We start from the raw sequence: 57,671 nt of genomic DNA, 5'->3' as shown, positions 1-57,671 counted from the left end.
AAGGGTCACTACTACTGGATTTAGGTTCTGGAGCAAGTTTCAAATTAGATGACCTGGAACTAGTGGATTTCTCTGCAATATTTGTAACACATTTACATATTGACCACATAAACGGAATCCCTGACCACTTAATATACAGAAGAATTTTCGGTCTTCCTGACGTAGAAATTAGATCTCCTCCCGGACTATACGAAATACTTAGCTCTTATCAAAAATGGAATGGTATAAACATAAAGTTGATCGAGGAAAGTAAACCTAAAGGGAAGGTAGGAGACTTAAACATATACTCTGTGGAGGCTTGCCATGCAATATACGCTGTTTCGTATGTGATAACCGATAATAAAAGGAAAATTGTGTATACCGGAGATACGTCCCAGCCGTGTGAGCCAATTATGGAGGAAATTAAGGACGCTGATTTGGTTATCCATGAGGCAAGTTGCTTAGAGGAGTGTTCTAAATATGGACATACATCAGTTAAACAATTACTATCAATGTTTTCGAGTCCAAGCAAGTTAGTTATGACACATATACCTTCACAAATAGAAGATCAAGTTAAATTAATAGCCAAGAATTATATAGTAGCATATGATGGGTTAGTATTAAATGTGTAGATTATTAGGATTTTCAGTAAAAGGTGAAGTTGACCATAAGGCTTTGAAATCCCTAATTGATGCTGCAAGAAACGATGTGTTTTCTAGATATCTCAATCACCCTCATGGTTGGGGAATTTCAGCAATTATATATAGGGATAATAAACCCAGAGTACTCCACTTCAAGTCACCAATCCCAATTTATGATGATCCCACATTTTATGATATTGCAAGCCTATTGAAAGGAGACAGAGTAATAGGCATGATTCATGTCAGGAGAGCTGGAAAGGGTTTTCTTTTAGGAGTAAGGCATAATCACCCATATCATGTGAGGACAAAGAATCTGGATATTTACTTCGCCCATAATGGATCTATAAGTAGAAAAGCATTTGAAGACCCAAACTACCCTTCAACAGATAGTTACCTTTTCCTGCAAGAGATAATAAAGAACATCGATAGAAACAACCTTGATGTGAAGAGAGCCTATGAGGAGACAATAATCAAGCTGTCTGAGTTTTCAGTCACTTTGAACTCAATTCTCTTATCATTAAGTAATGAGGATGTATCTCTCTTGGTCGGGCATTATTACAATAAGAATAAGATGAGGGATGTAGAAGATTACTACAAGATGTATAGATATGAAAACTATGTTTTCTCTTCCACTGTTATGTATTACTATGGAGTTAAAGGTGAGGAATTAAGACAGGGTAGTGTAATCGAAATTTAAATGTATGACTAGTTATAATTAATCTTATGGAAGAGCTGATAGAAGCTAAAATTTTGAATTACGGAAAATTAAAAGAGATCCATAAACAGATTTTGTTTATCAGGGAGTACTCGAAGATAGTGAAGGGGGGTCCTCCCCCCTCAAATATACCCCGTGAATTGTATTATCAAGCCACCTCCTCAAGTAACAAAATAAGATACGGTCCATTGAGAATAATAGGAAATACAAGTCCCTATAGAATACCTGAAGTCGATGCTCTAGTGAGTTCGACAAGAAGATCACCTCCTCTCTATGCTATAGCTGAATTTTCAGATGACGTGAGAGTTTTTCTAGCTTATGAAAAGCCTAAATCAATAGTTGGTATTGACATCGGGGTGAGGCACTTAATCACAGTGGTGTCGATTAGAGAAGATAGCCTCTGGAAAGTAAGATATTGGGGAAACGATGTAATAACTGAAGAGATGATAAAGGTAATCGGTGATCCGCAGGGAGTTTCAGAAATAAGGACGATAAAGGGTAAGATTGGTAATATCATAAGAGATGTTGTGTCATTTATCCAAGACCTTAACCCTAAAGTAGTCGCAATAGAGGATTTAGAATATTTTGAGAGTAAAATAGGCAGTGCATTGAGAACTGTGGAGAAAGAACTAGAGAGTCACCTATATAGGAAGGGAGTTAAGTTCAGAAAACTTCCCCCATATTACACGAGCAAAATTTGCTCTAACTGTGGATTCAGGAGAGGTGAAGTGATGGGACCGTTATTTGTCTGTCCATCATGTGGTTACAAGGCTGACAGAGACTTTAACGCCGCGTATAACCTGGCACTACAATGTAAATATACTTGTTAGTAGTATCTATAACCTTATTAAGACAATCTTATGATTAGCAGGTAACGCAACGTTATAAACTCTCACTCCTCTAACCAAGCCTTGAGTGACTTTAGAGTGATGCGCATGACCATGTATAGCCAAATGGGGTAAACAGCTGGTTTCCTCAAGTATCCTATAACCCAAGTGGGGAAATATGCTCTTTTTCTCTCCCTGGACAGTCATAAATGTACATGCGTAATGTGTCAAAAGTAACTTCACGTCTCCTCTAGCCTTACACAGTAAATCCTCTATTTTTCTAGCCTTCTCCCTATAATAGTTCTCATCAATACCGTTAAGTTTTTGCCACTTTGTAGGTTCTTCTAAAACGCCGTCACTACCGATTATACTGACTAAGATATCTCCCAACTCGAACTCCACGATATCCTCTTCCAACCATTTTATATCAGGATAAGTTTCCTTATACGAATCCCTGTTCTCCCTAAAGTCCTCATTTCCAAATACTGCTATTGTCCTAAACCTCTTTAGAACATCGTATACCGGTTTAAAGTGTATGTACTCTCCTTCATTGGCTAAATCACCTGCTAAAAGGAATATATCAATGGAGAGATTCCTTATTAAATTAAATGAAGCAAAGAACTGCGTTAGATATCTAGGTGAATGGATATCTGATGTTGCTGCTATTAGCATCAAAATATAAATCGTATTACTACTAGAAAAGCTATTTGTGGGTCTCGAAGGAATAGCAGATTTACCGCTTCACACAGGTAAAGTTCCCTACTGGTTAGCAAGTATTATGAGGAGGTTATCAAAGGCTATTATAGACGTGATGATAATTGAGTGGGGTCCAGATAAAGTAGTTGAGAGGCTATCAAACCCTCTGTGGTTTCAAGGGTTTAACAATATCATAGGCATGGATTGGGACTCCTCTGGTTCAACCACAGTTACGTTAGGAATACTCAAAGAAGTTATAAAACCAGAGGAAGAAGGAATAGCAGTATTAGGCGGTAAAGGTAAAAATGCCTTAAAAGTCCCTGATGAATTAAACAGCCTTAGAGGAAAATTTTCTGTAAACCTTGAAAAGATTGAAAGAGCCAGTAGATTAGTGGCTAAAGTTGATAGTACACTAATTCAGGATGGACATACGCTATATCACCACTCAGTTTTAGTTAGTGAAAGCGGAAAATGGGGTATTATACAACAGGGGATGAATCTGGAGACCAGATTTGCCAGGAGGTACCATTGGCTTTCTACTGAAAACTTCCTAGTTGAACCGCATAAAGGCATAATGGGTGTAAAACAGGAAATTGCCATAAATGCCGTAGATAAGAATGTGGAGAATACAAGAAAGTTGATGGTTGACCTCCTTAAAGAGCCTCCTGAGAAATTAATTAATGACGTAGTAAAGGCTGAAAATATGATAAAAGGACAGACCACACTAGATAATCCCTCCGCGTTCAAGGTTGATATAAAGAAGAGGAGAATTTACATGAAGCCGATAGAGATATCCAAAATTAGGCAAATACTACATAAGGTATATGAAGTAAACCCATCTAATTTAGAGGAGGCACTCTTACATGGTTTAGGTCCATCTAGTACTAGGGCGCTATATCTTGTGGCAGATTTAATATATAATGAACCGCCCTCCTATAATGACCCTGTTAACATGCCTTACGATCCCTTTAAATATGCTTATGCAATTGGAGGAAAGGACGGTATTCCATTTCCAGTTAACAGGAAGGTTGCATATGAGGTAATCTACACCTTAGAGGATATACTGCAAAGGATCAAGACCGAAGAGAAAGACAGGGAATTTGCACTTAGGAAATTGAGAAGTTTAGCTGAAGGGTTAAAGGAATAGTCTTAAGAGGAAAATCCTTTTAAGTTCAGAAGAGAAGAGATTCTATCTTGATATTATGGTACTAAAAATTAGAATCAACAGAGAGCAAGAGGTATTTGACAAGCTAATCAAAATAGGAGAAGATTTGAAAACTACAGCTGAAGCTTTGAGACAGTTAATAAACGCCCTATTGGTCAAGGACGACGACATGAAAAACAGTAGTCTAATTAAAATCAAATCTTTGAACGAAAAGATAAGCATGACCAGGGAGGAATTACTCTCAGTAATATACAGTGAAGCGTTTCTGCCTGACTTTAAGGAGGCTATAGTTATGCTTACACAAGATCTATACAGGGCAAGTGCTTCAGCGAAGGATGCAGGTAGGGCGTTGACAGCCAGGAGAGTTGATGAAAAGTGTTTGACAACTCTGAAGGAAAGTCTTCTCTCATATATTTCTATAATTCTTGAGGCGTCTGATAAAGTAGTTTTAATGTTGTCCCTATTACCAAAGGACATAGCCTCAGCACTTAAAGTTGGAAAAGAGGTGCAGATGTTGGAGAGGAGTGGAGATGAAATCAAAGACATGATCATAACGAGGCTATACGATATGGAGGACTCACTCCATCTAATAACTCTGTTACAGACAAGAGATGCCATATTTTTCCTTGACGACATATTGGACAGCATGGAGAGTGCAGTACTGAGCATAAAAATATTATACGCTACATTAAAATCCTAAAATACTTCTTATTATACCATACAGGGCTAAAGATACTATAATGGAAAACGTTGGAGATAGTAACCAACCACGACCTATTTGTTTTAACTGCTTCTCTATATCAGAAGTAAGACTCCTAAAACTTAAACCTATTATTCCTCCCATAACTGTTTGCGTAATAGATATGGGCACACTAAATACCGTAAAAACTTCAGATACTAATGCGCTTCCTATAAGTGCTGAGGACGCACTTGCATAACCCAGCTTGGTCACCCTAAAACCTACTGTGATCACTGCCCTCCATGAACTCAGGTAAATCCCTATGGCAGCTGCTAGCGCATAACACGGTACTATTATATATTCTGGTAATGCAAATAGCCCAGTTGAGATTATGATACCTACAGCATTAGCCCCTGTTACAAACGATGTCAATGCAGAGGCTATCAATATGATTACCCTGTAATACTTCACCTGTTCAATTATCCCTTTAGTATTCTTCAAGAAGACATGAACTAATCTGTATAATAAAAGAGCTGAAATTATTGCTACTAATGGTGAAACCATCCAGGACACTAGAGTCACTAGGAAAGCACTCCAAAGGAAAGCTATCCTAGTGACTAGCGAGATGACTGCTAAAGAAGGATATATCATTTGGCTTAGAGCAGTAGGAACCCCCATTCTATTTAGATAGAAGAAGGACAGTATCGATGAGAAGAGTATGCATACTATGATGACTTTTGCTATTAGCTCATCTGACGTGTTAACTATGCCATGTACGCTCTTAAACATAGTTAGACTCCCAACTGATGCCCCTAAAAATATTGAGATTGCACTAACAAGGTAGGAATATTTTCGCTTCATTACATTTGTTGAAACTAAAATCCCTAAAGATATTGCCGAGTTATTCCCACCTACTATAAAAGACAGTGTAATACCAAAAACAAATATAAGTATAGATAGTATAAGGCTTATATCTATCATGTTTTATCTTCTAGCTCACTGATGTACTCAAGTATTGCATCTCTTATGAGATCACTTCTATTTGTATAACCAAGAAGTCTTACCATTTTATCGACTTCCTGCAAAAAATCATCATCAAGTTTAAAGGAAATTGTTTTAACACCGCTCATTTCAAGTTCAAAGGTATTATCGTCAAGTTTCTTGACGCCATTCATAAGTGATCATAATATCATACTTCATTATAGGAGATAAATATAACTAATGGAGAAGCAAAGGAAAAGCTTATTAATGGTAATATTCAGAAAACGCAAGTAAAAACTTCATATAAGGGGGAAAATGCTTATAAATCCTACAAAATAATGGGTAACGTTTAGGATATGGAAGAAATTACCGTAGAAGATTTACCTGTCGATAGTAAGGTCAAGGACATAATAAAGAGCAGGGGTATAAAGAAGCTTAACCCTCCCCAGACCGAAGCTGTGAAAAAAGGTTTGATTGAGGACAAGAGGCTTCTCATAACTACTCCTACTGCCTCAGGTAAGACTCTTATGGCAGAATTAGGTATGATATCCCATTTACTGAATAAGGGCGGTAAAGCAATCTATGTAACCCCTCTGAGAGCTCTGACCAGCGAGAAGTATTCCACATTTAAGGATTGGGAAAAACTTGGCTTTAAGGTAGGTGTAACCAGTGGGGACTATGATACTGATGATCCTTGGTTACGCAACTTTGACATAATTGTTACGACATACGAGAAGCTAGATTCATTGTGGAGGCACAGCGCTGAGTGGTTGAAGGACATTGATTACTTCGTGTTGGACGAATTCCATTATATGAATGATGGAGATCGTGGTCCTGTAGTTGAAGGTGTAGCCGTGAGGGCTAAGAGACAGGGAACTATCCTAGCCTTGAGTGCTACCATTGGAAATGCTAAGGATGTGGCAAAATGGTTAAACGCTGATATAGTTGCAACCAACTGGAGACCTGTACCATTAAAGGAAGGGGTTATGTATTCAGAGGGGAAAAAAGGGCACATAATTCTTTACTCTGATGGGACGACGAACAAGTTAAAGGGAGATGACCCTATAATAGCCTACACGTTAGACATACTGTCCAAAGGAGGTCAGGTAATAGTTTTTAGGTCGTCGAGAAAATACGCCGAGACCACAGCTATGAAGATCTCACAGTATATGAATTTTGTTAAATTAGATGATAAAAAACTGTTAGAGACAGCAGAAAGAATAAAGGAAGTAGAAGACGCTGGTAGTAACGAGAAAGAAGTACTATATAATTTGATTGTAAGAGGAGTAGCTTTTCATCACGCTGGTCTGTCAAAGGGCTTAAGGGATATAATAGAAGCCTCGTTTAGGGAAAGAATCATTAAAGTTATAACAGCCACTCCCACACTAGCTGCTGGAGTAAATCTCCCTGCAAGAGCAGTAGTAATAGGTGATATTTACAGATTCAACAGGAAGATAGTTGGTTTTACGGAAATGATATCGACAATGGAGTACAGGCAAATGAGTGGAAGAGCGGGCAGACCTGGTTATGATAACCACGGGGAGGCTATTATACTGGTGAGGTCTAAAGTAGAGGTTGATAAGGTAATAGACAAGTACCTCCATTCAGACATAGAGCCCATAGAGTCAAAACTGGGTGCTGAGGGACCGTTCTTCTCTTTCGTGTTAAGTTTAATAGCATCAGAAGGTGAAATTACTGAAGACAGACTCAAGGATTATGTGGAAGATACAATGTTGTCTAAGCAACTTGTTAGGAAATACTACAACAACGCCATTGACTGGTTAAGTAAAAACGAGTTCATAAAGAGTAATGACGATAGACTCCAGTTAACAAAGTTCGGCAGGAGGGTGTCAGATCTTTACTTAAATCCCTTTACTGCAGTTACAATTAAGAATTACCTGGAGAGAGCCGAGAGCCCATGTGATATAGCTTATTTTCACTTGATAGCTTACACACCCGACGGACCTTTAGTAAGTGTAGGTAGAAATGAAGAAGACGCCCTACTTGACAATTTAGACTGTGAGCTAATAATAGATGAACCTGATGATGAACTTGAGTTTTCGAATTACATTTCAGCACTCAAAGTGGCATTTATTCTTAAGGACTGGATTGAGGAGGTAGATGAAGATACAATACTTAGTAAATATGGCATAGGATCAGGAGATTTAAGGGCAATAATTGACACAATGGAATGGTTGACATATGGTGCTTTTCACGTATCTTCAATCCTTGATTTGAATCAACATACCTCAGTTCTAGAGAAGTTACATAAGAGGATAGCCGACGGAGTTAAGGAGGAGTTGTTAGAGTTGGTCAGAGTTCCAGGCATAGGTAGAGCTAGGGCTCGGTTATTATTTAACCAGGGGATAAAGAGACCTGAGGACATAGTAATGAAACCTGAGAGGGTAAAGAGTTTACTAGGACAAAATCTAGGTGAGAAGATTGTCAAAGAGGCTGCAAGAATTATTGCTTGATTACTTAAACGGTAAAGTGACATTTAAGGACGATTGCGATGTACTCCAAAAGTTCTCATTAATACTCCTAGCCTTAGGTAAGAAAAGTCGTATAGAAGTAGAAGAAGGAGAAAACACTTGCATTCTTACAGTGGAATGTTCCCATGCTTCTTAGGATACCTATACTCTCTCTTGTTCTTTAACATTTCCAAAGCAGAGTAAATTATTCTCCTTGTATCTTTAGGCTCTATAACATCATCAATTAGACCCTTTTCTGCTGCCCAATATGGGTTTGCAAATAATCTCCTGTATTCCTCTATCTTTTGTTTTATATAATCCTCAGGATTACTCATCTTCTGCAAATCTCTTTTGTACAATATTCTAACTGCCCCTTCAGGTCCTGTAACCGCTATTTCTGCATTAGGCCAAGCATAAACTAAGTCAGCGCCTAGACTCTTTATGCTCATAGCTATGTGAGCTCCGCCGTAAGATTTTCTCAGTATTACCGTAATCTTTGGTACGGTAGCTTCAGCGAAGGCATACAACATCTTAGCCCCATGTCTTATAATCCCCTTATACTCCTGCTCAGTGCCCGGAACGTAACCAGGAGTGTCAACTAGGCTTATTAAGGGTATATTGAACGCGTCACAGAACCTTATAAACCTAGCTGCTTTATCAGCTGCATCTACATCAATTGCACCACCGAACTCCTCCGGATTATTGGCTACTATACCAACAACATTACCTCCTATTCTTGCGAATCCAATGATCATATTGTTTGCCCAATACTTATGAACTTCCATGAACTCGCCGTTATCGACAGTCCTATATATTAACTCCCTCATACTATATGGCTTTACGGGGTCTGTTGGAATTATATCATTAGCTCCTGATACGTCTCTGTCTGCAGCGTCTCCTGTATCTATGTATGGTGGTTCTTCCATGTTGTTTGAGGGTAGGTATGACAGCAATTTCTTAGTTATGTTTATAGCGTCTTGTTCATTTTCAGCCATGAAGTGTATCACACCAGATTTAGTTGAATGCACTATTGCTCCTCCTAGATCTTGATAACTGACTTCTTCACCTAGAGCTACCTTAGTTATTTCTGGTCCTGTCACAAACATATAGTAAGCATCTCCTTTAATCATTATAATGAAATCTGTTAATGCTGGAGAATAAACTGCACCTCCTGCAGCAGGTCCAGCCATAATAGTTATCTGTGGTATAACACCTGATGCCATAACATTCATCTTGAACACTGCACCATAGCCTTCCAGTGCAACAGCTCCTTCCTGTATTCTAGCTCCACCTGAGTCATTTATTCCTACAACAGGTGCACCTGTCTTAAGGGCTAACTCATAAACTCTGGCAATCTTGTTAGCATGTACCTCGCCCAATGTACCTCCTAATGATATGAAGTCTTGTGCGTAGGCGAAAACAGTTCTTCCCTCTACTTTTCCCCATCCCGTGACCACACCGTCCCCATAGACCTTGTTCTTATCTAGACCGAATTCCGTAGCCTTTGTTGTTGCAAACCCCATAAATTCCTGAAATGTATTACCATCAAACAATAATGATAGTCTCTCTCTTGCAGTCAGTTTCCCCTTATCATGCTGTGCTTTAATTCTCTCTTCTCCTCCTCCCTTGTATACCAATTCCTTCTTCTTTTTCAATTCTTCCAATATTTTATCATATGTAGATGTAATTTGACCTCACCCCATAACTATTCAATTATCAAGAGAAGGTCTCCCTTCTTAACGCCCTGTCCAGGTTTTATCAAAACTTTTTTCACAACTCCTCCTTTAGGTGCTGATATTACTGTTTCACTCTTCATAGCCTCAATCGATAATAAGGGCTGACCCTTATTTACTGCATCTCCCTCCTTTACCCTTATCTGGACAATTCTACCCTGTAGAGGTGAAACGATCTCTCCCTCCTTACCCTTAAATAATTCCTCAAATGACACTTTTTCACCTAGAGATTCCTCAATAACCCTATCAACTTTGAATAACGTCTCGTTATCAATAACTAAATGACCATTAATTATGGAGACAGTATGTACTTCGCCATTGACTTTTACTAAATGTTCTCCCTCTCTCCATCCAGCTCCCAGGTATTCAACCTCAAATTCTGCTCCCTCCGCTTTCATTAAATCCTTATTATCCCTCTTCTCTGTAGCAAAAGTGTAAGAATCTCCCTGATCTGTAACTACTTTTATAATCTTCATTACCACAACACCCTATATGAAGATTGTGACATTATTCCATAAGTCTTCCATTTGTTTTTATTGTTTGAAACTGTCTCCTTTTTGCCGTTACCACTCTTTTTAACATATCCTTTACTGTACATGACTGATGCTATAACAGCTTTAGTCATCTCTTTTCTCTTCAGGTATTCTAAAAACTCCTTGCTTTTCTGACTTATGTATGCGGTAGTAAATTTGGCATTTACAAAATCTTCTTCTCTCGTTATCCATTTATATAATTCTATTGTCGTTTTTACACCACCAATTTTGAAATCGCTCAGAGCCCTTTGCCCTGACTGTAGTGCTGAGATCCTATCTTCACCGTAAACTATCAACTTAGCTATTAATGAATCGTAGAAAGGTGGAACATAACTGCCTAAGGTGATTCCACTGTCTACTCTAACTCCAGGTCCTGATGGCTCCTCGTAATAGGTAATAGTTCCTGAACTTCCCGAAAAATCACTCATTGGATCCTCTGAGTTAATTCTATATTCTATTGCGTGTCCTCTTACCCTCTTATTCAACTCCTCTTGTGTGAAGGGTAAATGTTCATCTGCAGCTAGTCTTATCTGTAATTTCACTAGATCTATTCTGAATATGGTCTCTGTTATTGGATGTTCAACTTGTAACCTCTTGTTTAACTCAAGGAAGTAAAACTCTCTGCTTACATCGGAGAACACTGTCTCGAATGTACCTAAGGTGTGATATCTTATTAGTTGCCCAAATTTCATTATAGGTTCAAACATTCTTTCTCTCTCTTCCATCTTAACTACAGGTGAGGGGGCTTCTTCAATTAGTTTTTGATTTCTCCTCTGTATCGTGCATTCTCTCTCCCATGCAACCACATAATTGCCATATTTATCTCCTATGAGTTGAAACTCTATGTGTCTAGGATTTACTGCGGCTTTCTCTATATATAAGTCAGCTTTTCCAAATGCCTGGTATGCCAATCTCTTATTTCTCTCCCAAACCTCAATAAGTTGCTCTTGAGAATCTACCTTAGTTATACCTGTGCCTCCTCCTCCATAGGCTGCTTTCACCATTATAGGGTAGCCTATCCTATCTGCTATCTTAATAGCCTCATCTAAATTCTCCACTGGTCCATCAGAACCAGGTGATATGGGAACTCCAGAAGCCTTTGCAAGTCTCTTTCCGTCAAGTTTACTTTTAATGGAGTTCATTGCATGGGGAGAAGGTCCTATGAACACCACCCCTGCCTTTTCCACTGCTTCTGCGAAATCTGCCCTTTCAGACAGGAACCCATAACCCGGATGAACTGCATCAACATGTGCTTTCTCAGCTACGCTGATAATTGACTCTATATTCAAGTAGCTTTGAATTGCCGGAGAAGGTCCTATATAGTAGGCTTCATCAGCGTACTTGACATGAAGAGAGTTCTTGTCAGCCTCTGAGTACACTGCAACTGCTTTCATTCCCATTTCCTTTACGGCTTTCATTACCCTTATTGCTATTTCTCCCCTATTTGCGACCAAGACTTTTCCGAACGGGGGCATAAAATCAACTAAGTTATATAAGCATAAACAGATATAAAAAATTTATACATCCAATTTTTCTCATTACAGATCAAATTATAATCAGCGCTCGCGCTTTTTGTCATCATTCTCAGATCCCGGATTCCACATCATTCACAATTAGGAGTACTTAGAAAGAAATAAGTTTATGCTAAATAAACTCCTTCCTCAGCAATATATTTTTTCCTAGCTAAATCCATAAGTTTTCTCGTGAATAAAATAGAGTAGACAACAACTACTATGGCAAAAATCAACGAAAACCATGATGCTAACGCAATTTCGCCTTGATTTGTAAATAAGACAATATCCTTCATTAAACCCGTCCTCACATATAGATTGTGATCTTGCGTGATATTTGGCCAATACTCTGCTATGGCTAAGCCTCCCCAAGTGCTATTTACTGTGGAAGTTATCCCTGTTATGAGATAGGGCATTGTGGAAGGTAAGATTATTTGCCTAAGCTTCTGCCAAAATGACAATTCGTAATTTTTCATTATCTCCCAAAACTGAACAGGCATACTGGTAACTCCTATGTAGTAGCTGAAAAATGAGTAATAGAAGGTAGATAAGAATCCAAGGAGTAGAACATAAAACTCGTTAGTAAACGCTCCGAACAAATGGCTTATAAAAGATATGGAAAATGCATAAAGAAACGGAAAATAGACAGGGGCTGGAATTGCAGCAACAATTTGAATTAGTGGTAGTATTACTCTCTCTATTCTCTTGTGTACAACTATAAAGTAGCCTAGGAAGATTGTGATCAGTAATGAAATTAAAGTAACTACTGCGACCCTTATGTAATCCACAGCTATTGAAAGTAAAGCAAAAGGAGTGTTAGATACTAAATATGACCAAGTAGCTAACGGTACTGATATTATGACAGAGATAGAGCCATATAAAATAAATGACAGGATTAAGACGGATATTGAGATACCTACGTATTTCCATAAATTAGCCGCTCTACTTCTTTCCTTTTCCTCCTCTACTCTCACTTGTCTAACACTTCTTCTAGCAACAGGTATGGTGAAAGCTTTTCCTAACTTGACTATTGTGGAGAGACCACTACTTATCCTGGAGGAATAGCGAATACTAAGCCTCCCTCTTTTTCTAACTTTAATCTCAGTATCTAGCCCGAATCTTGAAATGATATACTCAGCTAGCTCTCTCAATACGAGAGTAAATATTATAACCCATATGATCAAAATGACTATTCCGATAAGAGCGTCATTGTACAGCCCATTATTCACAAAGTAATTTATAAGAGAACCAATTCCGAAAACCTGATACTGTGAATTCCCTATGCTGAATACTTCACTCACAGTTATGTAAAATAGAGCGTTGACGAAACTCGGAAATAAGTTTGAGGCAATGCGTGGCATGCTGTAGGGTATGTATAGCTTTGAGAATTTGTCCATAAGTGAAAATCTATAGTTTTCAGAGACCTCTAACATATCCTGGGGAATAGTCTTATATGCTTGGTAAATACCCATCCAAATATTCCATACTACTGCGGTGAATACAAGAAACAAAACCGCTAACTGAATACCTAAATTTCCCCCAATTGTGAACACGAAGAATATAAGAACTATAGGTAAGAAACTGAATACGGGCACCGACTCAAAAATCTCAATGAGACTCACGTATATATTCTCTACCACGTGGCTCTTAATAGCCAGATAACCTAAAAACCAACCGGTGATGATGGATAGGGCAATAGTTATCCATACTCTACCTAGAGTAAATAGAGTAGCAATTACAGTTTCTAAGATTACACTCATATTAGTTCACCCTTGGAGTCACTAACTTTCTTTGCTTTGGGACTAAGGAGTTTATAAAGTACATCAACGTACTCAGTAAACTTTGTATCCTTGGGATCCCTCGGTCTTTCTAATTCGATCTTTACCTCACCTATTACTGTAGCGGGAAAACCGTTGAGTATATACACCCTGTCTGCAAGTTCGACTACCTCATTCAAATTATGTGAAACTAAAACCACGGACTTTAAAGGGACCTCCTCACTGAATAACAATTGATATATCTCTTGCCTCAGTCCTTCTGCGGTTAACTCATCTAAGTGAGAGAAGGGCTCGTCCATAAGAAGGACAAGAGGATCGGCTACTAGTGCTCTGGCAATAGCTACTCTCTGCCTCATTCCCCCGCTTAGTTGTTTAGGATAGAAGTTTTCGAACCCTGATAGACCAACTAACTCTAACATTCTTTTAGCTATCTTATTTTCCTCCTCTTTAGGTAACTTCCTATATTTTAACCCTAACTTAACATTATCGAGAGCTGTCATCCAAGGAAAAGTAACTATGGATTGATGAATCAAGGATATCTTTGGTGTTGGTTTAGTGATCTTGTTACCCTCTAACCTTACCTCTCCTTCTGTTGGGAGTGTAAATCCGCCTAATATTCTCAGAAGGGTAGATTTACCTATACCTGAAGGTCCCACAATACTGACCAGCTCATTTTCATGAGTCTCAAGATTCACATTCCTGAATACGAAGTTTGCGTCTACATAAGCGTAACCTAGATTAATGCCCTCTAGGATTCTTCCAACTTACCACCGCCCAATCCGTCTCTTAACTTGAAGTATTTAAAAGCTTTTCTTCAAAATCTAATAGTATCTAAAGAAATTCTCGTTGTATAATTTAACTTTAGGCGCAAGATAGTTTCTTACCTGCAAACTCAGTTAGCTTTTAGCTGAAGAACAACGATAAATTAATTGTGAAAAAAGTTTATAAATAGCGAAACGAGATATATAATGATAAATATGTTTGGCAACTGGGATCAATTGTTAGTTGTGCTTATTGTAGCTGCCATACTGTTCTTTGGAGCAACAAAACTTCCTGAGCTGTTCAGATCACTTGGGAAATCTGTCGGTGAATTCAAGAAAGGCAAGATGGAGGCTGAGATGGAGCTAATGCAAATGCAACAAGCTCAACAGGCTCAGCAACCCGTTGATAAAGAGGCAGAACTTCAAAAGAAGATTCAAGATTTACAGAGAGAGTTAGAGGAGTTAAAGAAACAAAAACAGCAGAGTGGACAGAGCTAACAGCAGAGCTGATAATGGTGAAAGTTATTGGTTTCTTCAATAGATGGTTTTTTGATCATAATTGTGTTAGGTATAATTCTATTAGCAGGTGACAAAAACTCTATATCCACCATTAAAAACGTGGTAAAGACATACAATGAATTAAGGAGAAAGCAGACTGAGATTGTAAATGAACTAAAACGTGAATTCAATGAAATTGCTCAAAGCAATGAGGAAATAGTTAGACCTCTTTCTGAAGTTTCGAGAACTATGTATTATGAGACAACCAATGATACACCAGTAAATTACAGTATTAAGGACTATAAGATGGATATGCTTGAGCAGAGGATCAAGGAGCTTGAGAAAGAGTTAAATGAGCTTAAGAAGAATAGAGGAGTAGACAATGAGTTATCAGAAGGCAAGGGAGGATAAAGAGCAACCATTAATAGAGCATATAAGGGAGTTATTACGCAGAACAAGGAGAGTTATAATCTCATTTCTTGTCTTCCTTACAATTTACACCACATTTGGAATTACAACTATTAAAATCGGAACTTACTCTATACCCATACTTTATCCTACATTATATGACAGCATATCAGTCCAATTCACTAGAGTGGTCTTAATGAGACCAATTCCAAAAGACTTGATCCTAATAACCTTATCTCCATTTGAAGCTTTACTGACCACAATAACTGTTTCGGTCTACTTATCAATTTTCTCTTCTTTGCCCATTTTATTGAGGGAATTTTGGGCATTCGTGTCTCCGGGGTTATATGAGCATGAAAAGAGGACTTTTAGGAAGTTAGTAACTCCAGGAATGCTATTATTTGTAGCCGGCTCAGCATTCGCCTACTTTATGCTTTTACCCTTTATGTTAATATTCATATATAGGCTTGACGTCTCACTGGGAGTTGAACCTACGCTAGGATTTAACTCATATATAAGTACTATAATACTATTAATGGCTGGTACAGGAATTGCATTTGAAATGCCTCTTATAATGTATATGCTCACCCTGGTGGGATTGATAAAGTCGTCAACATGGTTTAAAAATTGGAGGTGGGGTGTACTAATATCCTTTATTGTTGCGTATATTATATCTCCTGGCACTACAGGCGGTATAATTGAAACTATCATAGGGATTATTCTCTCCATGCTTTACTTTGGAGGAGCTTATGCATCAAAGATAGCAGAAAAGAGCAGGGAGAAGAAAAAGAATCTTTTAATGACTAAATAGTTTTAAGTTAGAACTAATCTTTAAAGTAATATTTATTTTCTACTATAGTTTCTAATAAACCTAATGCCACAAACTCTTACGGAAAAAATATTAAGTAGGGCTTCAGGTAAAAATGTCTCTCCAGGAGATGTAACAGAAATAAAAGTAGATCTGGTCGCATTTCATGATTTAACTGGATATCATGTCATAGAAGTAATGGAAGATGTGGGAACTCTCAAAGTATTTGATAGAGAGAAGTTAGTTATAGCTTTCGACCACCTAGCACCACCCCCAGATGTAAGGAGTGCAGAAATTCAAGGGCAAATTAGAAACTTCGTAAAGAAAACATCAGTGCCTAACTTCTATGATATAAACTCAGGAATATTACACCAGATAATGATCGAGAGGTATGCTAATCCTGGTCAGGTTATAGTAGCAGCAGATAGTCACACCAGCACATCAGGTGCTGTTGGGGCATTCGCGCAAGGTTTAGGAGCAAGTGACGTAGCAGCAGCAGTTATAACTGGAAAGACATGGGTAATGGTTCCACAGCCATTTAAGATAACACTGGAGGGAAAGCCAGCCAGATGGATAAATGGTAAGGATATAGCCCTTAAGATTTTAGGGGACTTTAAGGCTGATTACTTTAACGGAATGTCTCTTGAGATTTTCGTGAAAGAGCCCTCAGCCGTACCAATGGACTTCAGAGCTACAGTCTCTAATATGGGTATTGAAATGAATGCAGATGCATTGATGTTTGTTCCAGACCAGGAAACATTCAACTACATAAAGACAGCTAGAGGATATGAGCCACAGATGGTGACTCCTGATTCAGATGCAAAATATGTTGATGAATATAATATTGATCTATCTAAATTAGACCCTCTAGTTGCTGCTCCTCATAGTGTAGATAACGTAAAGAGCGTAAATGAGGTAGAAGGTACACCAGTAGATCAAGTTTTCATAGGATCTTGCACCAACGGAAGAATAAGCGATCTTGAGATGGCAGCTAAGATATTGAAAGGAAAGAAAGTTAAAACAAGAACAATTGTGATTCCAGCCTCTTATCAGCTGTTCAAGAAAGCATTAGAGCTAGGTTATGTGCAGACGTTAGCTGATGCTGGGGCTATAATAACTTATGGGACATGCGGTCCATGTTTAGGAGGACACTTTGGTATAGCGGGTCCAGGAGAGACAATAATCTCAACAAGTTCAAGAAACTTCAAAGGAAGAATGGGAAGTCCTGACGCAAAAGTCTATCTATCAGGACCCGCAGTGGCTGCGGCTACCGCATTAGAAGGTAAAATAACTGACCCGAGGAGATTATAATGATAATAGAAGCTAAAGTCCTAAAATTTGGAGACAAAATAGATACAGACATTATTATTCCCGCCAAGTACCTAAAGTATACTGATCCACAGTATTTAGCCCAGCATGCGATGGAACCATTAGATCCAGAGTTCTATAAGAAAGCCTCTTCAGGAGTGATAATTGTAGCAGGGAAGGTATTCGGAATGGGATCCTCCAGAGAACAGGCTGCAATGGCTCTTAAGGCTGCGGGAGTAAAGGCAATAATAGCAGAATCATTTGCCAGAATTTTCTTCAGAAACGCTATTAATAACGGACTACCTGTAATAACACTTCAGAACGCTACGAAAGAGATCAATCAGGGTGACCTAGTAAGAGTAAATGTTGAGACAGGGGAAATCGTAGTTAACGGAAGTAAAGTATTGAAGGGTAAGGGCATTTCAGGAATGCCATTAGAGATATTGATAACTGGTGGACTTATAACGTACCTGAAGAAAGCCTCTTAACACTTTTGGTAGAATAAGTGTAATTCATCGAAAGTTTCACTTTATACATTTTTAAAAAATAAGATCTTTCTAAAAGTAAAGCTTATCTATAAGGTTAAACCATACTAAAAGCATGAAGTTGGTTATTTTCGCTCTACTGTCCCTCCTATTTACATTTATAGATGTAAGGATTGGAATAGAAGCTATAAGAGTCATTTATGGACAGATAGTATATGAATTAGCTACTTCTATACCTTTTCTCCTATTGTATTCAGTTATAGTGTATACAGTAGAATTTTTGCTTGTCTTCTCAATTGGTCAGATGACACTGAGAATTATTAAGAGGCTTAAGAAAAGCTCAAATTAAGTCAATCTATGATTAATGTAAAACCATGACTGGTTCTTCATCTCTAACTACTTATTTCCATTACACCATAAAAATTAAAGGGTAAAATAGAAAATGAATCAGATTTTCAATCTCTTTTCGTCAAAGTTTCACGTTCTTGATTGCCAATACCATGTTATCTGATGGTCTCTTTCCGTATTCGTCTTCAAATACTAAATCCTCTAATGGTAACCTTTTGAGCCATCCCTTTTCCTCTAGTTCAGGTCTGTCCGGAAAATGAGTTACATAACCTAACGTGAGGTAAGCTACTAAGTCCACTGAATCAGGAATATTTAAAATTCTCTTTACGTCTTCTTTATGGAAGAAACTTACCCAACCTACTCCTATACCTTCTGCAGTAGATGCTAACCATAGGTTTTCGATCGCCAAAACGGTACTATATTGACATAAGTAAGGCATAGTACTTCTACCTAATACATTAGGACCAAACCTTTGTGGGTCACATGTTACTGCTATGTTAATTGGTGTATCTAGTATTGCCTCTATTTTTATCCTATCAAAAATCTCTTTTCTCTCCTCACTTAGTTGTTGTCTAAAGTTTTCCCTCTCCTTCTGGACGAGCTCTTTTATCTTCTTCCTTTTTTCTATATCTCTGATAATTATGAAGTTCCACGGCTGAGAAAAACCTACAGATGGTGCTAAGTGTGCAGCCATTAAAATTTTTGCTAAGACTTCATCAGGTATGGGATCTTTCCTATAGTAACTCCTTACGTCTCTTCTCTTCTTAATAGCCTCATATAGGTCCATATGGATAGATTATCCATCTAGTATAAAAGCTTGGGCAGACCTCACACCACTCCCCACATTGATATCTTCTCCAAGTTTTCTCAAGGTTCTTTCAACAGCTGAGATAGTGACTACAGCGTCGTTAGGAGTAACCCATCCCATATGACCTATTCTCACATATCTACCCTGTAGAGCAGGATGAACTCCTGGAGCTAGTTCCACTCCCTCATTAACTATCTCTTTTAATACCTCCTCAGCCCTTACCTTATTTAATATTACTCCAGTTACAGTGTTACTGTAGGATTCTGGTCTTTTAGCTACAAGTCGCAATCCCATACTCTCTATACCTGCCCTTATTACTTTAGCGACCTTTTCATGCCTCTTTATCCTGTTATCCAATCCCTCCTCCTGTATTAACTTGAAGGCTTGCGCCAGCATGAATATAGTGTGTACTGGTGGTGTTGCAAAGTATGATCCTTTTCCGTCTTCCATATTCCTCATAACAGGAAGCCAGTTCCTTAAATCTAAGTAATAGCCTGCTACACTATCCCCCTTAATCGACTCCATAGCCTTTTCAGAGGCAACTAAAATTCCTAAACCTGGGGGAGCACCTATTGCCTTTTGGCTAGCTGTTAAGTAAATGTCAACCCCCCAATCTTTAGCCCTTACCTCCTCTGCTCCTACACTTGAGACTCCATCAACAACTATTAAGTCCACGTAGTCTCTTATTCTCTTTACTGTCTCCTCTATAGGTTGTCTAACACCTGTACTTGTTTCGACATGGGTAAGTGTAACTAGATCATATTTTTCTTTCCTTACCTTTTCTTCTATCTTATCTACTGAAACGTAATCCCCAACCTCACTACCTAGATAATCAACTTTCAGAGGGTATCTCTTGAAAATATTTACCCATCTGTCACCAAAAACGCCGTTGGATGCAACTAAGACTTTATTGTCTTTGCCCAAAAAAGACGTTACACTCTCCATAGCAGAGGTTCCGCTGCCTGGTATAATAAATGGCTGATAACTGTTATCCACTCTGAACAATTTCCTAGTTTCCTTAAGGCAAAATTGAAATGCCTGTACAAACTCCTCTGATGAGAACCCTACATTATGTTTTAATCCTGCATATAAAACTTCGTCGTATATATCGACTGGTCCTACGTGCATTAGAAGGCGTTTTCTTTTAATCATAAAATTTAGTATTGGTGAAGGTTTATAAGTGATAGATAAAGTGAGTTTTATACTTCATTAGATTTCTTTATGCATTCCTCTATAAGTTTCGCATCACTTACAGGTACAGGTCTCCTGAGATTACCTGGAACGTTTCTGAGAAATTTTGAAAATTGAAACTTATCTTCTATGAACGAAAGTTCATAAAGTATATCTCTAACTGGACATTTGCCTGCTAATAATGGTTCGATGTTAATTCTATAGGTGTGAATAACTTTATTTTGTAACTTTTCATCAGGAAAAAGCGGTGTAGTGTCAGTATACCAATCAGATGATACCCTATATATCCCGACAAACATCCCTCCCAATCTTTTAGCGTAATACTTGTTAACATAAAATATGAGCAAGTCTCCCTTCTTAATATATCTCGTTGCCCTCTCCTTGTTGTGCCCAAATACATTCAGCGAAGACACTGCCTCCCAGAAGTCCTCTTGCACCGGTATTATCCAGTAAGTCACAATTTATTTAGGGTCATATCAGTTTAAAAATTTGCCTTAAAAAATTCTATATGTGATTATATGCTACAAATAATCCTCAATTCTAACTTTATTTTCAGCTTTTCCACTTGTAATGTAGTTGTATACATTCTTACAAGCTTCAATTATAGCATTTGTCTTTACCACATCATTTCCATAAGCTCCTCCAGTATGAGGAGTTCCGGTGAAGTTATCCAGTTCCCACAACTTACTGTTAAAGTCCTCAACCCCATTCTTCCTCCAAAATACGTCTGTACCAAACCTAACATCCTTCCTCTCCTTTAATAATCTGTAGACATCTTCCTCCACAACTGTCTCCCCCCTACCTACGTTCACAATGATTGCATTTTCCTTTACCCTAGAGAGCATATCGTAGTTGAGAATACCGTCTGTTAATTTAGTTAAAGGTAGTGTATCTACTATGATATCAGCCTTGCCTATTATGTCCTTCAGCTCAGAGATGTTATGCTTCTCGTCGAAAAGCTCAGGTCTCTTAAAGGATCTAGAAACACCTATGACATACATGTTAAAGCCCATTTTGCCTATTCTTGCTACCTCTGAGCCTATACCTCCTCCTCCTAAGACCATTAAATTTACACCAGTTAATGGATATGGTCTAAATGTTCTATCTCTCTTTCCTATACCCTTGGCTAAAGTCATTATCAAAGCAAAAGCGTGTTCAGCAACTGAAACTGAGTAAGCTCCCGCATTTGAAAAAACATCTACTCCTTTAGGTAAGAGAGAAAATGGGAAGTCATCCACACCTGCAGAAAAAGTCTGGACTGCTTTCACAGATTTAGCCTTTGGTAAAAACACCTTAGCTTGAAGGGGCCATAACATTAAAATGTCTGCTTTTGGCACATCGTCTTCATTGAATTGATCCCTTGCATTAGGCAGTAGTCTCTTACATTCATCTGGAAGTTTTTCAGTTGAGAGTATTAACATATCAAGATATTACTTGCTCTAACTCTTTTAAGTTACTCTTATAAACGTTATAAACTTCTTTTATCGCCTGTGACAGTCTAGCTTTGTCATTTTCATCTAATGCTGAGGTCAGTGCAGGACCTACAGTTCTACCTACAACAACTGGTTCACTTATGTGAATTATCTCGTCCTCATATTTGTGGGGGAATGCAACAGACATGACTTTACCCTCATTAAGTGCGACACTTCTGATCACCTCTTCAATATCAGCACCTGGACCCCATGTTGTTCCGCCTAAAACTCTTATTATCTCAGCAGCAATTTTCTTAACGTAATCTTCTACCTCAGCCTTATTTACGCCTAAACTCTCACTGAAAGGTTTGCCTTTCACTGTTACAGTACTCCATAATACCATTGCAGCCTCTCCGTGTTCACCACCAACATATCCTCCTACTTCATATGCTGGTATATTCAATTTCTTTGCAATGTAAGACCTCATTCTCATTGTCTCTACCTGGTTACCAGTGCTAATTGTATTCTCTCCAGAGTACTTCATAAATACTGACGCCATCATATCCACTGGGTTAGCTACCATGATATACATTGCACCTTTGTTTTTCTTTGGAAGTTTCTTTGCTAGATCTATCATTATCTTAGCGTTGTCGATGAACAGATCCCTTCTACTCATACCAGGTTTCCTTGGTTTTCCAGCTGTGATTACTACAATATCTGCTCCCGAAATATCATCTATATTATTGGTGCTCAACAGTTCAGTCTTAACTCTCAAGGCTGCTAATGCGTGCCTAATTTCATGCTCAAATTTCTCTGGTAACTCTGGAACTACATCGTAAAGCATTACTTCGTCTGCATACCCGTTAACTATTGTATTATAAGCTATAGTTTGACCTACTCTTCCCACTCCTATAAAGGCTACTTTTACCATAGCCTAAAATCTACGTTAGAAAGATTTAAACTTAACCAATTTAAATAAAACAATACAATACCTTACTTTGCACATTTATTAGCATAGTATTATAGAATGATCTTGTATAAACAGTGTTTGTAAAAATAAAGTACTTTAATATAAATAAGGAGAAGATTATTGACAATTATTAAATTTTTAAGTTGTACCAGTAATATGACTACATGGAACTCTCCGATACAATAGCGGAGTTCGCATCTTCCGTAACTAAAGTAAGTGATGACGTGGTAAAAGAAGTAAAGAAGCGCGTTCTAGATAGTATTGCAGTAGCTTTAGCATCTATAAACTCTCAACCTGCTAAAGTTGCCCAAGAGACAGCTAAGTACTTCCCTGGAGAAGCTCCTATGCTAAATGGAATGAAAGCAAGCCCAGATTTTGCCTCCTTCTACAACACACTGTTAATCCGTTACCTTGATTTTAACGATACTTATCTTAGCCTTGAACCACTTCACCCAAGTGATATGATAGGAGGATTACTTACATTGGCATCAATATTTGATTTGAAGGGTGAGGACTTAATCAGAGCCATTGCAGTGGGTTATGAAGTTGGAGTGAATCTTTGTGACACAACCTCATTAAGAAAGAAGGGCTTTGACCATGTAAATTTCTTAGGAATAGGTGCTGCTGCTGGAATGGCTAATCTATTGTCCTTAGATAAGGAGAAGGCTAAGAATGCAATTTCACTTACCATAGTTCCACATGTCGCACTTAGAGAGACAAGAAGTGGAAAGCTATCCATGTGGAAAGCAGGAGCCACAGCAGAGGCAGTAAGAAATGCTGTTTTTGCCACGCTTATGGCAAAGAACGGATTTACTGGACCTGAGCTACCATTCTCTGGGGTGTTCGGTTTCTCCACGATTATAGCTAAGGACATGGATTCTTCTAAGTTCAAATTAACAGAGGGTAAGGCTATACTAAGAACCATGTTGAAGAAATACCCAGTGGAATACCACGCTGAGGCACTTGTTGAGGCTGGTATGAAAATAAATTATGAGGGAGAGATAAAGAAGATAGTTGTAGAAACGTATGAGGCTGGTAAGAGTATTTTAGCAGATACTGAAGACAAATGGAAGCCTAGAAATAAGGAAACTGCAGATCACAGTATACCTTTCATAATCACCGTTACACTCCTTAAGAAGTACCTATGGTTGGATTCATACAATCTAATTGGTTATAAGGAGTTAGAAGAGCTGATGAAGAGAGTGGAGGTTGTAGAAAGAGAAGATTACACAAAGGTTTATGCTAGAGAATTACCCACAAAAGTAACGGTGATTACAAGTAAGGGAGAATATTCTGCAGAAGTTAGAGTGCCTAGAGGACATTACGCTAATCCTATGAGTGAGGATGAAGTTGTAGAAAAGGCTAAAAAGTTGGGAATGTCAGAAAAACAAATAAATTCAGTTTTACAGTTAGACACAATTAAGGTGAGAGAACTTGTCAGAGCTATTAAGGAAGGCTGACTTTTTATTAATTCCCGGGGTATTTAATCCATTTACTGCCCTTCTAGCTGAGCAAGTTGGATTTAAAGCAGTTTACCTTTCAGGCGGTGCATATACCTCTTCCCTCGGTATGCCAGATTTAGGCATAATAACACTCGATGAATTAGCCTGGATTATAAGGAGAATAAGGGAAGTCACTGACATACCAATAATTGTTGATGCAGACACTGGGTTTGGGGAAGTCTTAAATGTATATAGAGCCGTAAAAGTTTTAGAAAGTGCAGGAGCTAATGCAATTCAGATAGAGGATCAAGTTTTACCCAAAAAATGCGGTCACTTGGATGGTAAAGAAGTTGTGCACCCAAGGGACATGGTATCTAAAATAAAAGCAGCACTTAAAGCCCGTAAGGAAATGCTAATTATAGCCAGAACCGACTCTAGGGCAGTGAATGGTCTTGATGACGCAATTCAGAGGGCAAAGACATACCTAGAGGCTGGCGCAGATATAATATTCCCTGAGGCTATGGAATCTAAGGATGAGTTCCAAAAGTTCGCTAAGGAGGTAAAGGCACCTCTTTTGGCAAACATGACAGAATTTGGAAAGACGCCATACATTACAGCCAAGGAGTTTAGAGAGATGGGATACAAATATGTAATATTCCCTGTTACTATATTTAGAGTTGCAGCAAAGGCAATGAAGGATGCGCTTGAAGTCTTGATGAAGGAAGGAACCCAGAAATCTCTCTTGGATAAGATGATGACTAGGAAAGAGCAGTATGAGGTTATTAAATATTACTCTTATGAGGATTTAGATAAACAACTTGCAAAAGATTTATAGTTTACTAAATGGATATAAATAAACATGAAGAGTTATATTACAAGCATGTTAATTTTTAAAGATAATTTTTTCTATGAAAAGTTAGGTAAAAACTATTTTAACTATTTAAGAGATCCAACATTTCACACAATTTACAAAAGATACTCATTAAACCTTGACAAATCTGGTAAAATTAAGGGAATCATTTCAACTAGAGATTTAATCAGAGAAGTAAACATAAATCATGTAAGAGGGGATTAAATACGTCAGTAAGCAGAGGATTAGAAGATGTATACATAAAATCAACTAGTTTAACCTACATTGATGGTGTAAATGGAGTATTAAGGTACAGAGGTTACAGCATAGAAGATTTAGCAAAATATTCTACCTATGAGGAAATTATCTACCTAATGCTTTATGGAGAACTTCCTAAAAAATCAGATCTCCAGAGAGTTAAAAATAAACTAGATGAGAGCTTCGAAGTACCTGACCAGGCAATAAACCTAATTTACTCACTACCTAAAGAATCAGAGACTATTGGCTTAATGGAAGCGGCTTTTGGAGTACTTGCAGCAATTTATAACCCTACCTGGGAGAAGGCTAAAAACAAGGATATAGCAATAGAGATCGTAGCGAAAACAGCTACAATATTAGCAAATATTTATAGGGCTAAGGAGGGATTGAAACCAAGAATACCACAACCTAGTGAGAGTTTAGCTAGGAGCTTTTTAGAGGCAGCATTTGGAGGACATGTAGAGGACAAGAAGGTAAAAGCCATGGACATTGCATTAATACTCTACACTGATCATGAAGTTCCTGCATCCACAACAGCTGGACTTGTTGCAGCTTCCACATTATCAGACCTTTACTCTTGCATAGTTGCAGCCCTCTCAGCATTAAAAGGTCCATTACATGGAGGAGCTGCTGAGGAAGCCTTTAAGCAATTTGTAGAAATAGGTTCTCCTGAAAAAGTAGATGAATGGTTCAAAACCAATATTCTAGATAAGAAAAAGAGATTAATGGGGTTTGGACATAGAGTTTATAGGACTTTTGATCCAAGAGGAAAAATATTCAAGAAGTATGCGGAGGAATTAGCTAGTGGGAATGAGCAAGTTAAGAAGTATCTTGACATTGCTGAAAGACTTGAAAAGTTAGGAGTAGAAACATTCTCAGGTAAAGGAGTCTATCCAAATACAGACTTCTACTCAGGGATTGTATTTTATGGCATAGGCTTCCCAATCTACATGTTCACAGGAATATTTGCGCTGTCCAGAACTTTAGGATGGTTGGCTCATTTTATTGAATATGTGGAAGAGCAACACAGGCTAATAAGACCCAGAGCCCTATATGTAGGACCATCGCAGAGGGATTACGTACCATTAGAAAATAGAGGTTAAATTTTCTCAAGCCTCTCTTTTTTATTATTCGCTTCAAACTGTATTGTAACATGTGTAATCCCAAATTTTTCCCTTAGAACTTTTTCTGCGTACTCCCTTTTTTTATCAAGTTCTCTCAAAGTTAGGTCAGGGTTCTCTCTTACATGAAGTGTAGCTACATTTAAATGATCACATATGGACCATACATGGATATGATGAACTTGTGGAAAGATAGATTGTAATTCAGTTTCCACGCTTTTTGTGTCAATAGGTGATTTCTCCATCAAGATGTTATAAGAGAACTTTAAAGGACTTAGTGATGTAATTACAAGGACTCCATTTAAGATATACGCTGAAACAGGATCAATGAAGTATATTTTCATAATAATAATAAGTAAGGATGAAATAACAGCTAATATATATGCTAGCGAGTCTTGGATCGCATGTAGTTTACTTCCGCTAACCCTTCCCTCTTCACTCTTATCGGTGGAGGCTACAAGAGATAAAGAGAGGGCTATAGAAGAAGAGATTAGAACTAGTAAGAAGTCTCCTCTTGAGCCTTCAATTAGCTCAACGGTAGAGATATACACACTAAAGACGCTTCCTGCTACTACGGTGAATATGTTGAATAATGAGCTTACAATTTCGAGTCTATGCAATCCGTAAGTGTATTTACTGTCAATCCTGTCAATAATCCTTAATGCATAGAATGCAAAAGCTATGGGGATTAGATCCACTAACGAGTGGATAAATTCAGTGAATAATAAAGCACTATTAGCAAATATGGAGGTAATCAATAGACTAGCGGTGATCAATGAGAAACAAATTAGTATTCTTATCACGTTATCTCTACGATATATATTATGTTGTTCTTGACTTAAAATTTCTTCTTCGGGAAATCCTAATAACAATCCACATGGGGGACGATCTCGCTGTCAGTCCTATATATGATCATAAAATCACTATCTGTGCTTAGGACTAGAATGTTATCAATATTTTAAATAGAAAATACATAAATAAATACTAAGTCGACATGATGTAAAATCATATCTTTAATTGGTCGAGCTGAAAGGAGAAGTGAAATATAATAGCTAAAAACATCTACATACATCTTATTTATTTCTAAAAATAATTCAGCCTTTAGAATTTAATTTTGTATGACTTTCCTGACTATCTTATTCCATAAGATAAACTATATTAGTTTTCATGGTTAGTCTCTCTCTATACTTCCTTTTTAATCTGACGGATAAAGACAGGAAAACTTTATTATTACAGACTTTATAGATATTGATTATGGCATCAATTTCTAACCTAATAATACTTTTAATAAGTTTTTTAATAGGTTGGATAATACTGTCAATTCCAGTGTGGCTAGCATCTAAGGCAGTATCAAGAAGATCCAGTTTTGGAAACGCAATGATTGTGAGTTTAGTATCGATAGTAGTATACGTGGTTCTTTCAACTTTCCTACATTTCATAGGAGCTATAATAGGTATAATCATAATATTATTAATAATTAGAGAAATATACAATGTAGGATGGGGTGGAGCTATAGTAATTGGAGTGTTGTCACTAGTAATATTTGTTATTATTGCTCTAATATTGGGTGCACTGCATTTAGCCTCTTTACTGATATAGTAGGTTGTTCTAAAGCTTTTTCAAAAATCTCAAGTTTTTAGAGATATATCTTGAGTTAAGAAAAAGTTTACCACCAAACAATTTTTTTATTAAAAACTGAACAAATATATAGGGTGAGTTATTAAACAGTCTTCAGTTTTATCCCCTTAATAAAATATTTAATCCCTTCTCTGATACTCTTTTTAAAAGAAAGTTTATAACATCTGAATACGATTCTCTTTTTAATGTATGACATAATCCTCACATCAGATAGAGGATCCTTCACAGATTACGGTGGAACTAGTGTACTAGGATATGTGGCATGCATGCCAGCTAGACTAGTTCCAAGAGTTTTTATGAACAGGTTCTTCACTCCCCCTGTACCAACTGATAAAGATGGCAGAGCACTGTTTGCTCCATACGCCATAAGAAAAATCGAGGCATTACTCACAAATTCAGGATTTAATGTAATTACAGTACCTCCAGAAAAGTTAAAGAAATTTGCGAAAGAAACTAAAATAATAGGAATCACAGCCCACGATCCATATGGCTTAAACCCAGTGAGTGCAAAGTTGAGTTTCATATTTGGCGGAGGTCCTACTTGGACCGCCCAGTTCTTCGACGAGTTTGGAGAGGAGATAAAGAGTTTAAAGGAGAAATATAAAATCAAAGTGATTGCAGGAGGTCCAGGAGCTTGGGAACTGAGTCTTAAAAAACCTGATTGGATAGATACTGTTTTTGTAGGAGAGGCAGAGGTAGATCTTCCACCGTTAGTTAAGTCAATTCTTGATGGAAATGAACCACCATCAATAGTTAGAGGAAGAAACCCAAAGCTGGATAAAATTCCTCCAATACAAAATCCTGCTAGGTTAGGGGAGGTTCAGGTAACAAGGGGTTGCCCTAGGGGTTGTAGGTTCTGTTCAATTACCCCAGAGACTTTCAGATCAATACCTATAGACGTCATAAAGAAAGAAGTAGAGATAAATATGAAAGGTGGGTGGAGGAGGGTAGAGTTTATTACAGACGACATCTTGCTTTATGGATCCCAAAAGTTGAGGACTAATCATGATGCCATAGTAAATCTGTTCTCAGAAGTTATGAAGATGGGGGTTGACGGAATATGGTTCCCACACATATCGGCACCGGCAGTTAGGGAAAGCCCTAAGACTGTAAAGGCTATGTCAGAAATAGCTTCATATAATTTCGATAGAGCTGCAGCTCCCGTGGTTGGTCTAGAGAGTGGGAGTCTGAAGATAATTGAAAAGTACATGCCTGCTAAAGCCTTCCCATGGACTCCCAGGGACTGGAGAGATGTAATCTTGGATGCCACAGCAATAATGAATGACAATTACATCTATCCGTGCTACACTATGACAATAGGTTATCCTGAGGAGACTGAAGAAGACGTGGACCAGAGTATCAGCCTAGTCCAGTCATTGATAGACCATAAACTGGTAACATGGATATTCCCGTTACCTGTGATTCCAATCTCAACAACTTACATCTCCAAGAATCCATACCCTAAGCCGGAGAAGCTTCCTAAAAACTATTGGGATTTGTTATATCTAGCATGGAACTATGATCTGAAAATTACTAGACAGCTAATCCCTGTAATAACAAATAGCATGAGAAATAAACTGGTGAGGAAGATAGTTCAAACCATGATCGATAAAATATTCTCCAGTATAGACTTTGTGTTCATGCAATTGAAAGAAACAAAAGGAGAACACGCTAAGATTTACTCGCAGGTTAACTTAAACAACCTCACTGGAGTCCTGAAATCAATATATTGGCTCATCAGACTTACCGCAAAGCCTCTAAAGAGCGAATAACGTCTTTCAATGTCTTAATATCCGTACCATAGAATCCAAACCTATCCAAAAGAATTCCCCTTTTTAGCGTTGCCCTCTTAGCTCCCTGTATATCCATTTCAGCAATATCACCTAAGTGAAAGTCTGGCTCGCCTAATTTCTCCCTAACATATGTGAAAATTTTTGGATTTGGTTTAACGACCCCTACTTCAAAGGAAAATATTAGGATGTCAAGATATTTATGGAGACCTAACGAGTATACTACATTTCTTGCCCTAGGAGTGGCATTTGAAACTAGAGCTGTTTTATAACCTTCAGATCTAAGGTACTCTAGGAAATCTATGGCATCATCATAGATGTGGTATTCACTACCTCTTGATATAGATGAAATTTTCTTTGTTAACTTCTCATTAGATGGGTCTAAGCCCAACTCATAGAGGAAGTCTTTTACATCAAATGGGTTTACACCATTATCGTCAGGAAAATTGAACTTCGAGAGACTCCTTACGTAAGCTCTATATACTTTTGATAGACTTAGATTGTATCCGTTGTCTCTCAAAAAATCATATATCAGTTGGTATCTTCTCGGCTCAAATGCTACCAACGTATCTCCTAAATCTACGCATGCTATTTTGTCCATATATAAAATGTAAACGTTTAGCTTTTATTTTGACATTCTCTAGTAGAATTTATGTTTAAGGGTAAAAACGTAGTTATAACTGGTGGAACTAGGGGCATAGGAAGGGCTATAGCTGAGAGGTTTAACTCCTTAGGTGCTAAGGTATTTGTGCTCTACGCATCTTCGGAGAGCCAAGCAAAGGAATTGGAAAGTAAAGGAATCGTCACAATCAAGTGCAATGTGTCAAAAAGGGATCAAGTTATAGAGGCTTCCAAAAAAGTAAGGGAGATTACAAACAACGTAGATGTAATCGTAAATAATGCTGGGGTTATGTACACTATGCCATTTGAAGAGTTTGATGAGGAAAAATACAGGAGAATGATGGATATTAACTTGAATGGAACGATCTACGTAATCCACACTTTTCTGCCTTTTATGAAGGAGAGAGGAGGCGTAATCGTAAATATAGCCTCAAATGCTGGAATTGGAACATCTGCTGTTGGAACGACGTTCTATGCCATAACTAAATCTGCTGTTATAATGTTAACCAGGAGACTAGCCTTTGAGTTAGGCAAGTATAACATTAGAGTTAATGCTGTAGCTCCAGGATGGGTGGAGACTGATTTAACGGTTTCGGGGAAGAGTCCTGAAGAGACTGAAAAAATTAAACAGTGGTTTAGGGATAGGACGGTACTACACACTACCGGGAGACCAGAGGACATAGCAGGTATAGTCACCTTCCTATCTAGCGATGATGCCAAGTACATCACTGGACAAGTGATAGTAGCGGATGGAGGAAGAATTGATTATTTAACACACAGCTTGTAAGTTAGGTAAAAAGATTGTGAAATTAAGACCCACTTTTTTACAAGTTAGTATATTATAGGTCTTACCTTAAGTCTAACATAAGGGGTATAGGCACCATGATTCTCATCAACCATAACACTTCTACCATCCTTGCTCACTGCATCAATTGTCAATAGCTCTTGAAGTGGAATCGCTATCTCCCTCACTACCACTCCTTTTCCCTTAAATATGACTGTTCTTGGAAATAGCCTAATACTATTTTTCACTATTTCACTCCTTTTAACACCTGAGATAAGTATCCAATCTCCTTTAGTATCTTCGATCATCTCCTTAACATTCCAGCTACCATTACTGACCTCTAAGTTAAAGTAGTCTGGTTTAGGTATGAACCCCCTTGCATTTCCGGGCTCAACTTTCTTTGTAAACGACGTCCCAAGATATGACGAGACAGTACCGTCAGCGATAATCTCCTTCCTCTTGGTAGGATAGCCCTCGTCGTCAAAAACTGAAAAGCCAAGTAGATAATTATTCAAGGGGTTATCATATACTGAAATCTCATCTGATAAGATCTTCTCTCCAAGTCTTATTCTAGGTTGGTCTCCCTTCAAAAACTCAACTAGGTTATGAAAGACATGTGCTGATGCCTCTGGGTCTAATATCCCGTAGACCCTGCCTAAATTCCACACCCTCTCCTCTAAAACGTTAAATCTTATGGATTTTAAAAAGTCCAGCGAGATTTTTACCTCAAGTGGACTTCCCACATATCCGAACTTCATATCACCTATACTTACGTAATTGAGAACTTTCTCCTCAACACAAACGTGTTCATCATCCCTTATTTGTCTGCGAACTTTCTTTATGACAATTGTAGCTTCATCATCATTTATCTCCCTTATTCTCTCAAAATCCTTTACACTTGGATGTGTAAAGGATGAACATCCCCCTGTGACTCCTCTTCTGGGAACTTTAACAACCCTGTTTTCCGTGAAGTTCCCCTGAGGAGTGAAGTTAATTATTTCCTCTTCAACCTCGTAAATCACATATTTACACTTTTACGCGACAGTTGATAAGTTTTATGGCGAAAAATTTAAATACTGTGACTGTGTATTACAGTATGACATGTCTGACAAGTCATCTGAAGAAGAGAAAAAGAAAAGTGTAACAATAAGGGGAATAGATCAAGACCTTTATGAGAAAATGGTAAATTTCGCAAGAGATAGTGGAAGAACTGTAGGGGAGGTAATGAATCAGGCGATGAGTAGTTTTCTAGGAGTAGCAAGTGAAACGGCTAACGTCATAGACCAAACGTTGCAGAGGGCTAAAGAAACTGGTAGATCGTTTGTGGAGGGATTTAATGAAGCTAGAAAAGGGGTTACAGTAATTGCTGATTTGGACGATCTTACATTATCTAAAGAAGAAATAATAAACCATGGTAAACAGTTATCATTTAGGAACATTAAGCGTTTAACTTTTCCCGATATAGATGAGCAGACTTTTGAAAATTATATAGTGTCTATTGTGTCTGTAGATGAACTTAATATTCCAAAAAGCTTGAATAAATTAAAGGTTCTTCAGAGAAGCCGTTTCGTCAAAAGGATAGTTCAGAGTAACACATAATACATTATAGCTGATACCAGTATCACAAGTCCACAAAATATCCATAACGCGAGATAGCTGAAATCTACTAATATAAAAGATGCGAGAATAGGCGAGATTATTCCGCTAGTCTGCCAGAAGAAGTTAGAAATACCTGAGACGCTACCAGCCTTATTCCCACCTATCATAGCTACAGCCGAGGAATTGGCAGGGGTTATCACAAATCTAACGAAACCCATAACAGCAGCAATTATCAGTATGTAAATATAATTTAGAGAAATTGGTAAGATGATTGTAAGTATACCGTAAACCCCTTCGAATAAACTTAGGGATTTTATAGGACCGAACCTCTGTATTATAAAACCTGCCATTATGGTTGACGGAATTCCGGTTAAAGCTAAGAGTGAATATGCTAATCCTGCAAAGTAATCGTTCAAACCTGTGTACAGAAAGTACTTATAAGCGTATAACGCAATAGTCCAATAAGATAAAAAGAACAGAAAACCAGCAACACTAACAACTAAGACCCTTCTATCTTTGATTACTGAAAAAGATAATTTGTTGTTATTTTTATTATCTAAATCCTTTTTCACATTACCCAGTTTGAGATATGATAGTCCTAACACTAAGGATATCAGAGCTATCATGTAATATGGTGCTCTCCAGCCAAGGTCAATAGTCATCGCAGGCAAAGCTAAACCAGATATTACAATCGACAATGGCCAGGCTAGGCTATAGTAGCTTATAGCCTTATTTAGCTCGTTCTTTGAAAACGTGGCTGTGAGAATTTTTATCGTCACAGGGTATATCCAACCTGCGCAAAATCCCATCATAAAACTGGATATATACAACATGAGTATAGTCTGAGCTATACCAGAGAGTAAGGAGGACACAAAAAGCCCTATTAGAGATAGCAATGCAATCAAGTTAGGTTTGAAAATATCTGAAAGTAGTCCCGACGGAATTTGAACTATAACGTATGCTATGAAGAACAACGAGAATATAAGTCCATTTTCAAACTCATTCGGTTTTAAGGTGGAATAAACACTCACTATGCTCCAAGCTACTCTGGCAAAATAGCCTAGAAAAAAGGAGGATGAAGTTATGAAGACAATTACCCACTTATTCAAATTATACTCACCAACGGTAAAATTATTGGAACTGCAATAGTCAATATGACTCCACTTACCATGGCTCCTATCATATACTCATTTCCCAAAACTTCCACATATAACGGTAGAGTAACGTCCATAGAGGTTGCACCACCTACTGCTATTGCTCCCACAGGGGTAGGTCTAAACTTCAGGAAAATGGGGACTAAGACGAAGGCTAATTGCTCTCTCAGGAAATTAACCAAAAACCCAATTATTCCAGCCACTGGACCATAATATCTTGCTACGAAAGGACCAGTATATGAATACCACCCTGATCCTAACATAATCATCAAGCCTTCCTTTAAATTAATTACGGGGGAGATAATTAAGGCTACAAGGACTGCACTAATTACGTCTATAATAACAGCGAATATAGCTACCTTACTCATCTTCATTAACGTCTTCAGACTAATAGCGCTCCCTACATCAATTCCTATAACTAATGCAAGAATGTACAATTCATAATCTATAATATTGCCAAAAGGAATGTTAACCCTTAGTAATAGCCCAACCACGAAACCTAAAACTAATGGGATCAGGTATTTTGCTTGGACTTTCCAATTGACTTTTGTAGCGAAGGTTACATTTAGTCTGGAGACAGTAAATAATCCTAGGGCGTAAGTGACCACAGTTATCACTAGCGCAAGAAGAAGTGATAGTAATATAGAATCGACCAACTCAATTCCAGCTATCTGAGATCCTCCCCAAAATGCTATAGTAAATATCACTGTCAATATTATTGCGTCTGAGACCCCCTTAGGTAATTTTATGTATCTCCCTAGTATCAAAGCGATAACATATACAGAAATAAAAACTTCAGTGAACACTTTCAATAGTCCTTATCAGAAGTATAAATTTTTGACTCATAACAGATTTTTAAAATGATCCCATGCAATGCTACGTCATGAAGTTTCTGAAAAGGTTCAAAGAAGAGAATGACATTCATTCCAAGTATGAAGTGATATCCGAGTTGTTTGCCTCAAGAATAGGGAGAGTTTTAGGAATGCCTGTACTTGATTTAGAGGTCACCAGTGAGGGGATTATGATGGATTACTTACCAGATAGAGCCACATTTGAAGTGAAAAACCTGAAAGAGTTAAAGAGGGCTTTAGCCTTTGAGGAGTGGCTACTAAATATTGATTTAAAAGAGGATCATATTCTCTCCAAGAATAATTACGGATATATCATAGACCATGGTCATGTATTGTTAGCTTGGAAACCACTTTATTACGTTCAGGAAATATTGCACAAGCCTGTCACAAGGTTCAAGTTATGGTCAGATAAAGAAAGTTATTTGGAGGGAGTTGAGATAATTAAATCCTTAGATAAACAAAATAGGAATGTAATTCTCAAGGAGACAGTGAATGAGATAAGTGAGTTCTTTGAGGGTGTAGACTTAAGCGAATATTTGTATTTCAGTGAAAAAATTCTAGATTATAGAGAAAGGATACTAGATAGTCTGTTTATTGGCGAAGAAATACAACTGCAGCATTAGTATCAATTAAGTAGGGGGCAATCTTTCCCCAAATGATATAATCACTATTAATCCCTTCTCTTCCTAGAAACTCTACCTTAGCTGGCGTATTCTCCATGACGTAGAACCCTTTCTTTGACACGACAGCTAAGCCCTTAATCAAAGGAGATACTATAATTTCAGTAGCATGTTTTACTAACTTTATTTCATAAGTACCACTCTTATCATAAACGCGGAAAAGCCTTGTGTAGAGCTCAGGGGAGATTATCGTAACAGGGTCAGTGTAGCCGTTTGTCTCTAGGATCTGTATTCCTCTTATTACATCGTTTGCAATACTACCTGGAATATCCCAATCTGATGCTTTTTCTTTCCTACCCCTTTCTATAATGGACAATGGATGCTTGGAGAGTAACAATTCATCTTCCATAAGGGAGTACTTTACCCCTGCTCTATGTATGATATTTAAAGTCCTGTTTACAGGTAAGTCACTTCTAATTTTGAATTCCACACTCAAATATTCTATCTTATAAAGTTGCGAATCCATTTTCTGTGTGACTTCCCTCTCAGTCTCCTCAAAATCAAACAGAGAGATGCTTTCATCAGGGTAGCTCCTCAAAGTCCCAGCGTATCTTATTTTTCTTTGCTTTAAAGCCTCATAAACTATCTCCTCCACAGAGGGTTCCTTCTGATAACTATCATTTTTGTCCTCTTTATGCTCACTGTCCTTATCATCATTCCCTTGTCCATGCGGAATTGGTATTTCATTTCCGCTTCCTATAAGCTCTGATGCTTCCTTCCAACCCTTAACTATGTAATCAAAATCCTCTTTACTAACCTCATACAGTAGCCTTAGAAATTCTCCAAAATGAGCTATTTCCTCTTTCGCAATGTCTTCATGAACCTTCTTAAGATGTTCGTTCTCAAAAAGCTTACCCTGTTGAAGATAGTAGTTTATTGCGTCCAACTCTGCCATCAAAGCTCCTCTTAGCGCTCTTACTTCTTCCTCTTTATCTAACTTTTCTTTCCTCGCTTGCACAGACGGATCAGAAGAGAACATATTTATAATATGATCTATTTACTTAAAAGGCTTTACGGAAAACCTCTCTTATATTTTGAGTTATTTTTAGAAGAATTACAAACGTAGTAGGTTAAAGAGTGAGGGTGATTACTTATAAACTATCTAGAGAAACGATTCAAAAATTGATATGTTGAATTCTCGTTATAGGATAAAGCGCATTTAGATTAGTTTCTATAAATTTATATAATGAGGAAAGCTCACCCTTTACGGTATGGGTGAAGTAAGGTCATGTAATAAGTTTATATAATTCCTGAAAAATGCTAGATCTGTGAAGTTACAAAAGTTCATTATAATTCTTTTATCCTCTATTGTAGCCTTTGGAGTTATAAATTACATACTGAGAGTACTTCAATCTAGTCAGTTAAATAATGGAATTTTTACTCCTGATAATATTCTTTGGATAAGACTTGGCTTAATTCTGGCGTTAGGTTTCCTCTTGAGTTGGAGCCTAGGGGAAGTAGTTAGAGAGATAAAGATACCAAACGTTGCGTATCAAATAGCGACAACTGTGAAAATACTTGGCTACATAATTACTATAGTTGTAGCAATATCAACACTAGGGGTAAGTGCTTCTACAGTGTTGGCTAGTGGTGTATTTGGAGGATTAGTTATAGGTCTAGCCTTACAACCTATTCTAGGTAACTTCTTCGCTGGAATACTGATAATATTAACAAGATACATTACCGTAGGGGATCAAGTGAGAATTCTTAGCTCACAAATACCTTATGGTGTTGCGTCACTTCCTGCATATAAGTACTTTTCTACGGAGAGAATAGATACAGGTTATAAAGGAACAGTAGTTGACATAGACCTGTTCTTCACCCGAATTATAACAGATGACGGTAATGAGTTAAGAGTTCCAAATCTAGTTGTTTTAAACTCTTCTATTCTTGATTATACAACGAGATTTTCAGACCAAAAGGTATTTGGTTTGAGAGTCGAATTTCCGCTTAGCCTAGGGGTAGAAGAGATCGAAAATGCGGTAAATCAGGTTGTAAAAGACTATGAAGTGGAAAATGGTCCCTACTTTAATGAACAATTTGACAAAGAGTATGTGGCAGTCCTAGTAAGGATAAAAGTGAGAAATGGGGAGGATTGGAGGAAAGTAAAATCTGAGGTATTAAAAAGACTCTTAAAAGTGAGGCAGGAAATGATAATTAGACAACAGAAGACTCAGAATAATTCCTCAAACAATCTAGTTAAATGATAATGGCTAAAATAGATGATAAAAACAAGAGGATAAGTGATGCTAGAAATGAGAGAAACAGGAATATTATACCGAAATCTCCAACTACAGGTCTTAAATACAACATAAATGTCAGTAGTAATGGAAAGGGATTCATATATTACTCTAAACCTGAGAAATTTATAAAACTAGCTTAATATTTGAGATATAATTCTTGATTTGAGTTCGTCCTCAACTTCATAAAACATTGTTTCCAAAATTACCACTCAAGACTTAGAGGAAGTAAGGGAATTATCATAATCGAAAGCCTCCTAAAGCCATTCTAAAGATACGCTACATTCATTTGATTTAATGAACTGACTGTAGAATCAACTATAAATAGCTTATCTCCTCTCTCATCTCCTTCCACAAAGACAGTCAAGACCACATTCAACCTCTTCACCTTCAAAATATTTATTAAATCGAACTTATGATCCTTAACTATCCTATAACCATAGCTTTGCAATAAAATCAACACTTCAGATCTATCGAATTCCTGCGTTACACTGGGTACAACCACCCTTGTACCTATCCTGGAGCCCTCTATTTCATTTAGCGCATCTACTATATTGCCTACTACCTTGTCCTTAGGTTTTACTGCATTATAGAAACTAATTGATAAAAATCTTTCATTTAACAATGCAGAGACCCTCTTGGTCGTGTCTATCAGTTTTATGTATCGTTTAGCCTCCTTAAACATAAAAGTACATGAGACGAATCCCAAGTCCTTAAGGGTGGGCTCAACTTCAACAGCCTCGTTTCCATTTAAAGGTAAATATGATCTTATTTTTCTATCCTCTACAGTCAAATGGTTAACTAGACCGGTTAAAACATCCCTAATATTCATTTTCTTATCCCTTTGGAGGGTAAAATACGTAATCTTCGTTTAGGATTAACTGTTGACTTACATATTCAGTTACCCTGAGTAAATCTTTCACCTCCAAAATACTATGTACTACAAATTTACTTGTAATGTATTTTTCACCAGAATTTCCTGGAAAGATAATAAATTAAGGTGTAAATAATCTAATTTAACAGAGGGGATAATAAGAAAAACTACTCCTCCAGTCTTATATAACAGTTTTAAAAATAAAAAATTTTGCTTTTAAATCCTTATTTAATCAGGTAAGAAGTCAGAATTTAACATTATAAATTTGTTCTTGATATAGTAAAACAGGAAATTGGGCTGTTGTCAGATTAGCCTTTTCAAGGTTCTCTTTATTCCTCACCATGATTAACACCAGTTTATGGAGATGGTGACTTGTAAATCTTTTAAGATCACACATAGCATCTATATGTCATGAGTATTGAAGTTAAAGAAATAGAGGGTTACCCTATAATGATTTATAGAAAGGATGGTAAAACTTATACTTGGTTAGCTGGGTGCCCTCACAAGAGAAGACCTATTCTTGAAAAAGGCGTTGAAATATTTGATGATAAGATAAAGTGTCCATTCCATTATGCTGTTTTCAGCCTTATTACGGGAGAAATGCTTAAGGAACCAGAGTCAAAGACAAGTTGTGGAAGTAACTGCAGGTTAATTCAGGTCAAGATTACGGACAAGTTGGAGTTCTCTGGTGAGCCCTTTATTCCAACCTTGCCAAGTAAGAAGGGTTAATAGATTACACTAAAAAATCATCTGTTAAACTAATACTTTCTTAGCAGGTTCTTATTCTGTGTCTATAAATACTCCCATATGCCTTTCCCTCTATAATTATACACTATAGTCTTATACGTAGTTACATCCTCAATCGTGTAACCTATTCCCTCTCTTCCTATTCCGGAATCCTTGCGTCCACCGAACGGGAAGTAACCTATACCGTGCCTAGGGAAATCATTAATATACACTGCACCTACTTCCAAGAACCTTATTGCTCTCCTTATCTCGTTTATGTCACTACCAAATATTGCTGCGTCTAACCCGTACCTTCTCTCGTTAGATAAACTTATTGCCTCGGAGATATCATTTACCTTTACTAAGACAGCTATAGAAAGGAAAACTTCTTTCTTATATAGATAGAGGTCTTTCACCTTACTTTTATCAGCCTCTACAAGAGTTGGTTCTATATATGTGGGACCCAGTCTTTTACCCCCATAAAGGATTACTCCTCCCTTCTCGACCACGTCTTTCAAAGAGAACTCGAACTCATCCACAGTTTTCGAATCAATAATTGGACCCATATTTACATTTGGATCTCTAGGATCCCCAACTTTAATTTTCTTTAATTCTTCTATTAGAGCCGATTTTAGTTTTTCGTATATTTCACTCTCTGCGAAGATGAATTTTATGGAGTCACATCTTTGTCCTGAATAACTAGTTATTCCTGTTACGATCTTTTGGGCTGTAGAAGCTATGTCTGCGTCTCTCATAACTATTACGGAATCTCCACCCCCTAGCTCCATTATGTATTGTTTTATGCCTCCAACCTTCATAATGTGCTCCCCAGTCTCAGTGCTTCCTGTTATGGAGATGACGCTTAACCTCTTATCTTGGATCACCTTGTCCATTTCCTTCCCTGGCAGGGTTATCACTGCCAAAGCATTCTTTGGAAATCCTGCAATTTCAGCCAGCTTTGCAAACATTATAGCAGGAATAGGAGTTGAGATAGCCGGTTTTAGTACGAAAGCGTTCCCTGCTACAGTTGAGTACACAAACTTGTTCACCACATCGAAAAGTGGGTAATTAAATGGGGTTATAGCCAATACAATTCCCAATGGTTCCCTCCTTATTATAGCCTCAGACTCTAAGCTCTCACTACTCCAGTCGCCTGGAACGTACTCGCCATAAAGCTTTCTCACGTCCAGGTCAGCCCTTAAAAGTCTCTCAATTGACGCATTTACCTCTCCCCTAGCAGAAGATACCGTTTTGCCGTTTCCTACTACTAATACTTGGATGAAATCTTCCCTGTACTTATCCAAGAGGTTTGCAATTCTATCGTACAATTTTAGCCTTTTCTCCCCTGGAATGTCCCTAATTTCCCATCTCCCTTTATAGTGTATATTTGCTATGACAGAGTCTATCATTTCGTAGTTGAGCCTAGGAACTCTTGCGTACACCTCTAGATCTATTGGGCTCTTCACGTTTTCAAAGTCCTTTGAAGATGCCCAAGTACCTGCTAAAAAAGTCTTAAAATGAGGTACGCCATCTGAGTCAATTGTGTAGAGGTCTTGAAACTCTTTAGATAATTCATTTAACTTTACCATACTGGTTATAATATAATATGCTGATTTTTTACTTTTTCATCTCTGCTAGGAACTCCTCTATTTCCTTTGTCGAGGGGAGGTTCTCTTGATCCCCTCTTATCATCACATTAAGAGTGGAGGCCACAATTGAATAATCCAGTGCTTTTTTTACATTAAACCCTTTTAGATATAGTGATAGAAATGTTCCTCCTAAAGCGTCCCCTGCCCCAATGACATCTTCAACCTGAACCTGGTAACCTGGAGAAAAGTAAATACTTCCATCAGAGTATACCATTGCGCCTCTGGCTCCTAACTTCATTACGACTATCCTAGAATAATTTGATAAAATCTTTAGAGCCTTCTCGGGATCAGACTCACCTATGATGATCTTCGAATCATCAGGATCGGTTATCAAAAAGTCTGGTTTAAACTCATTCAGCAACCTCATAATTTCACTCTTAGCCTTCTCAGCACTCCATAACCTCAACCTAATGTTTGTGTCAAATGACCTAATTTTAGCTAATGAAAAAGCCCTGAAAACAGCATCTCTAGCCGTATCTGATATGGCTAAGGTTATTCCTGAGGAATGCACAATGTCAGCACTCTTAATGTAATTCTCGCTCACATCCTCTGGGGAGAGTCTACTACCTGCACTTCCTTTTCTGAAGTATAACATTGAGCTCCTATTGGGAACAGGGTGACTCCTCTGAACAAAATAAATCCCTGTGAAAGACTCTGGATCCACTTTTATTCCACTAACATCAACTCCTTGCCCCCTTAACCACTCTATAATGTTATAACCAAACTCGTCATCTCCCACTCTCGCAATAATCCCGCACTCATTTCCTTGCTTAATAAATGCTATACAGTAATTGGCTTCACTACCCGCTATGTGCTTTTCAAAGTAGTTTATATGTCTTAAGGGACCAACTGCAAGAGCATTGAACTGGACAAGGATTTCCCCAAGAGCTATTAACTTAACCATGATTAAACTATTAATGTACCAGTTCTTGAATCTTTCTCTTTAAAGGCTCTATCTCTCTTTTTAAGGATAGTGCCTCCTCATCTGTAAGAGGAAATATTGGAGGTCTGGGATATCCAACATCATAACCTTGGAACTCATTAACTAACACATAAATTGCTGAGATCGAACCGTATTTTCTCAGTATGTCCGCTAACCTGTTTATCAACTCCTGAAGCCTCAAGGCGTCGTCTAACTTACCTTGCTTTATTAAATCCCTTTGCTTAACAATTACCTCAGGTATGAAGTTCGTAAAGGATGCAACCACTCCATCTAAAGACAACAAAGAGTAGTATATCAAGGTGTTTGAACCGTTATATACTTTTACTCCAGGTAAGTTCAACTTGTACTCTAACGAATGAGCTAAATCTTGATTAGTGTCCTTAATGCCCTTTACTGGAAGAGATTTCAGTATTGATGGTGGTATGTCGTAACCAGTGGCTGCAGGGTAGTTGTATATATAGAGAGAGTGAGAGGAAATCCTTGCTATTTCCTCATAATATTTAGCCAGAAACTTTTCTGGTAGTCTGGGGAAGTAATAGGGGGAGTGTGAAGAGACTCCCAAAATATCCATTTCATTTGAAAATTTTACCAGCTCCATGACGTCATTAAGATTAAGACTACCCACCTGAAAGATAAGTTTGTGAGTAACATCATAAAGGGCATTTAAATTCTGCCTCTTCTCGTCCTTAGATAAGGCAGGACCGAGACCAGTAGTTCCATTAACGAAAATTGCGTCAATACCCTTCTCAAGTAGGTTCTTTGCATGTGTTTTTAGTGCATCTACATTTACTTTACCTTGTTTATCGAAAGGTGTAATGATAGGTGAAATTATTTCCATAAAAAGAGTAGTTGTAACTAAATAATAAAAGCTTACTATAAAAAATAGATGATTGAGTTTAAGGCTGACTATCTTAGAAAGTTTGTTAACTTTTTACTACAATTCACGTAATTATCTCCTCCATGTCAGTACATGAAATTTTGCTGAGAATAGTTTTCTTATTATAGGCTTTACACGCTCATTAACTAAAAGATAACAACCGACCCAATCTAATAGATAGTGATATTTGAGTAGATCTCAAAGCCTATATACAACCCAATCCAAGGTTTATCGCCTTTGTGACTTCTTATACCAATTTTATACGCTCTAATCCTAAAACGAGGATTTCAATCATCAGAGTTGTAAGGTAAATTTTAGATTCTACGCGAGAGAATTACAGCGAAGCTAATCTTTCTTAATATAGCCTTTCCCTTCTTCTTCTCCGCTCATTGCAACCGAGCACGTTCACTAAATTCTTGATATATTGATAGATCTTAAACCCACCGAATATGGCTACTCCTGCAAAGAGTATCATAAGAAGATATGAAAATGTCTTAGGATATAGATGAAATTCTATGATTTAAACATAAAAATAAGAACATAAATTCCGCATAAGGTAATAAATATGCTCTCCTCAACGCTAGCCTTACGTAATCGCTTAAAAACCTATAATCTAGTCTCTCGACGTTACTAGCCCTTTGTAAGCTTTTACACATATAACTCTATAAATGATATGCGGCCTACGTCTATTACGGCAAGAGACTTTGCGATGTATATATCATTTGTGTTACTCTTTAAGTAAAAGGAAGTCACTTATACCAATATATACTCCTAATAGAGGGTAAATTAAAGAGAGAATAAATGATATCCTTCTTGCTCTCACAATAATTGGGTTCTCTGTCATCCTCATCCCTCTTTTAAATTTTTTATTGTTTCATTTAAATCTCACCACAATCCTAAACAGTGGCCGCTTCATAGCATTCAGTGGTTAGCAAACCGACATGTGATATACATATTAGGCAGCCTACTATTCCTGCTGCTATGCATCCTACACACCACCAATGATCTGATGTCTAGTAGTTTGATAGAGTAAACCACTTTTGTCCTTCGAGGTCGAGCCGATTACGTTCACATAACTTAAATAGGGAAAAAATATGCTTGTTAATACAAAAATGATTAAGCCTAAACTTACAGTCTTGTGCCTTAGATCTTTAAGTGTGAAAACCATGTTAGTTCAATAAAATAATACGTTAAACAACTTTTTTTCTTTTCGGTCGCAATCCATGAAAAATGTTTATTTCATCTACCATATGCTGGATTCTTTAAATACTTATTACCCTTAGAGATACTCAAGAAATAAAAATTTTTTAACCAATGTATAAGCTTACATAATATATGAACAGAAGTAAATATATAAGAGATGAGTGAGAGGATACAAGAATACAAAGTTTCCAGCAAGCTTTACAGCTTTATGGACTTTTCCCTGTTTTGATTATCAAAGTATAGTTATGAGACCTTGTTTATATTTTAGGTAATTATTCTGGGGGTTTAGTATGAACTAGCAAGAAACTGGATGATTTTTAAACATTACCCTTCATGGTAAGAGGAAGTTATTCAAAAATAGAAAAACCTTAATTAGGTTGGATCTGGCAGGAGAATAATCTTGAGAACCATTGGGACAATATGAATAATCTTCCCTAATTTCCCAGACTCTATCCGTAATTTCGTTTTAAAACATTTTTGAAAACTTTCTATTTTATAGTTTATTGTCTTTAACATCACAACAATAGAACGAGAAAAGTTCGCCTATATAGAAGAAGTTGTAGTACAATCTCAGAGCTAAAATTTGAGGAGTCGTTTTACGTTGAAAAGAAACACGCAGGGATATTATCTTGGTTAATTATCCGTTCATGAGAATATAAATTGATTTATATAGAATGAAGACTTTTACTATGATACTTTTTATTCACATAACAACACTATACTGAAAGTTTGCAAAGCAGTAAGATGGATCTCTCCGTTTTACCTCAAATAATCCATACAGCTTCAAGTCAATTAGAGTAACCAATAAACCCTCAATAGAACCCTCGTCACTCAAGGCAAGGAGGAGACAGAATTATTAAATCCTTTTTCGCCCCACTCTACCGGTTTTGATTTGGATTTATTTAGGTATATTCCATATTTATTTTGATGGAAAGTATAAATCTACTATCTGCCTCAGATGTTTTAATTAGGGAAGCTGATGAGTTGTTAGAGAAGGGAGACATTGTACAAGCCTCAGAGAAATATTACAAAGCAGCAGAAGAGGCAATAAAACTACTAGTGAAAACACTAAACCTAAAAGACATAATAGAAAAAGTGAAAGAGGAAGGGTATTGGAGTTTGGGAGTTTTACACGATGCTGTGACCGAGATAGCTAAAAGATTAAGCGATGAGGAAATCATTGATCTATGGAAGTCTGCGATAGTAATTCTAACTGTGAATCTACCCAAAGACGTTCTAGTTATAGAAGCTGAAAAAGTGAAAAGGCTTGTCGAGCTCTCAGATAAGATCGCTAATTTTAGAGTGGATTAGGGAAGCTGATGAGTTGTTAGAGAAGGGAGACATTGTACAAGCCTCAGAGAAATATTACAAAGCAGCAGAAGAGGCAATAAAACTACTAGTGAAAACACTAAACCTAAAAGACATAATAGAAAAAGTGAAGGTTAATAGGAGGTGGACCTCTTCCTTATTATTTGATGCTGCAAGAAGGATCTCTCCAGAGATGTATGTAATATGGGTTGATGCGTGGTATCTACACATTTATGGATTTCATGAGATGAAACTCGACTATTACGAAGCGAAGAAATTATCCAAAAGCGTTCATGAAATAATAGATATATTAAACAAGTATCTAACATAACCACTAATCATAGGTCTAATATAGAGACAACCCTCTTCTTTTTGGTAAGTAGTCTCACAAATTTCTAAGGGTACTATCTTCTCCCTTTGAAGGAGGTTTAATCTACTGATTTATGTGTGGATATAATCCCGTTATGAAGGTGCAAATTTTGGTTGTAATCCCATTTTAAACGCGTAACATGGGACTGTATACTTTAGTATTTCTATTTTATTCACCGCCTTTGTAGACCTCTCCAAGCCAACTAGTCTCGTTGACTAGTATATATTCTCATTTGATACTACTGGGTTTATTACTGTGTTTTTTCTCGATCAGAAATCACGTAGTAATCATCAATAACCCACCTACAGTCCTCTGGGCTTTAGCCTCCTTGAACGCCTTCTCATTCCTATCACCAACTGAGGCTACCAGGTAAACACCCTTGTCTGTATAGTTTATTACTTAGATACCACTTACACATAGCTTTAACATCCTCTTTCACTTTATTATCTTTAATAACACAACTATGACAATATTACAAATATAATGGAACTAGCATCATAAGTAAGCCAAGCAACACAGCCAACCCATTAACAGCTGGATTATTATACCTAAAGTGGGCTAACGCAAACCTCTTCCACCTCCCATTCCTCTTCACGTAAATACCCCTCTCTGTGAAGATATCTAAGACCATGTGGGAAGGACCAGCAATAACACCATCAATAAGCAGATAGTAAGGGATAGTATGCCTAACGTAAAAGAATAGGAAAGAGAGTAAAACACTTACAAGCAAGCTCCAAAGCATAGACCTCGGAAAAGTGTGGGTAGTGGGAGTCCTAGAGATGTATTTACCCCGTATTTCATGCCCCAACCTATCAATAAGAGTATTTGAAAAGACTGAAAGTAAACCGCCATAAAACAAACTGTCATAATAATTAGGAGGGGATAATGGGGTCACAAGAAACGAATTTATGAACACAAGCACACCTATAGTAAACACGTAGTGGGCGTAAAGTCTCATTTCCCTCTCACTAAGTAGAGTAAATGACCGATCTCCGGTAGAATAAGCTCCTTCATTGCTAATTTCACAGCGTCTGGTGACCCCGGTAGGAGGAAAACAACTTTATCGCCTATAATCCCTGCAGTCGATTTGGATAGGTAAGACGCTGACCTAACTTTAGGATCATTATAACTTACCATCCTAAATACATCGCCATATCCTTCAATCTCCCTGTCAAATATTTTTCTTATTGTTTCAACCGTGACATCTGTTGTAGAGTAGCCTGTGCCTCCAGTTGAAATTATGACGTCCACATCTGGATTATCAAGTGCTTCAGAAAAAGCTCTAAGTATTTTTATCTTGTTGTCGGGTATCAATGTATACCCTACTACCTTATAGCCTTCACTTATAATTGATTCCTTTATGGCATCTCCAGACTCATCCACAATAGTCTCTCTCTTTATGAATTTCTCGTATCGTGAAGTACTTATCGTAATCACGTAAAACCTCACTTCCTTAGGGGCGTGTTCCTTGTGTTTCTCATGTGCTGTCAAAGAATTTCCACCTTTCGGGCTATGTCTAAATCAATATCACTGAATTTATCTCTTTCTAGCAAGAAACCATCCACATAAAGCTCTAATCCTTCCTTTAACTCTGTGAACCTTGTCCTAAAAGACGTCAAAACATGACCGGTATCAGTTAGGTACTTTACCGGTAAAGAATAGGGTTTCAAGGTTTTGTCTATAGTTACCTTCCCCTCAAATTTCTCCACTCTTTTTACTTTTCCGAAATCCTCACACTCAACTATCTTAAAAGTATAAGGGATATCATGAAATATGCCTTCCAAAACCCTCTCCCTTTTTAGCAGATTAAAGTCATGAGAGTTTAATATTTCAACCTCTCCTTGGTTGAAGGAACTCAGTGACTTAGTTATCCCAGCTTTTCTGAGCTCCCTGAGTATCTCATAGTTCCCTATGTCAAATGAAAGTAAATCAATATCGTTAAAGTTCTTGCCTTTAAAATAGAGTAAACTTCCCGTAATTCCCACATGTCTGAATAGTGATATAAAGTACTTAACCTTAGGATCTGTCACCTTCTTGAGGTCAAAAGGATCTAGCACCTCAGAGCCCTTAAGGGGTATTAAAGGAACTTCGGCACCTATCTCCTCAACGTATCGTAGTAAATGCGGAAAATCCCTTCTTACGATATTCATGGCATCATTATACCTCTTAATCTTCTCGCCTTTATACAACCTAGGTATACCTACGACATAACCTTGTGGATGAAAGCATCCTTTAACAGCCCAATAAACGCCATCGTACTTAACGAAGTAACCCTCGGTGATCACAATAATTTTTTTAGTGTATTAGGCTTTAAGGATTAAGTGAAAGTCTTAGTAATTGGCAAAGGTATACTAGGAAGTTCTATATATCACCTACTTAAGGAGAGAGGTCATGAGGTATCTGTAGTAGAGAGCGGATTTAGGAAATTTCCGCCAACGCTTATTCACTCTTTGTTGTTGGTTGGAAAGGATGTTGAACTCTCTATACTATCCAAGGAGTTTTACGTAAAACACAATATTCCGCTCAAGTCCTTTACATCCTATACACTCGGAAAAGTGAGTAACGAGGTCGTCAATAAATGGTTAAGTTTAGGCTTAAATGTTGAAGAGAAGTACGTTGAGTGGTTGAGGGATAAAGCCATAATAGGCTATGGAACAGACTCTTTGGTTCAAATTAGAAAGCTGATAGACAGTGTTCCTAAGATCAGCGGAAATGTATCAGTTGAGGTAAATGATAATAAGTTGAGAGTTACACTGGACAATAATGACGTCACATCAAGATATGATATTTTCATACTGACAGCTGGTGCTTGGAATACTCTTTCAATAAATGGTTTGAGGCTTCCCCTTAAGAGTTACTATTGTTGGTCGTGGTTGACCCTAAACAGAAATTCACTATTGGACAAAGTTTTCATTTATGATTACGAGCTAGGATATTACTCAAGACCTTTCATGGGAATAGGGCTTCCATTAAGTATAGTGGGAGATGGTGACGTGATAGAGTGCTCCCCGTTTGACAAGAAAATTGGCGATAAGAAAGCAGTGGAAAAAGCGGAGAGTAGAGTAGGTAAGTTGTTTCCGATATATAGGGGAGAGGGTTACTGCGAAGGTACACCTGACATGAGACCTATATATGGTGAGATAACTGAGAGGTTATACTTTGCGGGTGGTTTAGATGGCTATGGGGCTGAAATAGGTCCTGGTATAGCAAACCTGCTGGTCAAATACATTCTAGAAGGAGAGAAAGACAGTGATTACTATTGGAGAAGATTTAATGGAGTAACTGATTTCAAAATAGGTAAGGAGCCTCATGAATTATAGATTTCAAGGTGCTTACTCAAGAGTTCATCATCATTCAATTTCTCCTCATTAACCTCAAGGTGTAATCTCTGCTTTTCCTCGCACATCTCACAACTGTATATGACCCACGCGTAAACGAATTCATCTCCGTAATAATACTCCATACTCCTCCAGTTTCTGTTCTTAATCAATTCTTTAACGACATTTAGCCTTGTTGTGGTAAACGCAACATATTTCCTTAGTTTAATGTAATAGGGCTTTAAGGTTAGTAAGTGATACCCACTTATTAGAACAGAAGTTGTTATATGAAATTCATCGAATTCACTCACTTTAATTAACTGAATATTTCCCTTACTGTCAACATAGACTCCAACGTTATTATAGTCCTCAAACATATCTCTTAGGTAATGCCAAGGCGGTGCTGGAGAGCCAATTATCCAACTTAGCATATTAAATCCTTAAATATGTGGTATAAGACTTTACTTATAATGATGATGTGACGGTTTACAGACTGATGAAGATCGCTTCCCATCCTGAGTGATAAAAATGAAACAATTTTATGAGATTTACAAAAGAGTAAACGAGAAGTTTGGAGGGAGTGAAGACTTAGAAAACATATTCAAGAAACTATTATCTCTTAACAAGGCTAGTATAGTAAACTCTAGCCATCTAGTCCTTGAACTAATCCTCTCCGCCTACCTTGTTAATAAGGGTTTCAAAGTTTACACTGAGGTGGAAGTACCCGGGGGAATTACGGACATATATGCCATAAAGGGGGTAGATATGTCCATAGAGGTCGAAACTGGTTATGTGCCTCCCACAAATATATTCCTAGCTGAAGAATATCTAATGAGTAGGATAGCCTCAAAGACTGTGAGATACAGTAACATTGCTCAACAATTTTACATAGCAGTGCCATCATTTTACATACCTCCAGTACCCAGGGAACTTCTTATTAACCCAGAGCAGAGAAGCGAAAGCGACGTTAGAAAAATTATGATGCTTATTAGAAAATACACAAAGTCACCAGACATCACCCTAAATGACGTCAAGGTGTGTAGATTAAATGGAATTATCACGATTAATACAAAGAACTTAGATATAAAGATAATAGACCCTAAGAGCTATTTAAATATAGAGGAATTTTACAGCAATGTAAAGGAAAATGAATGATATGAATGGAACAGATATATTGTCGTCTATGTAGGGCAAAGTCTCAACTATAGTAGCTATAACTCCTGAGATCATACCAGGTATTCCGTAGATCAAGTAACCTAGAGGAACACAGAATAAAAACATACCTACGCTACCCCAAAACCCCTTAAATCTTCTCCTATACACGTAGTTCCTGATTATCCCAGTTATACCATCACCAAAACTCATGTAGTAAAGTGGGAGGAAGGGAACGAATTTAAGTGGACTACTCCAGAACGTAGGCTCAATCAACCACATTATGAGAAGAACTGTACCAAATGAAAAGGAGAAGTATACTTCACCCCTATCTCCCTCATCCTGGAACCAGTTTAACATCTTCTGCCTAGTCCTATGGACTATAAGGTAGATCATGATTGCATAGGAGGCTATTATGGGAACCAATGGTGAAGAGAACAAGAATTGTGAAACCACTGCCACAACTCCGCCTCCTAAAATATGTATAGCTTTCCTTGTTACGTAAGTGTTCGTGTACTTATTAATTAGCTTAGACAAGTATAAGGTGACAAAGGCTACCCATGCCACTAAAATTAAGCCCCATACTACGTCACTATAAGTAATAATCATTATCACTTCATCGATGAAGAGTTATTAAAAACTTTTTTGACAATTAGATGTGGTAAGCGTATTTTTATACAAAAAATTGCCAGATGGTACATTAGTACCTGCGGAGAACGATGGTAACGTGATCGTAACAGTTGAAAATCTAATGGTTAAGGTTTTTGAGAATGGTGTTGAATTGAAAAAATTTCAGTTCAAACCACTTGGTCAAGAGAGAGTCCTTTTAAACAGGCTTAGGGAAATTACGACTAAAATAGGAATAAATGTTGATGAAAATTATGCGTTAGCTTACCCTGACATAAAGACCAGAATACTGAAATTAAATCAACTAATAGGACTAGTGTTTGAAGATTATGTGTATAACCAGTTATTAAATACAGGTCTCAGAGTAGAGAGAAATAACGATAAAAGGGTTCTATCCTTGCCTAAGCTTGGTGCAAAGACACACAACAAGCCTGATTTCTTGGTGGAAAACAAAATAGCAATTGAGGCTAAGACAGGTTATTACAGTTACGAACAAATAGAAGATTATGAGAAGATATACGACATCGGTGCGGTGGTCTTTCCTTGGAGTGGTGAATGCAAAGTTAGGAGATGGAGGTGTTTTTATTATTTACTTAGTGATGTAAAAAGATTTGTAGACTGGGTTAAAGTTTTTAACCGGGCTTAAGTAAAAATATAACATGGAGATAGGAACACCTCTTTTTGAAGGAGCTAAGAAATTGTTATGGTTAGGTGGAGGAGAACTAGGTAAGGAAATGGTAATAGAAGCTCAAAGAATGGGAGTAGAAACTGTCGTCATAGATAGATATGATTTAGCTCCAGCCATGCATGTTGCACATAGAAAGTATGTTGTGAACATGCATGATGGGGGTGCAATTGAGAGCATAATAAGAAAGGAGAGACCTGATGCAGTAATAGCTGAAATTGAGGCTATTAACACAGAGACACTGAGTAAGATAGAGATGGACGGAATAAAGGTTATGCCTAACGCGAGGGCAGTGAAAATCTGTATGGATAGAATTGAACTAAGGAGATTTGCAGCAGAGAAGGTCAAAGTTCCTACAACAGCCTATGGTTTTGCAACTTCACCGGAAGAAGTTAAGAAAATGTGCAAAGACGTAGGTTACCCATGTATCATTAAACCACAGATGAGTTCGAGTGGTCACGGTCACGAGGTTATATATGACGAAAGTCAAGTGGAGGAGAAGTTTAAGGAGGCTCTAACACATGCAAGGGGAAAAAGTAAGACAGTTATTGTAGAGGAATATGTGAAAATAGATAGAGAGCTTACAGTTTTAACTTACAGGTATCCTCTCAGTTCAGGGGGAGTAGCCACAAAGACCATCTACCCAGTAGAGCACCAGAGACCTCAGGGTGTATACCATTATATAGAGTCCTGGCATCCTGCGACTGTAAGCCAAGACGTTATATCAAAGGCTTCAGAGTATGCAACTAAGGTGGTTAATGAATTAGGAGGTTTTGGAATCTTTGGTGTTGAAATAATGATAGCAGGTAATAGGGTTCTGTTTAACGAGGTTGCACCAAGACCACATGATACAGGATTAGTAACATTAGTGAGTAGTGACATTAGCGAATTTCAGGTACATGTAAGAAGTGCATTAGGCTTACCTACGCCAGATGTTAAGGTTGTAACACCAGCTGCTGCCCACGTCATATTAGCTTCAGGAGAGAAATGGGCACCAAAATACATTAACGTCGATAAGGCTTTGGAAATTCCTGGCGTTCAGGTAAGATTATTCGGAAAACCTGTCACCTACAACGAAAGGAGAATGGGTATAGTACTGGCTACAGGAAACAGTGTTGAGGAGGCAAAGGAGAAAGTTAGAAAAGCCTCTGCTCTAATTCTAGTTTCATAAACCGTGTATACCCTTTATTTTTTCCACAACCTCATTCACTTTCTTTACTACAAAATCAGACGATACAGTGTATGAGGGGTCTTCTAAGTCCTCATAATCACTTAAACCTAACTCTGCTAATGTCGCTATTGACAGTACCCAAATTTTAGCTGTGGCTTCATAGCTGTACCCACCACCGCCTGTCATCACAATCTTGCTCTTAAATCTCTGTGCGAGATCTTTTAATAAAGAAATTACGTCAACATATCCTTTGTTGGTTAACTTAAGTTCCACCAATGGGTCAGTGAAATGAGAATCGCCTCCATTTAATATTATGATTAAATCAGGTTTATACGACTCCACCTTAGGTATAACTGTTTCTGTGAAAGCCTTAAGGTATTCCTTATCCCCAGTACCTGGTGGTAAAGGAACATTCAATACTAAACCCTCACCTCTTCCCCTTCCTATTTCGTCATAGTTACCAGTTCCTGGGAAGAAGCCCCTGTGATACATATGAAGAGAGATCTTAAGTGAGTTCGGGTCATCAAATAGCATATACTGGGTTCCATCACCGTGATGACCGTCAATATCGATTAGTGCAATTCTATTATATTTCTCCTGAGCTATCTTGATAGCTAATGCGACATCATTGAATACACAAAAGCCTGAGGCAGAGGAGTACTTTGCGTGATGAAAGCCTCCTCCTATATTGAACACAACATCATACTTGTCCAAGAGTTTTATAGTAGTTACAGTCCCGCTCGTTCTAGATAGTGCACCCTCATACATTCCTTTAAATGCAGGGGTATCCCCATCGTCTAAATATCCTGTTCCCTCCTCACTCTTCTTTTTCACCAGCTGGATATAATCTCTTGAGTGAACCTTAAGTAAGTCCTCCTCACTTATTAAATCAGGTTTTATTACATCCATGTAATGGAATGCTCCTCTCTCCTCTAAGATCTTCTTTGCCATAGTTTCCCTTAAAGCCTTAAAAGGATGATTTCCTGGAAATGAATACTTTAAATAATCATAATCCCATAGAAATGCAACATTCATGAATTTTAATATATATCAAAAACTATATAAGTGTACACGAGGATTTTTCCATGATGAGCTTATCTAATCTACTAGAGGAACCGAAAGTTATCGCAACTTATGGTGATAGGATAAGGGAAGTTATTAGTAAAATGAGGGAGCAAAACCAATGGGTTGTACCAGTTCTGAAAGAGAAGTTATTAGTTGGTATAATTAGTTACAATGACTTGTTAAAGAAGAGAATTAGTCCTGAATCTAAAGTCGTAAATCTCATGAGCCCTCCAATTTCAGTAAATCTAAATGATGATATTGGAAGAGTCATAGCAAAATTTTACACCACACGAAGTAGAGCGATTCCAGTTATTGACGAGAAGAAGAGGTTTACAGGTATAGTTACACGGGAGAGAGTACTGTTACAGTTCTTAAATGAGGAGGAGTTCAAAAAGGCGAAAGTCAGGGAAGTGATGAACTCCCCTGCAATAACTATAGACGCGGAAGATTCAGTGGCTAGAGCTAGGTGGTTAATGAGTAACAATAACATAACAAAACTCCCTGTTATACAAGGTAAAGAAGTTGCAGGAATTATCAGTGCCAGGGATATACTGAACAGATTATACAGCATTAGCGGAAAGAAGAAGTCCTCCATACTTACTGAGGAAGAGAGATTAATGGCAATGCCGATAAAGGAAATAATGAACTACCCCGTAATAACTGTAAATGGAGCAGAGAATCTTCACTCTGCAGTGAATACTCTACTCACCAGAAAGATATCAGGTATGCCAGTACTAGAAGGTAACATGATTGTGGGAATGTTTAGCGGAATTGATGCGCTTAAAGTTATTGCAAGGAAATTCGAACTTTCTATGCCGATAGAGGCTAAGTTAACTGGTGAACTTAAGGAGGGCAATTCAAGGGCAATAATAGACTCCATCTTAGAGAGGTATTTAGCTAAACTGGAAAGATTGACTGAAATTCTTGATTTTAAGGTCGCCTTTAAGGAGGAGGCAAAAAGCGAAAATAATAAGAAAGTCTACCAAGTCACCGCTAGGGTTTCCACCAAGATGGGTGAATTCATTGCAAAGGAAAGAGACTGGGATCCAATAACTGCGTTAAGGAAAGCAGTGGAGAAGTTAGAGGACAGAGTGATTAAGACATCGAGAAAAATGGAGAGCAAAAGGAGAAAACCCAAGGCAGAAGAGATTTGAAGTTTGGTATAGTTCAGGTAAATAAAAAAGGATTAGCATTAGAGTTAACAGAGAACGCGTTGAGAGAAGGAGCTGAAGTAGTGCTATTACCTGAAAAATGGGTAAAAACACTGGATGAGCTACCACTGGAAGACTTACGAAATTTAGCCAAGAGGTATACTGCATACATAATTCCAGGTGCTGTAGAGGACGGTGTGTCAATAATCTCGCCTATTATAAGTTATGACGGTGAAGTAAAAGGAATAGCGAAGAAGATCCATTTGTTTTTGGAGGAGAGTAAAAGACTCCTCCCAGGAACTTTCACCACAATGTTTAATTTTAGGGGGATCAAGATAGGTGTAGTAATTTGTTATGATGCTGACTTCCCAGAGGTAATACGAAGTATGTTCTTAAAGGGTGTGGAGATAGTTTTAGTTCCCTCAAAAATTCCCACAGACGGAATAGACTTGTGGAGGGAGTATTTAAGGACTAGAGTTCTAGAGAATAGAATTGCAATAATAAACTCAAACGCAATTTTTCCCCCAGATTTTCCAGGAAAAAGTATAGTTTATGTGCCTAAGTTTCAAGGTAGGTTTGTTTATCCTTATGTGCTCGGAGAACTAGACTCGAGCGAGAGTTACATGGTTGTTGATGTGAATCCGTTGGACTTTGTGAATATGAGATTAGAAAGACTAAAGGAATATAGAAATTTCGAAATTACCGAACTAAAATGATTAATAAAAGACCCAACGTATTTTAGTAAGGATGAACTCAGTAAAGTTGTTTAGCGCGAAGAATGAGATAAAAAACTTATTCGAAAGAACATTAAAAATCGCAGAAGAATTAGACTTAGTACCATTAATATCTCTCTATCTAGAGGACGAAATATTGAAAAAGCTAGTTAAGTCTCTGGATCAGAAATTAGGACCAATATTTGAAAAATTTAGAACTAGTCGTGTGGAGTTTGTGAAGAACGCCAAGAATGTATTAGGTTGGAATAATAATGAATACGTAGAATACATTTACTATGCTGTTCCCATTAGCGAGGAAGTAGAGGTCACGTTCGTAAGAAATAACTGGTTACCCCCTAAAGCCATGATACTAAGGGGTAAAGTAAGATACACTTTTATGCCCTATTCAAGTTACTCTGAACTAGAGTCGTCAATAGCTAGAAGGGATGAGGAGGATATTATAGTTGAATTTAACAAAGGATTACCTGTTAACGTCGAGAAGAAGAGAAATATTTACACTGATTTTAGGAATGTAACAGAGACTTTAGAGTCTAAAAAACCTGTCATAGTAAACTTGTCTCCCACTTCGAGTTCATATATCCTTGCAGGTATAATTGCCAATAACGTATACCCCCTCAAAAATAGGGTACTAATAACTAGAGACAAGGAGGAATTAACGTACAGGATTTTAGAGGGAAAGGCGAGTAAGAATGATATACTAAATGGTGATGTTGTAGATTCTACAAGTAAAGCTGAGTTATACTATGATTACAAAACAGGATTTATAAATAATAAAAACAAGAAAATTATAGTAGATGGTTTACTCTCCAAGATGCCTGGACTTTGAACAGTAGGTATTATAATGATAAAATAAATATGAAAGTGGTTACTTAAACATTTGGAAGACTGCTTATACCATTTTATAAACTTATTTATATCTCTAACTACGTATATACAATTGATATGAGAATTAGTTGGATGATTGGAGGAGCTCAAGGAACAGGTATAGATACTTCTGCCAATATTTTTGGAAAAGTTGTCTCCACATTAGGGTACTACATATATGGTAACAGAGAATACCACTCAAACATAAAGGGAAGACATAGTTACTTCACCCTAACAATAAGCGACAAAAAGGTAAGAAGCATACCGGAGAAAGCGGATATACTAGTCTCATTTGATGCAGAGACTGTATTACAACATTTCAATGAGATTAAAGGTTACATAATTTACAATGAGGGAGTAAAAGGAACAAAAGTTGAAACCGTGCAATCAATGGAATCTGAAGCTGCGGAAAGGATATCAAAACAACTGGAAAGTGAGAATTTACCTAAGACTGTTGAAGGAGCTCTAGAGTCAGCAAAAAGAAGAGGAGTCAAGCTTATTCCTGTAAACTATGACGAAATTGCAAAGAAAGTAGCTGAAGAAGCTAAGGTACAACTTTCAGTTGTGGAAAGGGTAAAGAACGTAATTGGAATAGCAGTTTCCACAAAGTTATTGGGAATAAATGAGGAACACTTAGCAAAGGTTGCAGGGTCTACATTTAAGCAAGAATTGTACAGAAAGCTTAACGTTATGGCAATAAAGAAAGCTTATGAGCTTACAGAAAGCGTCTACTCACTACCGAAACTTGAAGGTGCACCGGAAAGGTATCTATTAGATGGAAACACTGCAGTAGCAATAGGAAAATTATATGGTGGACTTAGGTTCCAATCATATTACCCCATTACCCCTGCATCAGACGAAAGCATGTACATTGAAGCTCATCAGGAAGTGTTAATGGAAGATCCAAAGACAGGGGATAAAAAGAAAGGTGCAGTTGTAGTAGTTCAAGCTGAAGATGAATTAGCTGCTGTTAACATGGCTGTGGGTGCAGCTTTAACAGGAATAAGATCCTCTACTGCAACTTCTGGTCCAGGATTTTCGCTAATGGTGGAAGGAATAGGCTGGGCTGGAATGAACGAGGTTCCTGTAGTTATAACATATTACATTAGAGGTGGTCCCTCTACAGGATTACCAACAAGAACTTCACAAGCCGATTTACTTTTCTCGATGTTCGCTGGACACGGAGAATTCCCCAAGATAGTTGTCGCCTCAGGAACACAT

General features: G+C 37.6%; 61 protein-coding genes and 1 pseudogene (2 of these 62 cut by a window edge). 33 read left to right on the top strand and 29 right to left on the bottom strand.

Going from position 1 to position 57,671, the window contains the following annotated elements; translation table 11 throughout:
- The 3 genes in view from SACI_RS01320 to SACI_RS01310 are tightly spaced (at most 26 nt apart) and all read left to right on the top strand, a layout consistent with a single transcriptional unit that may run on beyond the window.
- Window positions 1–611, top strand: partial view of an MBL fold metallo-hydrolase gene (locus SACI_RS01320; RefSeq protein ID WP_011277189.1) — the 3' portion only. Its footprint begins 85 nt before the window's first position; 611 of the gene's 696 nt are visible here — the last part of the coding sequence; its start codon lies beyond the left edge, outside the window; it ends in the stop codon at window positions 609–611.
- Window positions 604–1,317 (top strand): class II glutamine amidotransferase, encoded by a 714-nt coding sequence (locus SACI_RS01315; protein ID WP_011277188.1) that lies wholly within the window; start codon window positions 604–606, stop codon window positions 1,315–1,317. Before SACI_RS01320 ends, SACI_RS01315 begins: the two co-directional genes overlap by 8 nt.
- A 26-nt stretch (window positions 1,318–1,343) precedes the next feature.
- Window positions 1,344–2,165: a zinc ribbon domain-containing protein gene (locus SACI_RS01310; protein ID WP_011277187.1), complete on the top strand. Its 822-nt coding sequence runs from the start codon at window positions 1,344–1,346 to the stop codon at window positions 2,163–2,165.
- A 6-nt stretch (window positions 2,166–2,171) separates the two neighbouring features.
- Here the strand turns inward: SACI_RS01310 and SACI_RS01305 are convergent, their stop codons facing one another.
- A complete protein-coding gene (locus SACI_RS01305; RefSeq protein WP_011277186.1) occupies window positions 2,172–2,834 on the bottom strand; it encodes a metallophosphoesterase family protein in 663 nt (220 codons plus the stop codon).
- 37 nt (window positions 2,835–2,871) lie between these two features.
- Between SACI_RS01305 and SACI_RS01300 the strand changes: the two genes are divergently transcribed.
- Together SACI_RS01300 and SACI_RS01295 are read left to right on the top strand one after the other, a co-directional pair.
- On the top strand, window positions 2,872–4,005 hold the full coding sequence (locus SACI_RS01300) for a DUF763 domain-containing protein (RefSeq protein ID WP_011277185.1): 1,134 nt from the start codon (window positions 2,872–2,874) through the stop codon (window positions 4,003–4,005).
- Between the two features lie 55 nt (window positions 4,006–4,060).
- A complete protein-coding gene (locus SACI_RS01295; RefSeq protein WP_011277184.1) occupies window positions 4,061–4,723 on the top strand; it encodes a DUF47 domain-containing protein in 663 nt (220 codons plus the stop codon).
- Here SACI_RS01295 and SACI_RS01290 read toward each other — a convergent pair.
- Window positions 4,712–5,683 carry an inorganic phosphate transporter gene (locus SACI_RS01290; RefSeq protein WP_011277183.1) on the bottom strand — a complete coding sequence of 324 codons (972 nt, stop codon included), beginning with the start codon at window positions 5,681–5,683 and terminating at the stop codon, window positions 4,712–4,714. The two genes, SACI_RS01295 and SACI_RS01290, sit on opposite strands and share 12 nt — an antisense overlap.
- Window positions 5,680–5,877, bottom strand: a complete 198-nt coding sequence (locus SACI_RS01285; RefSeq protein WP_011277182.1) for a ribbon-helix-helix domain-containing protein — start codon at window positions 5,875–5,877, stop codon at window positions 5,680–5,682. Before SACI_RS01285 ends, SACI_RS01290 begins: the two co-directional genes overlap by 4 nt.
- 162 nt (window positions 5,878–6,039) lie before the next feature.
- Here SACI_RS01285 and hel308 point away from each other — a divergent pair, with 162 nt between their 5' ends.
- Window positions 6,040–8,157 (top strand): ATP-dependent DNA helicase Hel308, encoded by a 2,118-nt coding sequence (gene hel308 / locus SACI_RS01280; protein ID WP_011277181.1) that lies wholly within the window; start codon window positions 6,040–6,042, stop codon window positions 8,155–8,157.
- Between the two features lie 125 nt (window positions 8,158–8,282).
- On the opposite strand, the gene SACI_RS01275 is transcribed toward hel308, so the two are convergent.
- The 5 genes from SACI_RS01275 to SACI_RS01255 form a co-directional block, all read right to left on the bottom strand.
- On the bottom strand, window positions 8,283–9,818 hold the full coding sequence (locus SACI_RS01275; protein ID WP_011277180.1) for an acyl-CoA carboxylase subunit beta: 1,536 nt from the start codon (window positions 9,816–9,818) through the stop codon (window positions 8,283–8,285).
- Window positions 9,819–9,859: 41 nt separating this feature from the next.
- On the bottom strand, window positions 9,860–10,363 hold the full coding sequence (locus SACI_RS01270; RefSeq protein WP_011277179.1) for a biotin/lipoyl-containing protein: 504 nt from the start codon (window positions 10,361–10,363) through the stop codon (window positions 9,860–9,862).
- On the bottom strand, window positions 10,363–11,895 hold the full coding sequence (locus SACI_RS01265; RefSeq protein WP_011277178.1) for an acetyl-CoA carboxylase biotin carboxylase subunit: 1,533 nt from the start codon (window positions 11,893–11,895) through the stop codon (window positions 10,363–10,365). The genes SACI_RS01270 and SACI_RS01265 overlap by 1 nt, the downstream gene beginning before the upstream one ends.
- Window positions 11,896–12,059: 164 nt before the next feature.
- Window positions 12,060–13,691 (bottom strand): ABC transporter permease subunit, encoded by a 1,632-nt coding sequence (locus tag SACI_RS01260; protein WP_011277177.1) that lies wholly within the window; start codon window positions 13,689–13,691, stop codon window positions 12,060–12,062.
- A complete protein-coding gene (locus SACI_RS01255; RefSeq protein ID WP_011277176.1) occupies window positions 13,688–14,404 on the bottom strand; it encodes an ABC transporter ATP-binding protein in 717 nt (238 codons plus the stop codon). Before SACI_RS01255 ends, SACI_RS01260 begins: the two co-directional genes overlap by 4 nt.
- Before the next feature lie 273 nt (window positions 14,405–14,677).
- Between SACI_RS01255 and SACI_RS01250 the strand changes: the two genes are divergently transcribed.
- The 6 genes from SACI_RS01250 to SACI_RS01225 all read left to right on the top strand — a co-directional run bounded on the left by SACI_RS01250 (window position 14,678) and on the right by SACI_RS01225 (window position 18,326).
- Window positions 14,678–14,968 (top strand): Sec-independent protein translocase subunit TatA/TatB, encoded by a 291-nt coding sequence (locus SACI_RS01250; protein WP_011277175.1) that lies wholly within the window; start codon window positions 14,678–14,680, stop codon window positions 14,966–14,968.
- A gap of 27 nt (window positions 14,969–14,995) precedes the next feature.
- Window positions 14,996–15,379 (top strand): hypothetical protein, encoded by a 384-nt coding sequence (locus SACI_RS01245; protein ID WP_011277174.1) that lies wholly within the window; start codon window positions 14,996–14,998, stop codon window positions 15,377–15,379.
- The gene (gene tatC, locus SACI_RS01240) at window positions 15,351–16,187 is read left to right on the top strand and encodes a twin-arginine translocase subunit TatC (protein WP_011277173.1); all 837 of its coding nucleotides are present in this window, start codon (window positions 15,351–15,353) and stop codon (window positions 16,185–16,187) included. The genes SACI_RS01245 and tatC overlap by 29 nt, the downstream gene beginning before the upstream one ends.
- Before the next feature lie 63 nt (window positions 16,188–16,250).
- Window positions 16,251–17,495, top strand: a complete 1,245-nt coding sequence (locus tag SACI_RS01235; RefSeq protein WP_011277172.1) for a 3-isopropylmalate dehydratase large subunit — start codon at window positions 16,251–16,253, stop codon at window positions 17,493–17,495.
- Window positions 17,495–17,980, top strand: coding sequence for a 3-isopropylmalate dehydratase small subunit (locus SACI_RS01230; protein WP_011277171.1), 486 nt, complete (start codon window positions 17,495–17,497; stop codon window positions 17,978–17,980). The genes SACI_RS01235 and SACI_RS01230 overlap by 1 nt, the downstream gene beginning before the upstream one ends.
- Before the next feature lie 112 nt (window positions 17,981–18,092).
- On the top strand, window positions 18,093–18,326 hold the full coding sequence (locus tag SACI_RS01225; protein WP_011277170.1) for a hypothetical protein: 234 nt from the start codon (window positions 18,093–18,095) through the stop codon (window positions 18,324–18,326).
- Window positions 18,327–18,446: 120 nt separating this feature from the next.
- Here the strand turns inward: SACI_RS01225 and bluB are convergent, their stop codons facing one another.
- The 5 genes from bluB to SACI_RS01200 form a co-directional block, all read right to left on the bottom strand.
- Window positions 18,447–19,112, bottom strand: coding sequence for a 5,6-dimethylbenzimidazole synthase (gene bluB / locus SACI_RS01220; RefSeq protein WP_011277168.1), 666 nt, complete (start codon window positions 19,110–19,112; stop codon window positions 18,447–18,449).
- Between the two features lie 9 nt (window positions 19,113–19,121).
- Window positions 19,122–20,285: a pyridoxal-phosphate-dependent aminotransferase family protein gene (locus SACI_RS01215; protein WP_011277167.1), complete on the bottom strand. Its 1,164-nt coding sequence runs from the start codon at window positions 20,283–20,285 to the stop codon at window positions 19,122–19,124.
- Window positions 20,286–20,332: 47 nt separating this feature from the next.
- Complete coding sequence (locus SACI_RS01210) at window positions 20,333–20,782, bottom strand: EVE domain-containing protein (protein WP_011277166.1); 450 nt, start codon at window positions 20,780–20,782, stop codon at window positions 20,333–20,335.
- Between the two features lie 63 nt (window positions 20,783–20,845).
- Window positions 20,846–21,745 carry a 2-hydroxyacid dehydrogenase gene (locus tag SACI_RS01205; RefSeq protein WP_011277165.1) on the bottom strand — a complete coding sequence of 300 codons (900 nt, stop codon included), beginning with the start codon at window positions 21,743–21,745 and terminating at the stop codon, window positions 20,846–20,848.
- A gap of 1 nt (window position 21,746) precedes the next feature.
- The gene (locus SACI_RS01200) at window positions 21,747–22,667 is read right to left on the bottom strand and encodes a malate dehydrogenase (protein ID WP_011277164.1); all 921 of its coding nucleotides are present in this window, start codon (window positions 22,665–22,667) and stop codon (window positions 21,747–21,749) included.
- A 203-nt stretch (window positions 22,668–22,870) separates the two neighbouring features.
- On the opposite strand from SACI_RS01200, the gene SACI_RS01195 reads away from it, so the two are divergent.
- The 3 genes and pseudogenes from SACI_RS01195 to gltA form a co-directional block, all read left to right on the top strand.
- Complete coding sequence (locus SACI_RS01195; protein ID WP_011277163.1) at window positions 22,871–24,166, top strand: MmgE/PrpD family protein; 1,296 nt, start codon at window positions 22,871–22,873, stop codon at window positions 24,164–24,166.
- Window positions 24,141–24,983 (top strand): methylisocitrate lyase, encoded by an 843-nt coding sequence (prpB, locus tag SACI_RS01190; RefSeq protein ID WP_011277162.1) that lies wholly within the window; start codon window positions 24,141–24,143, stop codon window positions 24,981–24,983. Before SACI_RS01195 ends, prpB begins: the two co-directional genes overlap by 26 nt.
- A 248-nt stretch (window positions 24,984–25,231) precedes the next feature.
- Window positions 25,232–26,359: pseudogene (gene gltA, locus SACI_RS01180) on the top strand (citrate synthase); the annotation flags it as partial.
- Here gltA and SACI_RS01175 read toward each other — a convergent pair.
- A complete protein-coding gene (locus SACI_RS01175) occupies window positions 26,356–27,180 on the bottom strand; it encodes a cation diffusion facilitator family transporter (protein WP_011277160.1) in 825 nt (274 codons plus the stop codon). The pseudogene gltA and the gene SACI_RS01175 sit on opposite strands and share 4 nt — an antisense overlap.
- A gap of 451 nt (window positions 27,181–27,631) precedes the next feature.
- Here SACI_RS01175 and SACI_RS01170 point away from each other — a divergent pair, with 451 nt between their 5' ends.
- Both SACI_RS01170 and SACI_RS01165 read left to right on the top strand, forming a co-directional pair.
- Complete coding sequence (locus tag SACI_RS01170) at window positions 27,632–27,976, top strand: hypothetical protein (protein WP_011277159.1); 345 nt, start codon at window positions 27,632–27,634, stop codon at window positions 27,974–27,976.
- 224 nt (window positions 27,977–28,200) lie between these two features.
- Window positions 28,201–29,787, top strand: coding sequence for a B12-binding domain-containing radical SAM protein (locus SACI_RS01165; protein ID WP_011277158.1), 1,587 nt, complete (start codon window positions 28,201–28,203; stop codon window positions 29,785–29,787).
- Here SACI_RS01165 and SACI_RS01160 read toward each other — a convergent pair.
- The gene (locus SACI_RS01160) at window positions 29,759–30,406 is read right to left on the bottom strand and encodes an HAD family hydrolase (protein ID WP_011277157.1); all 648 of its coding nucleotides are present in this window, start codon (window positions 30,404–30,406) and stop codon (window positions 29,759–29,761) included. The genes SACI_RS01165 and SACI_RS01160 overlap by 29 nt on opposite strands.
- 51 nt (window positions 30,407–30,457) lie before the next feature.
- Here SACI_RS01160 and SACI_RS01155 point away from each other — a divergent pair, with 51 nt between their 5' ends.
- Complete coding sequence (locus SACI_RS01155) at window positions 30,458–31,213, top strand: SDR family oxidoreductase (RefSeq protein ID WP_011277156.1); 756 nt, start codon at window positions 30,458–30,460, stop codon at window positions 31,211–31,213.
- A 44-nt stretch (window positions 31,214–31,257) separates the two neighbouring features.
- Here the strand turns inward: SACI_RS01155 and SACI_RS01150 are convergent, their stop codons facing one another.
- Window positions 31,258–32,232, bottom strand: a complete 975-nt coding sequence (locus tag SACI_RS01150) for a metallopeptidase TldD-related protein (RefSeq protein WP_011277155.1) — start codon at window positions 32,230–32,232, stop codon at window positions 31,258–31,260.
- Window positions 32,233–32,311: 79 nt separating this feature from the next.
- On the opposite strand from SACI_RS01150, the gene SACI_RS01145 reads away from it, so the two are divergent.
- Window positions 32,312–32,809 (top strand): hypothetical protein, encoded by a 498-nt coding sequence (locus tag SACI_RS01145; RefSeq protein ID WP_011277154.1) that lies wholly within the window; start codon window positions 32,312–32,314, stop codon window positions 32,807–32,809.
- Here the strand turns inward: SACI_RS01145 and SACI_RS01140 are convergent.
- On the bottom strand, window positions 32,794–33,918 hold the full coding sequence (locus tag SACI_RS01140) for an MFS transporter (RefSeq protein WP_015385389.1): 1,125 nt from the start codon (window positions 33,916–33,918) through the stop codon (window positions 32,794–32,796). The two genes, SACI_RS01145 and SACI_RS01140, sit on opposite strands and share 16 nt — an antisense overlap.
- Window positions 33,915–34,769, bottom strand: coding sequence for a lysine exporter LysO family protein (locus SACI_RS01135; RefSeq protein ID WP_015385388.1), 855 nt, complete (start codon window positions 34,767–34,769; stop codon window positions 33,915–33,917). Before SACI_RS01135 ends, SACI_RS01140 begins: the two co-directional genes overlap by 4 nt.
- A gap of 77 nt (window positions 34,770–34,846) precedes the next feature.
- Between SACI_RS01135 and SACI_RS01130 the strand changes: the two genes are divergently transcribed.
- Window positions 34,847–35,437 carry a hypothetical protein gene (locus SACI_RS01130; RefSeq protein WP_011277152.1) on the top strand — a complete coding sequence of 197 codons (591 nt, stop codon included), beginning with the start codon at window positions 34,847–34,849 and terminating at the stop codon, window positions 35,435–35,437.
- Here the strand turns inward: SACI_RS01130 and SACI_RS01125 are convergent.
- A complete protein-coding gene (locus SACI_RS01125; RefSeq protein ID WP_230949762.1) occupies window positions 35,406–36,452 on the bottom strand; it encodes an encapsulin in 1,047 nt (348 codons plus the stop codon). The two genes, SACI_RS01130 and SACI_RS01125, sit on opposite strands and share 32 nt — an antisense overlap.
- 310 nt (window positions 36,453–36,762) lie before the next feature.
- Here SACI_RS01125 and SACI_RS01120 point away from each other — a divergent pair, with 310 nt between their 5' ends.
- Together SACI_RS01120 and SACI_RS01115 are read left to right on the top strand one after the other, a co-directional pair.
- A complete protein-coding gene (locus SACI_RS01120) occupies window positions 36,763–37,701 on the top strand; it encodes a mechanosensitive ion channel family protein (protein WP_011277150.1) in 939 nt (312 codons plus the stop codon).
- Between the two features lie 2 nt (window positions 37,702–37,703).
- Window positions 37,704–37,877 (top strand): hypothetical protein, encoded by a 174-nt coding sequence (locus tag SACI_RS01115; RefSeq protein WP_230949653.1) that lies wholly within the window; start codon window positions 37,704–37,706, stop codon window positions 37,875–37,877.
- A 125-nt stretch (window positions 37,878–38,002) separates the two neighbouring features.
- Here SACI_RS01115 and SACI_RS01110 read toward each other — a convergent pair whose 3' ends face one another.
- On the bottom strand, window positions 38,003–38,566 hold the full coding sequence (locus SACI_RS01110) for a hypothetical protein (protein ID WP_011277149.1): 564 nt from the start codon (window positions 38,564–38,566) through the stop codon (window positions 38,003–38,005).
- Window positions 38,567–39,019: 453 nt separating this feature from the next.
- Here SACI_RS01110 and SACI_RS01105 point away from each other — a divergent pair, with 453 nt between their 5' ends.
- Window positions 39,020–39,337 carry a Rieske (2Fe-2S) protein gene (locus SACI_RS01105; protein WP_011277148.1) on the top strand — a complete coding sequence of 106 codons (318 nt, stop codon included), beginning with the start codon at window positions 39,020–39,022 and terminating at the stop codon, window positions 39,335–39,337.
- A gap of 62 nt (window positions 39,338–39,399) precedes the next feature.
- Here SACI_RS01105 and gapN read toward each other — a convergent pair whose 3' ends face one another.
- The 3 genes from gapN to SACI_RS01090 are packed head-to-tail and all read right to left on the bottom strand — an operon-like array spanning window position 39,400 to window position 42,764.
- Window positions 39,400–40,923, bottom strand: coding sequence for an NADP-dependent glyceraldehyde-3-phosphate dehydrogenase (gene gapN, locus SACI_RS01100; RefSeq protein WP_011277147.1), 1,524 nt, complete (start codon window positions 40,921–40,923; stop codon window positions 39,400–39,402).
- A gap of 28 nt (window positions 40,924–40,951) precedes the next feature.
- Complete coding sequence (gene kdgK, locus SACI_RS01095; protein ID WP_011277146.1) at window positions 40,952–41,887, bottom strand: bifunctional 2-dehydro-3-deoxygluconokinase/2-dehydro-3-deoxygalactonokinase; 936 nt, start codon at window positions 41,885–41,887, stop codon at window positions 40,952–40,954.
- Between the two features lie 10 nt (window positions 41,888–41,897).
- Window positions 41,898–42,764, bottom strand: coding sequence for a bifunctional 2-dehydro-3-deoxy-phosphogluconate/2-dehydro-3-deoxy-6-phosphogalactonate aldolase (locus SACI_RS01090; protein ID WP_011277145.1), 867 nt, complete (start codon window positions 42,762–42,764; stop codon window positions 41,898–41,900).
- Window positions 42,765–44,933: 2,169 nt separating this feature from the next.
- Here SACI_RS01090 and SACI_RS01085 point away from each other — a divergent pair.
- Together SACI_RS01085 and SACI_RS01080 are read left to right on the top strand one after the other, a co-directional pair.
- The gene (locus SACI_RS01085; protein WP_011277144.1) at window positions 44,934–45,317 is read left to right on the top strand and encodes a PaREP1 family protein; all 384 of its coding nucleotides are present in this window, start codon (window positions 44,934–44,936) and stop codon (window positions 45,315–45,317) included.
- Window positions 45,274–45,645 (top strand): PaREP1 family protein, encoded by a 372-nt coding sequence (locus SACI_RS01080; RefSeq protein ID WP_011277143.1) that lies wholly within the window; start codon window positions 45,274–45,276, stop codon window positions 45,643–45,645. Before SACI_RS01085 ends, SACI_RS01080 begins: the two co-directional genes overlap by 44 nt.
- A 511-nt stretch (window positions 45,646–46,156) precedes the next feature.
- Here the strand turns inward: SACI_RS01080 and SACI_RS01075 are convergent.
- Genes SACI_RS01075 through SACI_RS01065 form a run of 3 tightly spaced genes read right to left on the bottom strand, consistent with a single transcriptional unit; the run spans window position 46,157 to window position 47,969 of the window.
- Window positions 46,157–46,642, bottom strand: coding sequence for a DUF1286 domain-containing protein (locus tag SACI_RS01075; protein ID WP_011277142.1), 486 nt, complete (start codon window positions 46,640–46,642; stop codon window positions 46,157–46,159).
- Entirely contained in the window at window positions 46,639–47,175 is a 537-nt protein-coding gene (locus tag SACI_RS01070) for a MogA/MoaB family molybdenum cofactor biosynthesis protein (protein ID WP_011277141.1), read from the bottom strand. Before SACI_RS01070 ends, SACI_RS01075 begins: the two co-directional genes overlap by 4 nt.
- Window positions 47,172–47,969 carry a hypothetical protein gene (locus SACI_RS01065; protein WP_011277140.1) on the bottom strand — a complete coding sequence of 266 codons (798 nt, stop codon included), beginning with the start codon at window positions 47,967–47,969 and terminating at the stop codon, window positions 47,172–47,174. The genes SACI_RS01070 and SACI_RS01065 overlap by 4 nt, the downstream gene beginning before the upstream one ends.
- 36 nt (window positions 47,970–48,005) lie before the next feature.
- On the opposite strand from SACI_RS01065, the gene SACI_RS01060 reads away from it, so the two are divergent.
- Window positions 48,006–49,004 (top strand): FAD-dependent oxidoreductase, encoded by a 999-nt coding sequence (locus tag SACI_RS01060; RefSeq protein WP_011277139.1) that lies wholly within the window; start codon window positions 48,006–48,008, stop codon window positions 49,002–49,004.
- On the opposite strand, the gene SACI_RS01055 is transcribed toward SACI_RS01060, so the two are convergent.
- The gene (locus SACI_RS01055; RefSeq protein ID WP_011277138.1) at window positions 48,992–49,432 is read right to left on the bottom strand and encodes a hypothetical protein; all 441 of its coding nucleotides are present in this window, start codon (window positions 49,430–49,432) and stop codon (window positions 48,992–48,994) included. The genes SACI_RS01060 and SACI_RS01055 overlap by 13 nt on opposite strands.
- A gap of 97 nt (window positions 49,433–49,529) precedes the next feature.
- Between SACI_RS01055 and SACI_RS01050 the strand changes: the two genes are divergently transcribed.
- Window positions 49,530–50,156: a hypothetical protein gene (locus SACI_RS01050; protein ID WP_011277137.1), complete on the top strand. Its 627-nt coding sequence runs from the start codon at window positions 49,530–49,532 to the stop codon at window positions 50,154–50,156.
- Here the strand turns inward: SACI_RS01050 and SACI_RS01045 are convergent.
- On the bottom strand, window positions 50,112–50,762 hold the full coding sequence (locus SACI_RS01045) for a phosphatidate cytidylyltransferase (protein ID WP_011277136.1): 651 nt from the start codon (window positions 50,760–50,762) through the stop codon (window positions 50,112–50,114). The two genes, SACI_RS01050 and SACI_RS01045, sit on opposite strands and share 45 nt — an antisense overlap.
- Before the next feature lie 49 nt (window positions 50,763–50,811).
- On the opposite strand from SACI_RS01045, the gene SACI_RS01040 reads away from it, so the two are divergent.
- Entirely contained in the window at window positions 50,812–51,426 is a 615-nt protein-coding gene (locus SACI_RS01040) for a hypothetical protein (RefSeq protein ID WP_011277135.1), read from the top strand.
- Window positions 51,427–51,439: 13 nt separating this feature from the next.
- The gene (gene purT / locus SACI_RS01035; RefSeq protein ID WP_011277134.1) at window positions 51,440–52,636 is read left to right on the top strand and encodes a formate-dependent phosphoribosylglycinamide formyltransferase; all 1,197 of its coding nucleotides are present in this window, start codon (window positions 51,440–51,442) and stop codon (window positions 52,634–52,636) included.
- Here the strand turns inward: purT and SACI_RS01030 are convergent.
- Window positions 52,631–53,671, bottom strand: a complete 1,041-nt coding sequence (locus SACI_RS01030; RefSeq protein ID WP_011277133.1) for an acetoin utilization protein AcuC — start codon at window positions 53,669–53,671, stop codon at window positions 52,631–52,633. The genes purT and SACI_RS01030 overlap by 6 nt on opposite strands.
- A gap of 50 nt (window positions 53,672–53,721) precedes the next feature.
- On the opposite strand from SACI_RS01030, the gene SACI_RS01025 reads away from it, so the two are divergent.
- The 4 genes from SACI_RS01025 to SACI_RS01010 form a co-directional block, all read left to right on the top strand.
- Complete coding sequence (locus SACI_RS01025) at window positions 53,722–54,855, top strand: CBS domain-containing protein (RefSeq protein ID WP_011277132.1); 1,134 nt, start codon at window positions 53,722–53,724, stop codon at window positions 54,853–54,855.
- Window positions 54,852–55,568 (top strand): carbon-nitrogen hydrolase family protein, encoded by a 717-nt coding sequence (locus tag SACI_RS01020; protein ID WP_011277131.1) that lies wholly within the window; start codon window positions 54,852–54,854, stop codon window positions 55,566–55,568. Before SACI_RS01025 ends, SACI_RS01020 begins: the two co-directional genes overlap by 4 nt.
- A gap of 31 nt (window positions 55,569–55,599) precedes the next feature.
- Window positions 55,600–56,412, top strand: coding sequence for a hypothetical protein (locus SACI_RS01015; protein ID WP_011277130.1), 813 nt, complete (start codon window positions 55,600–55,602; stop codon window positions 56,410–56,412).
- 116 nt (window positions 56,413–56,528) lie between these two features.
- A protein-coding gene (locus tag SACI_RS01010; RefSeq protein WP_015385384.1) for a 2-oxoacid:ferredoxin oxidoreductase subunit alpha crosses the window boundary here: on the top strand, window positions 56,529–57,671 show its 5' portion. Its footprint extends 741 nt past the window's final position; only the first 1,143 of its 1,884 coding nucleotides appear in the window; the start codon lies at window positions 56,529–56,531; its stop codon lies beyond the right edge, outside the window.

The sequence above is a fragment of the Sulfolobus acidocaldarius DSM 639 genome (assembly GCF_000012285.1).
GTDB lineage: Archaea > Thermoproteota > Thermoprotei_A > Sulfolobales > Sulfolobaceae > Sulfolobus > Sulfolobus acidocaldarius.
Note: the sequence above shows the minus strand (reverse complement) of the source record. Positions and strands in the feature narration are given on the sequence as shown.

Excerpts from the sequence above, each read along its gene's own strand:
- SACI_RS01315 (WP_011277188.1), top strand. The coding sequence starts at position 604 with ATGTGTAGATTATTAGGATTTTCAGTAAAAGGTGAAGTTGACCATAAG.
- SACI_RS01310 (WP_011277187.1), top strand. The coding sequence starts at position 1,344 with ATGGAAGAGCTGATAGAAGCTAAAATTTTGAATTACGGAAAATTAAAA.
- SACI_RS01305 (WP_011277186.1), bottom strand. The coding sequence starts at position 2,834 with ATGCTAATAGCAGCAACATCAGATATCCATTCACCTAGATATCTAACG.
- SACI_RS01295 (WP_011277184.1), top strand. The coding sequence starts at position 4,061 with ATGGTACTAAAAATTAGAATCAACAGAGAGCAAGAGGTATTTGACAAG.
- SACI_RS01290 (WP_011277183.1), bottom strand. The coding sequence starts at position 5,683 with ATGATAGATATAAGCCTTATACTATCTATACTTATATTTGTTTTTGGT.
- SACI_RS01285 (WP_011277182.1), bottom strand. The coding sequence starts at position 5,877 with ATGAATGGCGTCAAGAAACTTGACGATAATACCTTTGAACTTGAAATG.
- hel308 (WP_011277181.1), top strand. The coding sequence starts at position 6,040 with ATGGAAGAAATTACCGTAGAAGATTTACCTGTCGATAGTAAGGTCAAG.
- SACI_RS01270 (WP_011277179.1), bottom strand. The coding sequence starts at position 10,363 with ATGAAGATTATAAAAGTAGTTACAGATCAGGGAGATTCTTACACTTTT.
- SACI_RS01265 (WP_011277178.1), bottom strand. The coding sequence starts at position 11,895 with ATGCCCCCGTTCGGAAAAGTCTTGGTCGCAAATAGGGGAGAAATAGCA.
- SACI_RS01260 (WP_011277177.1), bottom strand. The coding sequence starts at position 13,691 with ATGAGTGTAATCTTAGAAACTGTAATTGCTACTCTATTTACTCTAGGT.
- SACI_RS01250 (WP_011277175.1), top strand. The coding sequence starts at position 14,678 with ATGATAAATATGTTTGGCAACTGGGATCAATTGTTAGTTGTGCTTATT.
- tatC (WP_011277173.1), top strand. The coding sequence starts at position 15,351 with ATGAGTTATCAGAAGGCAAGGGAGGATAAAGAGCAACCATTAATAGAG.
- SACI_RS01235 (WP_011277172.1), top strand. The coding sequence starts at position 16,251 with ATGCCACAAACTCTTACGGAAAAAATATTAAGTAGGGCTTCAGGTAAA.
- SACI_RS01230 (WP_011277171.1), top strand. The coding sequence starts at position 17,495 with ATGATAATAGAAGCTAAAGTCCTAAAATTTGGAGACAAAATAGATACA.
- SACI_RS01225 (WP_011277170.1), top strand. The coding sequence starts at position 18,093 with ATGAAGTTGGTTATTTTCGCTCTACTGTCCCTCCTATTTACATTTATA.
- bluB (WP_011277168.1), bottom strand. The coding sequence starts at position 19,112 with ATGGACCTATATGAGGCTATTAAGAAGAGAAGAGACGTAAGGAGTTAC.
- SACI_RS01215 (WP_011277167.1), bottom strand. The coding sequence starts at position 20,285 with ATGATTAAAAGAAAACGCCTTCTAATGCACGTAGGACCAGTCGATATA.
- SACI_RS01205 (WP_011277165.1), bottom strand. The coding sequence starts at position 21,745 with ATGTTAATACTCTCAACTGAAAAACTTCCAGATGAATGTAAGAGACTA.
- SACI_RS01200 (WP_011277164.1), bottom strand. The coding sequence starts at position 22,667 with ATGGTAAAAGTAGCCTTTATAGGAGTGGGAAGAGTAGGTCAAACTATA.
- SACI_RS01195 (WP_011277163.1), top strand. The coding sequence starts at position 22,871 with ATGGAACTCTCCGATACAATAGCGGAGTTCGCATCTTCCGTAACTAAA.
- SACI_RS01170 (WP_011277159.1), top strand. The coding sequence starts at position 27,632 with ATGGCATCAATTTCTAACCTAATAATACTTTTAATAAGTTTTTTAATA.
- SACI_RS01165 (WP_011277158.1), top strand. The coding sequence starts at position 28,201 with ATGTATGACATAATCCTCACATCAGATAGAGGATCCTTCACAGATTAC.
- SACI_RS01160 (WP_011277157.1), bottom strand. The coding sequence starts at position 30,406 with ATGGACAAAATAGCATGCGTAGATTTAGGAGATACGTTGGTAGCATTT.
- SACI_RS01155 (WP_011277156.1), top strand. The coding sequence starts at position 30,458 with ATGTTTAAGGGTAAAAACGTAGTTATAACTGGTGGAACTAGGGGCATA.
- SACI_RS01145 (WP_011277154.1), top strand. The coding sequence starts at position 32,312 with ATGTCTGACAAGTCATCTGAAGAAGAGAAAAAGAAAAGTGTAACAATA.
- SACI_RS01130 (WP_011277152.1), top strand. The coding sequence starts at position 34,847 with ATGAAGTTTCTGAAAAGGTTCAAAGAAGAGAATGACATTCATTCCAAG.
- SACI_RS01115 (WP_230949653.1), top strand. The coding sequence starts at position 37,704 with ATGGCTAAAATAGATGATAAAAACAAGAGGATAAGTGATGCTAGAAAT.
- SACI_RS01110 (WP_011277149.1), bottom strand. The coding sequence starts at position 38,566 with ATGAATATTAGGGATGTTTTAACCGGTCTAGTTAACCATTTGACTGTA.
- SACI_RS01105 (WP_011277148.1), top strand. The coding sequence starts at position 39,020 with ATGAGTATTGAAGTTAAAGAAATAGAGGGTTACCCTATAATGATTTAT.
- gapN (WP_011277147.1), bottom strand. The coding sequence starts at position 40,923 with ATGGTAAAGTTAAATGAATTATCTAAAGAGTTTCAAGACCTCTACACA.
- kdgK (WP_011277146.1), bottom strand. The coding sequence starts at position 41,887 with ATGGTTAAGTTAATAGCTCTTGGGGAAATCCTTGTCCAGTTCAATGCT.
- SACI_RS01090 (WP_011277145.1), bottom strand. The coding sequence starts at position 42,764 with ATGGAAATAATTTCACCTATCATTACACCTTTCGATAAACAAGGTAAA.
- SACI_RS01085 (WP_011277144.1), top strand. The coding sequence starts at position 44,934 with ATGGAAAGTATAAATCTACTATCTGCCTCAGATGTTTTAATTAGGGAA.
- SACI_RS01075 (WP_011277142.1), bottom strand. The coding sequence starts at position 46,642 with ATGAGACTTTACGCCCACTACGTGTTTACTATAGGTGTGCTTGTGTTC.
- SACI_RS01055 (WP_011277138.1), bottom strand. The coding sequence starts at position 49,432 with ATGCTAAGTTGGATAATTGGCTCTCCAGCACCGCCTTGGCATTACCTA.
- SACI_RS01050 (WP_011277137.1), top strand. The coding sequence starts at position 49,530 with ATGAAACAATTTTATGAGATTTACAAAAGAGTAAACGAGAAGTTTGGA.
- SACI_RS01045 (WP_011277136.1), bottom strand. The coding sequence starts at position 50,762 with ATGATTATTACTTATAGTGACGTAGTATGGGGCTTAATTTTAGTGGCA.
- purT (WP_011277134.1), top strand. The coding sequence starts at position 51,440 with ATGGAGATAGGAACACCTCTTTTTGAAGGAGCTAAGAAATTGTTATGG.
- SACI_RS01030 (WP_011277133.1), bottom strand. The coding sequence starts at position 53,671 with ATGAATGTTGCATTTCTATGGGATTATGATTATTTAAAGTATTCATTT.
- SACI_RS01025 (WP_011277132.1), top strand. The coding sequence starts at position 53,722 with ATGATGAGCTTATCTAATCTACTAGAGGAACCGAAAGTTATCGCAACT.
- SACI_RS01015 (WP_011277130.1), top strand. The coding sequence starts at position 55,600 with ATGAACTCAGTAAAGTTGTTTAGCGCGAAGAATGAGATAAAAAACTTA.